The sequence below is a fragment of the Pararobbsia alpina genome, from assembly GCF_902859895.1.
Lineage (GTDB): Bacteria > Pseudomonadota > Gammaproteobacteria > Burkholderiales > Burkholderiaceae > Pararobbsia > Pararobbsia alpina.
The window spans coordinates 114,899-172,569 of the sequence record NZ_CADIKM010000003.1; the positions used below are offsets into that span (position 1 = coordinate 114,899).

The 57,671-nt window shown below is 61.1% G+C and carries 51 protein-coding genes (2 of these 51 running past the window's edge); 30 read left to right on the top strand and 21 right to left on the bottom strand.

The annotated features are described in order from the left end of the window. Both HV670_RS04570 and HV670_RS04575 read right to left on the bottom strand, forming a co-directional pair. Positions 1-149: the beginning of a hypothetical protein gene (locus tag HV670_RS04570; protein ID WP_175103460.1), read on the bottom strand. It extends 439 nt beyond the left edge of the window; the window shows 149 of its 588 coding nt (coding positions 1-149); it begins with the start codon at positions 147-149; its stop codon lies off the left edge, out of view. Positions 150-246: 97 nt separating this feature from the next. Further along, a complete protein-coding gene (locus tag HV670_RS04575; protein WP_175103461.1) occupies positions 247-516 on the bottom strand; it encodes a hypothetical protein in 270 nt (89 codons plus the stop codon). A 21-nt stretch (positions 517-537) separates the two neighbouring features. Here HV670_RS04575 and HV670_RS04580 point away from each other — a divergent pair, with 21 nt between their 5' ends. Beyond that, positions 538-1,551, top strand: coding sequence for a zinc-binding alcohol dehydrogenase family protein (locus HV670_RS04580; RefSeq protein ID WP_175103462.1), 1,014 nt, complete (start codon positions 538-540; stop codon positions 1,549-1,551). A gap of 149 nt (positions 1,552-1,700) precedes the next feature. Here the strand turns inward: HV670_RS04580 and HV670_RS30855 are convergent, their stop codons facing one another. The 4 genes from HV670_RS30855 to HV670_RS04600 all read right to left on the bottom strand — a co-directional run bounded on the left by HV670_RS30855 (position 1,701) and on the right by HV670_RS04600 (position 4,813). Continuing rightward, positions 1,701-1,871: a hypothetical protein gene (locus tag HV670_RS30855; RefSeq protein WP_246256988.1), complete on the bottom strand. Its 171-nt coding sequence runs from the start codon at positions 1,869-1,871 to the stop codon at positions 1,701-1,703. Positions 1,872-1,931: 60 nt separating this feature from the next. Continuing rightward, complete coding sequence (locus HV670_RS04590; protein ID WP_217478368.1) at positions 1,932-2,684, bottom strand: nucleotidyl transferase AbiEii/AbiGii toxin family protein; 753 nt, start codon at positions 2,682-2,684, stop codon at positions 1,932-1,934. 107 nt (positions 2,685-2,791) lie between these two features. Further along, positions 2,792-3,628, bottom strand: coding sequence for a type IV toxin-antitoxin system AbiEi family antitoxin domain-containing protein (locus HV670_RS04595; protein WP_217478357.1), 837 nt, complete (start codon positions 3,626-3,628; stop codon positions 2,792-2,794). Positions 3,629-3,910: 282 nt separating this feature from the next. Further along, the gene (locus tag HV670_RS04600) at positions 3,911-4,813 is read right to left on the bottom strand and encodes a LysR family transcriptional regulator (protein ID WP_246256992.1); all 903 of its coding nucleotides are present in this window, start codon (positions 4,811-4,813) and stop codon (positions 3,911-3,913) included. A gap of 184 nt (positions 4,814-4,997) precedes the next feature. Between HV670_RS04600 and HV670_RS04605 the strand changes: the two genes are divergently transcribed. The 8 genes from HV670_RS04605 (at position 4,998) to HV670_RS04640 (ending at position 15,059) form a co-directional block, all read left to right on the top strand. Then, a complete protein-coding gene (locus tag HV670_RS04605) occupies positions 4,998-6,470 on the top strand; it encodes an NAD-dependent succinate-semialdehyde dehydrogenase (protein WP_175103463.1) in 1,473 nt (490 codons plus the stop codon). 34 nt (positions 6,471-6,504) lie between these two features. After that, positions 6,505-8,127: a GMC family oxidoreductase gene (locus HV670_RS04610; protein ID WP_425511388.1), complete on the top strand. Its 1,623-nt coding sequence runs from the start codon at positions 6,505-6,507 to the stop codon at positions 8,125-8,127. A 47-nt stretch (positions 8,128-8,174) separates the two neighbouring features. Further along, the gene (locus tag HV670_RS04615; RefSeq protein ID WP_425511381.1) at positions 8,175-9,377 is read left to right on the top strand and encodes an ABC transporter substrate-binding protein; all 1,203 of its coding nucleotides are present in this window, start codon (positions 8,175-8,177) and stop codon (positions 9,375-9,377) included. 94 nt (positions 9,378-9,471) lie between these two features. Further along, positions 9,472-10,386: a branched-chain amino acid ABC transporter permease gene (locus HV670_RS04620; protein WP_175103464.1), complete on the top strand. Its 915-nt coding sequence runs from the start codon at positions 9,472-9,474 to the stop codon at positions 10,384-10,386. Next, a complete protein-coding gene (locus HV670_RS04625; protein ID WP_175103465.1) occupies positions 10,383-12,170 on the top strand; it encodes a branched-chain amino acid ABC transporter ATP-binding protein/permease in 1,788 nt (595 codons plus the stop codon). The genes HV670_RS04620 and HV670_RS04625 overlap by 4 nt, the downstream gene beginning before the upstream one ends. A 9-nt stretch (positions 12,171-12,179) precedes the next feature. Next, a complete protein-coding gene (locus HV670_RS04630; protein WP_175103466.1) occupies positions 12,180-12,902 on the top strand; it encodes an ABC transporter ATP-binding protein in 723 nt (240 codons plus the stop codon). A gap of 10 nt (positions 12,903-12,912) precedes the next feature. Further along, positions 12,913-14,103 carry a CaiB/BaiF CoA transferase family protein gene (locus HV670_RS04635; protein ID WP_175103467.1) on the top strand — a complete coding sequence of 397 codons (1,191 nt, stop codon included), beginning with the start codon at positions 12,913-12,915 and terminating at the stop codon, positions 14,101-14,103. 26 nt (positions 14,104-14,129) lie between these two features. Beyond that, on the top strand, positions 14,130-15,059 hold the full coding sequence (locus HV670_RS04640) for a hydroxymethylglutaryl-CoA lyase (RefSeq protein WP_175103468.1): 930 nt from the start codon (positions 14,130-14,132) through the stop codon (positions 15,057-15,059). 47 nt (positions 15,060-15,106) lie between these two features. Here HV670_RS04640 and HV670_RS04645 read toward each other — a convergent pair whose 3' ends face one another. Beyond that, a complete protein-coding gene (locus tag HV670_RS04645; protein ID WP_175103469.1) occupies positions 15,107-15,436 on the bottom strand; it encodes a type II toxin-antitoxin system RelE/ParE family toxin in 330 nt (109 codons plus the stop codon). Continuing rightward, positions 15,433-15,699 (bottom strand): type II toxin-antitoxin system Phd/YefM family antitoxin, encoded by a 267-nt coding sequence (locus tag HV670_RS04650; RefSeq protein ID WP_175103470.1) that lies wholly within the window; start codon positions 15,697-15,699, stop codon positions 15,433-15,435. Before HV670_RS04650 ends, HV670_RS04645 begins: the two co-directional genes overlap by 4 nt. A gap of 330 nt (positions 15,700-16,029) precedes the next feature. Here HV670_RS04650 and HV670_RS04655 point away from each other — a divergent pair, with 330 nt between their 5' ends. The 9 genes from HV670_RS04655 to HV670_RS04695 all read left to right on the top strand — a co-directional run bounded on the left by HV670_RS04655 (position 16,030) and on the right by HV670_RS04695 (position 27,755). Then, entirely contained in the window at positions 16,030-17,541 is a 1,512-nt protein-coding gene (locus HV670_RS04655) for a YeiH family protein (protein ID WP_175103471.1), read from the top strand. Between the two features lie 583 nt (positions 17,542-18,124). Continuing rightward, entirely contained in the window at positions 18,125-19,822 is a 1,698-nt protein-coding gene (locus tag HV670_RS04660; RefSeq protein ID WP_175103472.1) for a GMC family oxidoreductase, read from the top strand. 229 nt (positions 19,823-20,051) lie between these two features. Then, positions 20,052-20,645, top strand: a complete 594-nt coding sequence (locus HV670_RS04665; RefSeq protein ID WP_175103473.1) for a malonic semialdehyde reductase — start codon at positions 20,052-20,054, stop codon at positions 20,643-20,645. A gap of 120 nt (positions 20,646-20,765) precedes the next feature. Further along, positions 20,766-21,515, top strand: coding sequence for an SDR family NAD(P)-dependent oxidoreductase (locus HV670_RS04670; protein ID WP_175103474.1), 750 nt, complete (start codon positions 20,766-20,768; stop codon positions 21,513-21,515). A 29-nt stretch (positions 21,516-21,544) separates the two neighbouring features. Continuing rightward, positions 21,545-21,919, top strand: a complete 375-nt coding sequence (locus HV670_RS04675; RefSeq protein ID WP_175103475.1) for a cupin domain-containing protein — start codon at positions 21,545-21,547, stop codon at positions 21,917-21,919. A 101-nt stretch (positions 21,920-22,020) separates the two neighbouring features. After that, positions 22,021-23,418 carry an amidohydrolase family protein gene (locus HV670_RS04680; RefSeq protein WP_217478358.1) on the top strand — a complete coding sequence of 466 codons (1,398 nt, stop codon included), beginning with the start codon at positions 22,021-22,023 and terminating at the stop codon, positions 23,416-23,418. A 360-nt stretch (positions 23,419-23,778) separates the two neighbouring features. Continuing rightward, on the top strand, positions 23,779-24,384 hold the full coding sequence (locus HV670_RS04685) for a (2Fe-2S)-binding protein (RefSeq protein ID WP_246257031.1): 606 nt from the start codon (positions 23,779-23,781) through the stop codon (positions 24,382-24,384). Between the two features lie 14 nt (positions 24,385-24,398). Further along, entirely contained in the window at positions 24,399-25,406 is a 1,008-nt protein-coding gene (locus HV670_RS04690; protein ID WP_175103478.1) for an FAD binding domain-containing protein, read from the top strand. A gap of 114 nt (positions 25,407-25,520) precedes the next feature. Next, complete coding sequence (locus HV670_RS04695) at positions 25,521-27,755, top strand: xanthine dehydrogenase family protein molybdopterin-binding subunit (RefSeq protein WP_175103479.1); 2,235 nt, start codon at positions 25,521-25,523, stop codon at positions 27,753-27,755. A 246-nt stretch (positions 27,756-28,001) separates the two neighbouring features. On the opposite strand, the gene HV670_RS04700 is transcribed toward HV670_RS04695, so the two are convergent. From HV670_RS04700 to HV670_RS04735, 8 genes are all read right to left on the bottom strand, one after another. Next, positions 28,002-28,709 (bottom strand): ABC transporter ATP-binding protein, encoded by a 708-nt coding sequence (locus HV670_RS04700; protein ID WP_175103480.1) that lies wholly within the window; start codon positions 28,707-28,709, stop codon positions 28,002-28,004. Continuing rightward, positions 28,706-29,419 (bottom strand): ABC transporter ATP-binding protein, encoded by a 714-nt coding sequence (locus tag HV670_RS04705; RefSeq protein ID WP_175103481.1) that lies wholly within the window; start codon positions 29,417-29,419, stop codon positions 28,706-28,708. Before HV670_RS04705 ends, HV670_RS04700 begins: the two co-directional genes overlap by 4 nt. Next, positions 29,416-30,495, bottom strand: a complete 1,080-nt coding sequence (locus HV670_RS04710; RefSeq protein WP_175103482.1) for a branched-chain amino acid ABC transporter permease — start codon at positions 30,493-30,495, stop codon at positions 29,416-29,418. The genes HV670_RS04705 and HV670_RS04710 overlap by 4 nt, the downstream gene beginning before the upstream one ends. 9 nt (positions 30,496-30,504) lie before the next feature. Beyond that, positions 30,505-31,374 (bottom strand): ABC transporter permease subunit, encoded by an 870-nt coding sequence (locus HV670_RS04715; protein WP_175103483.1) that lies wholly within the window; start codon positions 31,372-31,374, stop codon positions 30,505-30,507. 69 nt (positions 31,375-31,443) lie between these two features. Continuing rightward, a complete protein-coding gene (locus HV670_RS04720) occupies positions 31,444-32,679 on the bottom strand; it encodes an urea ABC transporter substrate-binding protein (RefSeq protein WP_175103484.1) in 1,236 nt (411 codons plus the stop codon). A gap of 298 nt (positions 32,680-32,977) precedes the next feature. Next, the gene (locus HV670_RS04725; RefSeq protein WP_175103485.1) at positions 32,978-33,967 is read right to left on the bottom strand and encodes an acetamidase/formamidase family protein; all 990 of its coding nucleotides are present in this window, start codon (positions 33,965-33,967) and stop codon (positions 32,978-32,980) included. A gap of 34 nt (positions 33,968-34,001) precedes the next feature. Next, the gene (locus HV670_RS04730; protein ID WP_175103486.1) at positions 34,002-34,637 is read right to left on the bottom strand and encodes an ANTAR domain-containing response regulator; all 636 of its coding nucleotides are present in this window, start codon (positions 34,635-34,637) and stop codon (positions 34,002-34,004) included. Beyond that, positions 34,634-35,842 carry a transporter substrate-binding domain-containing protein gene (locus HV670_RS04735; RefSeq protein WP_175103487.1) on the bottom strand — a complete coding sequence of 403 codons (1,209 nt, stop codon included), beginning with the start codon at positions 35,840-35,842 and terminating at the stop codon, positions 34,634-34,636. Before HV670_RS04735 ends, HV670_RS04730 begins: the two co-directional genes overlap by 4 nt. A 463-nt stretch (positions 35,843-36,305) precedes the next feature. Here HV670_RS04735 and HV670_RS04740 point away from each other — a divergent pair, with 463 nt between their 5' ends. Further along, positions 36,306-38,642 (top strand): glycoside hydrolase family 3 C-terminal domain-containing protein, encoded by a 2,337-nt coding sequence (locus tag HV670_RS04740; RefSeq protein WP_217478359.1) that lies wholly within the window; start codon positions 36,306-36,308, stop codon positions 38,640-38,642. A 19-nt stretch (positions 38,643-38,661) separates the two neighbouring features. Here the strand turns inward: HV670_RS04740 and HV670_RS04745 are convergent, their stop codons facing one another. Further along, positions 38,662-39,945, bottom strand: a complete 1,284-nt coding sequence (locus HV670_RS04745) for a LysR family transcriptional regulator (RefSeq protein WP_175103488.1) — start codon at positions 39,943-39,945, stop codon at positions 38,662-38,664. Positions 39,946-40,387: 442 nt separating this feature from the next. Between HV670_RS04745 and HV670_RS04750 the strand changes: the two genes are divergently transcribed. The 6 genes from HV670_RS04750 to HV670_RS04770 all read left to right on the top strand — a co-directional run bounded on the left by HV670_RS04750 (position 40,388) and on the right by HV670_RS04770 (position 45,682). Next, a complete protein-coding gene (locus tag HV670_RS04750; RefSeq protein WP_175103489.1) occupies positions 40,388-41,728 on the top strand; it encodes an MFS transporter in 1,341 nt (446 codons plus the stop codon). A gap of 28 nt (positions 41,729-41,756) precedes the next feature. After that, positions 41,757-42,488 (top strand): PIG-L deacetylase family protein, encoded by a 732-nt coding sequence (locus HV670_RS30860; protein ID WP_246257002.1) that lies wholly within the window; start codon positions 41,757-41,759, stop codon positions 42,486-42,488. Next, positions 42,485-43,180 carry a 4-carboxy-4-hydroxy-2-oxoadipate aldolase/oxaloacetate decarboxylase gene (locus HV670_RS04755; RefSeq protein ID WP_246257004.1) on the top strand — a complete coding sequence of 232 codons (696 nt, stop codon included), beginning with the start codon at positions 42,485-42,487 and terminating at the stop codon, positions 43,178-43,180. Before HV670_RS30860 ends, HV670_RS04755 begins: the two co-directional genes overlap by 4 nt. A gap of 16 nt (positions 43,181-43,196) precedes the next feature. Then, complete coding sequence (locus HV670_RS04760; protein ID WP_175103491.1) at positions 43,197-44,339, top strand: 4-oxalomesaconate tautomerase; 1,143 nt, start codon at positions 43,197-43,199, stop codon at positions 44,337-44,339. A 102-nt stretch (positions 44,340-44,441) separates the two neighbouring features. Beyond that, entirely contained in the window at positions 44,442-45,326 is an 885-nt protein-coding gene (locus tag HV670_RS04765; protein ID WP_175103492.1) for a gallate dioxygenase, read from the top strand. After that, positions 45,323-45,682, top strand: coding sequence for a protocatechuate 3,4-dioxygenase (locus tag HV670_RS04770; protein WP_175103493.1), 360 nt, complete (start codon positions 45,323-45,325; stop codon positions 45,680-45,682). Before HV670_RS04765 ends, HV670_RS04770 begins: the two co-directional genes overlap by 4 nt. On the opposite strand, the gene HV670_RS04775 is transcribed toward HV670_RS04770, so the two are convergent. The 4 genes from HV670_RS04775 to HV670_RS04790 form a co-directional block, all read right to left on the bottom strand. Further along, a complete protein-coding gene (locus HV670_RS04775; RefSeq protein ID WP_175103494.1) occupies positions 45,683-48,712 on the bottom strand; it encodes a transglycosylase domain-containing protein in 3,030 nt (1,009 codons plus the stop codon). It lies immediately after the preceding gene. Positions 48,713-48,821: 109 nt separating this feature from the next. Continuing rightward, a complete protein-coding gene (locus HV670_RS04780; protein ID WP_175103495.1) occupies positions 48,822-49,091 on the bottom strand; it encodes a YbdD/YjiX family protein in 270 nt (89 codons plus the stop codon). 2 nt (positions 49,092-49,093) lie between these two features. Then, the gene (locus HV670_RS04785) at positions 49,094-51,154 is read right to left on the bottom strand and encodes a carbon starvation CstA family protein (protein WP_175103496.1); all 2,061 of its coding nucleotides are present in this window, start codon (positions 51,152-51,154) and stop codon (positions 49,094-49,096) included. Between the two features lie 281 nt (positions 51,155-51,435). Continuing rightward, entirely contained in the window at positions 51,436-52,365 is a 930-nt protein-coding gene (locus HV670_RS04790; protein ID WP_175103497.1) for a LysR family transcriptional regulator, read from the bottom strand. Between the two features lie 111 nt (positions 52,366-52,476). Here HV670_RS04790 and HV670_RS04795 point away from each other — a divergent pair, with 111 nt between their 5' ends. From HV670_RS04795 to HV670_RS04815, 5 genes are all read left to right on the top strand, one after another. After that, on the top strand, positions 52,477-53,364 hold the full coding sequence (locus HV670_RS04795; RefSeq protein ID WP_175103498.1) for an intradiol ring-cleavage dioxygenase: 888 nt from the start codon (positions 52,477-52,479) through the stop codon (positions 53,362-53,364). A 130-nt stretch (positions 53,365-53,494) separates the two neighbouring features. Then, on the top strand, positions 53,495-53,797 hold the full coding sequence (locus HV670_RS04800; protein WP_175103499.1) for a Dabb family protein: 303 nt from the start codon (positions 53,495-53,497) through the stop codon (positions 53,795-53,797). 101 nt (positions 53,798-53,898) lie between these two features. After that, positions 53,899-54,957, top strand: coding sequence for a maleylacetate reductase (locus HV670_RS04805; RefSeq protein WP_175103500.1), 1,059 nt, complete (start codon positions 53,899-53,901; stop codon positions 54,955-54,957). Positions 54,958-55,414: 457 nt separating this feature from the next. Beyond that, on the top strand, positions 55,415-56,743 hold the full coding sequence (locus HV670_RS04810) for a purine-cytosine permease family protein (RefSeq protein ID WP_175103501.1): 1,329 nt from the start codon (positions 55,415-55,417) through the stop codon (positions 56,741-56,743). Between the two features lie 73 nt (positions 56,744-56,816). Continuing rightward, positions 56,817-57,671 carry the 5' portion of an alpha/beta fold hydrolase gene (locus tag HV670_RS04815; RefSeq protein ID WP_175103502.1) on the top strand. It continues 162 nt past the right edge of the window, so only the first 855 of its 1,017 coding nucleotides appear in the window; its start codon is at positions 56,817-56,819; the stop codon falls past the right edge of the window.

Here is a 57,671-nt window from a genome sequence, read left to right on the forward strand (position 1 = left end):
CCCAGTTGAGTCGGAAATACGCGCGTGGAGTGTGGATGCTGAATGAAGCTCGCTAGCCCCGAGAGAAGCCGGGTAATGCTCAAGCCCACCACGATGCCGATGACGACGCGCAAGTGCAGAAAGATCAGTGGACTGCTTGCAGGTTCCAAAACGTGTGACGCTTCCATCGCTCCCTTACCGGATGACCGAGACCTTGATTCATGGCGTTCTGCGTCACGGCGTACCGTGACAACCCTCATCGATTGGTCAGATGATTGGATCATCGACTGGCGGAGCATCTGCCTGCAGTGTCTGGAATCCGCTAGGTGCCTGCGATTTTTCGGAAACTGGCCAGATCGAGCACAATTCGATGCCGAGGGGGCAGCGCAGCACACCATTTTCATCTTTTCGTTGAAAATGATGCCGCGCGGTGTCGCTGTTTCCCCAATCCGGCCCGCCGCATGATGGAGTCGAACGCCGGGCTGAAGCCGCTGGGTCCAATTGCTTCAGGCCGGCAGTCCCCATTTCATCACTCATTTTTTTGAAACGAGATTCAAAATGAAAGCCATTGCCTACCGCAAATCGCTGCCGATCAGCGATGCCCAGTCTCTGATCGACATCGATTTGCCGGATCCGACGCCGGGTGAACGCGACCTGCTCGTCGAAGTGCATGCGATTTCGGTCAACCCGGTCGATACGAAAGTTCGCAAGAATATGGCGCCTGCCGAAGGCGAAACCAAAGTGCTCGGCTGGGACGTCGCGGGCATCGTGCGCTCGATCGGTTCCGGCGTCTCGCTGTTCAAGCCCGGCGATCGTGTCTGGTATGCGGGCTCGCTGATTCGGCCTGGCGCGAACAGTGAGCTGCACGTCGTCGACGAACGCATCGCCGGCCATATGCCCAAGAAGGCGGACTTCGCCTCGGCGGCTGCCTTGCCGTTGACTGCGCTCACCGCCTGGGAACTGCTGTTCGACCGCATGGAGATTCCGGAAGGACCGGCAACGGCAGGCAAGTCACTGCTCGTGATCGGCGCGGCCGGCGGCGTCGGTTCGATCCTCGTGCAGCTCGCACGCCAATTGACCGGCCTGACCGTGATCGGTACCGCTTCGCGGCCCGAGACGACCGGCTGGCTCAAGGAGCTTGGCGCGCATCATGTGATCGACCACTCGAAGCCGCTGTCTGAAGAGCTCAAGCGCATCGGCATCCCGAATGTCGAATACATCGTTTCGCTGAACCAGACCGACAAGCACTTCTCGGAAATCGTCGAGTCGATCGCGCCGCAGGGCAAGTTCGGCCTGATCGACGACCCGGATGCGATCGATGTCCGTCTGCTCAAGCGCAAGAGCGTTTCGCTGCACTGGGAGCTCATGTACACGCGTTCGATGTTCGGCACCGACGACATGATCCGGCAGCACGAATTGCTCGAGCGCATCGCGGGCATGATCGACGCGGGCACTTTGCGCACGACGGTGGCTGAACACTTCGGCACGATCAACGCGACCAATCTCAAGAAAGCGCACGCGCTGCTCGAGAGCCAGAAGGCCAAGGGCAAGATCGTTCTCGAAGGGTTCTAGTCTGCGGGGTCCCGGCGTCTAGAAGGTCGGCGGCGTGTTGGTCCACAGCACGCGCGCCACCGTCTTGCCGGGATTGCGGTAGCTGTGGGGGCGCCGCGTGCGCCCTGAGAGGAAAGAAAAGAGAGAAGACGGCCCATCAAGGCGCCCCGTTACGCAAGCACTGTGAACTCGACTTCGAGCGGGTTCAGCGCGTTGATTGGAATAATATCCTGCGGGCACGCGGACACCGGGAACATCAGTTTCAAGGTGTTCAATGAGTAGGCCCAGATGCCCCTCTCGTCCCACCGATCCATCGCGAAGATCAATTCTCGAAGTGACATTGATTTACAGAAAGTAGACATTCTTGTCTATTCTGGTGATGGCTGTAAGCAGGGGAGTCTTCAGGTGCCCAGCATGGGGCAGCTTCTTGTCTCCGGAAAGTCAGCGGCGCGTACAACACGCAGCACTTTCCGAAAGACATCGTCAAATGGGGGCAGGTTGTTCATCTGATGCGCGAGTCGATTCGCCCAGAGTCGCCGCGGTCGTTCCTCCTTGCCGGCGATTGCCTGTTCCATGCCGACAACAATTCGACGGTGGAATGCCAATTTTGCGTCGAGTTCAGTGCGCATCTCCGCAATGTGAAGGTCTGCGGAGCCAAACAGATACCAGAGATCGTACAGATCGCGAGGCTCGTTGCGCGATCGATCACTTAGCGCCAGGAGCTTTTCGACTACGATCTCTTCGATGGCATACACTTTTACGGTCGGACTTTCGGGGAGATCGTCGAATTCTTCGTAGGTACGCGGAACTGAGCGTTCCTTCAGCGGATAGCACAGAATTTCGTCGATGGTGATATCGACCTTCACGTCGTTTGCGCCAGGCAGCGGCCCTTGGTAGCGCAGGTAAAGCGTATGGCTGTTCATATGTCCGTGGCGATCTTCGCGATCGAAAGCGATCTGCAACCCGCAGGCGGCTTCGATCGCTGTGAAGATTTCGTTCAAACCTGTCAGGATTTTTTCGAACGTGATCGTGCGCGTCAGCGTAAAGTCCAGATCCTCAGAAAATCGGTAGTTCTCGAACCAGCATCGCCGCAGTGCTGTGCCTCCCTTGAAGGCGAGGACCTCGCGTAGTGGGTGGCCGGCAAGTCCTATCAGGAATTACGACAACACGTAGTCGCGTTCGATGATTGCTTCGGGAATGCGCCGGCCACCAGTCCTCACCAGTTTGTTGGCGATCAGAGAAAGACTGCGTTGCGGAATCATCAGCCAAGCCTCACTGCATCCAGTTCTTCGGGTGTCACGTTCAATTGCAGTCGCCAACGCGCGACATGGGCACCTTCGGCAGGCAGCAGTGGGTCGAAGCGTTGGTATGTGGCCGTCAACGCTACGTGCAGTCGCTCCAGCGTTGATGCGGCGGCAAGGCCGTAGTGTTCGAGCAGAAACCCGAGGCGTCGTATGACGGCGCCGACACCCAGTCGTAGCGCATAGTCCGCCAGTCGCTCAACGTTGAGCACATCACGCTTCATCCACAAACCTTTGGCGATCTCCGTGATGCCACCGGCAAATGCTTGATGCCGAAGACCATCAATGATCGTCCTTTCCATGTCGCTGACTATCACGAATCGCTCTTTGTCGATCCAGTGTTTCGTTACCCCGAACTCCTGCTCGGGCGCGATATGGATGAAGCGGAAGTCGTAGCCGCCTACTGTCTGTGGTCGCACGCGCCGTGTACACGATACGCAGATCGTGAAGATCGGCTGCGTCACCATCCGGTGGAGTTCAAGCGCGGTGCCGTGCGACAGAAAGTAGGGTGCTGTCCCAACCAGTTCCTGCGCGATCAGGTAAGGGCTGTCGACGTGCTCGGTCGCCCAGCCAAGCTCAAAGGGCACGAGGTTGTACAGCCCGGGCTTCAGGCGCGTGATCAAGCCATTTCGCTGGATGCGGAGCACGAGATTCCGGGACGATGCTGCAGATAACCCCGTGATGGCTTCCACGTCGGCAACGGTGAATGTGGAGCGGTGACGTTCGTTCAGTTCCGTGAACAGCTGGGCTGCGCGCGGTCCTAGCGTCTTCGCCTTGGCGTGATGTTGACCGATCAAGATACACCTTTTGCAGAGATATTCTGCCCGTAAAATATAATATGGTTATATTTTACGGTGGAAACGTCTCATTTAGTGAGGCAAAACGCGCGCGATTTGGCCGAGGAACAGTCGGACGCTGAAGCGCTCGAGCAAGCGCTTCAACTGATTGCTGAGCGGAAAGTGGACAAAAAAGGGCATTTCGAGTGGTCCATAGGACGTGCGCAAATCGACTCTCTCCAGAGGCACGCGCGGCGCCGAGCAGTCGTGGTGCCAGACGAACTGAGCTATGGACCCCGATCATCAGCCCGGGCTGCTGTCCCGCAGATGATTAACGAACGATCGAGCAGCCATCGAAAGTCCATCTAGCGATCGCACGCAAATCTGCAATTGGCGGCAAGCCCAAGGCTCGTCGATGTCCAGGATCCTCACGTCGAACATCTGGGAATACCGCTTTGCGATGTCGACAGGCAGCACGCCGATGCCCAGCCCGGCGTTCACCATGAAGCACAGGGTGTCGAAGCCCGTGACCTGGACTTTTACGCGCACGTTGCGCTTCAGGTTGTCTGCAGCGGACGACACGATCCGGTTGATTGCACTCCCGGTATGGAGGCCAATGAAATCGTAATCGAGCGCATCGGCGAAGCGCGCATCTGGCATCTTCGTGAGCGGATGATCTGAAGGAACGATCAAGGCAAGCGTGTCCTGCCGATAAGGGAATGACTGCACGCCGCTATCGACGATGTTCCCTGAACAGATGCCGACATCCGCCGAATTCTCGTACACGGACTTCAGGATGACCGGCGTGGTCTTCTCCTCGAGATGCAACTGGACTTCGGGGTACTCGCCAAGAAAGCTCTTGATGTCCTGCGGCAAGAACTGGGTCAGCACGGAGATGTTCGCGAACACCCGGATCACCCCCCGCATGCCGCTCGAATAGTCCTGCATCTGGACCGCTACATCCTCCAGCTCGCGCAACGCGCGCCGGGCCATCGCAGACAAGGCAACGCCAGCCGTGGTCGGCTGGATGCCCTTGTTCGTGCGAACGATCAGTGTGGTGTTGAGCGTCGCCTCGAGTTCGCTGATCCTCTTGCTGACCGCCGCCGCGGCGATATGCTCGCGCTCCGAGGCGCCGGCGATGGTGCTTTCCTCGATGACACTGATGAAGAGTTTCAGCGAGACAGGATCGAGATGCATGGGCTTCATGAGTAAGATGCGGCGGCCTGAGACGCTGCGCCGGACCTATCCGGATCGCGCGGGATGCACTGTGTTGCCATCGCGATTCGCGATGGCAACATCATAAATGACGCATTTGGACGGCGAAACACGGTTGTTATAATTTTTTCAAAGCAACCGCCCCTCGCCGGCGAACAATAGAAGGATGAGACAGATGGAGATGCGCGACAGGCTGCTCTTCAGGCAGCAGGCCTATGTGGGAGGCGAGTGGTGCGACGCCGATTCGCGAGAAACGCTCGATGTCCTGAACCCTTTCGACGGCAACGTGATCGGTACCGTGCCGAAGATGGGGCAGGCAGAAACCGCCCGTGCAATCCGATGTGCCGACGTGGCGCTCGTCGCATGGAAGGCAAAGACCGGCAAGGAACGCGGCGCGATTCTCAGGAAATGGCACGACCTGATCGAAGCAAACAGTGATGACCTCGCGCTCCTCCTGACCCTCGAACAAGGCAAGCCCCTCGCAGAAGCGAAAGGCGAGCTGACCTATGCCTTGTCTTTCGTCGAATGGTTTGCCGAGGAAGCCAAGCGTGTCTATGGCGATGTCTTGCCCAACACGCGCAGCGATCAGCGTCTGCTCGCCATCAAACAGCCCGTGGGTGTCTGCGGCGCGATCATTGCTTGGAATTTCCCCTCAGCGCTGGTCACCCGCAAGGTAAGCCCCGCGCTTGCCGCTGGCTGCACGGTGGTGTTGAAGCCTGCCGAGCTGACGCCTTTCGCGGCGCTTGCACTCGCCCATCTGGCCGCACAGGCCGGCATTCCCCCGGGTGTCTTCAATGTCGTGACGGGCGACCCCGTGCAAATCGGCAAGGAGTTGAGCGCCAATCCGGTGGTGCGCAAGCTGACCTTCACCGGATCGACCGAAACAGGGCGTCTGCTGATGCAGCAATGCGCGTCCAATATCAAGAAGCTGTCGCTGGAACTCGGCGGTAACGCACCTTTCATTGTTTTCGAGGATGCCGATCTCGACGCGGCGATCGAAGGGCTGCTCGCGTCGAAGTTCAGGAACGCCGGGCAAACCTGCGTCTGTGCGAATCGGGTCTATGTGCACGCGGCCGTGGTGGATGAGTTCGCCGACAAGCTTGTTGCGCGGATCAGGCAGATGAAGCTCGGCAACGGTCTCGACAGCGCAGTCTCGCTCGGCCCGCTGATCGATCGGCGCGCCGTCGCCAAAGTCAGCCGTCTGGTCGAGGATGCCCGTGCCAAGGGCGCTCAGGTGCTCGCAGGTGGCAAGCTGCAGAAGGAAGGCACGCTGCTTTACGAAGCGACATTGCTGCTCGGCATCACCAGCGATATGCAGATCGCGCGGGAAGAGATCTTCGGTCCGGTCGTCGGCATCACGACGTTTTCGACCGAACAAGAAGCACTCGCGATGGCCAATGACAGTCCATCGGGGCTGGCAGCCTATTTCTTCAGTGCCGATCTCGAACGCTCGTGGCGCCTGATGGAAGGCCTCGAATACGGCATCGTGGGTATCAACACCGGCATGGTGTCCAACGAAGTCGGACCGTTCGGCGGCATCAAGGAATCCGGTGTCGGGCGCGAAGGCTCGAAATACGGCATCGAGGAGTTTCTCGAGATCAAGTATGTGTGTCTGTCCGGAAAGTCGCTGAACACATCGCCATATTAGTAAGTAGAGCCTTTCGAGAGCCGCTGTGAAACAAGTGAATGCATCGCTGCAGGACGCGGAAAGTTTCGACTATGTGATCGTGGGTTCCGGCGCCGCCGGTTCCATCCTGGCCAACCGCCTGAGTGTCGACGGCTCGACGGTCTGCCTGCTCGAGGCGGGACCACCTGATCGCAGTCTGTTCCTGCATATGCCGGCCGGCTATATCAAGTCGGTGTTCAATCCAAAGTACGCCTGGCAGTTTTCCAGCGAGCCCACGGAGCTTACCAACGGGCGCCGGATCCCGGTTCCGCAGGGGCGTACGCTGGGCGGCTCGACGTCGATCAACGGTCTTGTCTACAACCGCGGTCAGCGTGCTGACTTTGACCATTGGGCGGAACTCGGCAATCCTGGATGGTCGTACGAAGACGTCCTCCCGTACTTCAAGTCGATGGAGCGCCGCACCGGAGGCGACGACCGGTATCGCGGTCGTTCGGGCGAGTTGCCGGTCAGCGATATCGACTGGATTCATCCGATCTGCGAAGCGTTCATCAAGGGGGCGGTCGACAGCGGGCTTCCTCGCAATCCCGATTACAACGGTGCCGAGCAGGCTGGCGTCGGCTATTTCCAGCGGACCATCGACAACGGCTGGCGCATGAGTACCGCCAAGACCTTCCTCGGTCCGGCCCGTTCGCGACCCAATCTGCATGTGAAGACGTACGCGCAGGCCACTCGGATCCTGTTCGAAGGACGCAAGGCGATCGGCGTTGCCTATGTTCATCCCGGACGCCAATCCGAGCCGAAGGCTGTACTGGCCAGACGCGAGGTCATCATCGCCTGCGGAGCGATCAACACGCCGAAGCTGCTGCAACTGTCCGGCCTGGGATCGGCGCCGTTCCTGCAGTCGCGCGGCATCGAGGTCGTGCACGAGCTGCGTGGTGTCGGCGAAAACCTTTCCGATCACTATTCGGTCCGCGCGGTTGTCAAGGTCAAGAACAGCCAGACGATGAATGAGCTGGTGAAGGGCATGAACCTCGGCGGCCAGCTGTTACGCTGGGCGTTGAAGAAGCCCAGCATTCTTGCGCTCAGCCCGTCGCTCGTTCACTACTTCTGCAAGTCGTCGCCCGAACTGGCCTTGCCCGATATGCAGGGCGTCTTCACGCCGGCCAGCTACAAGGAAGGCTACGTCGGCATGCTCGACGATTTCCCGGGCATGACAGCCGGCATCTGGCAGCACCGGCCCGAGAGCCGCGGATATGTGCGGATCAAGTCTGCCGATCCGTTCGAAGACCCGATGATCCAGCCCAACTATCTCGAGCATCCGAACGACCAGAACACACTGGTTCGCGGCATCAGACTCGCACGCAAGCTGCTGCGCTCGCGGGCGCTCGACCAGTACTTCGACAAGGAAACGCTGCCGGGCGAGCTCTGCGAATCGGACGACGAATTGCTCAGCTTCGCCAAGCGATACGGCGTGTCGTCGTATCACGTCAACGGAACCGCCCGCATGGGTGCGGCGGACGACCGGTTCGCGGTCGTCGATCATGAACTCCGTGTGCACGGCGTGCAGAGCCTGCGCGTAGTCGATTCGTCCGTGATGCCGTCGATGCCCTCAGCGAATGTGTGCGCGGCGACGATGATGATCGCCAACAAGGCGTCCGATTTGATCCGGAAGCGTTGACGGCCTCCGTTCGAATCCGTCCAAAGAAAACAACGTAAGGAGATACTGTGTTTAAAGCCCAGCCGTTATTCGCTCTAAAGGCAGTTTGCGCACTCGCTGTCGCGTTAATCACGTACACGAGCGCAAGCGCGCAGGAAATCAAGATCGGCTTTAACAGTGATATGTCCGCGACCGGCTCTGCCGACTTCGGCGTGTCGGCCCTGCAGGGGGCGCGGCAGGCGGCCGCGGATCTCGATGCAAAGGGCGGTGTGCTCGGACGCAAGGTCGTCATCGTCGAACGCGATGACATGGGCTCGCCGCCGAAGGCGATTCAGAACACCAATGAGCTGGTCGACAATGTGAAGGTCGATGCGATGCTCGGCGGTGTCAACTCGGGCAATATGCTTGCCTGGCTGCGTATCGATGAACAGAAGAAGATCCCGACCATCTCGCCGGTCGCGACTTCCACGGCGATCACGACACGTTATGCAAGCGCACCACAGAACTACATCTTCCGCGTGTCGATGGCGGACCGCGACCAGCTGGCCTTGCTCGTCGCCTACGCAGCAAAGGGAAGCAAGAACCATAAGATCGCGCTCATAACCGACACCACGGGCTATGGCCAGCAGGGTGCGAAGGACGCGACCGAAATCCTGGCGATGCACGGCCTGAAGCCGGTCGATGCCGAAATGTTCGGTCCGACCGATACGGACATGACGTCCCAGTTGAACAAGATCAAAAACTCGGCTGCCGACACCCTGATCGTCTATGCACTGGCCGATTCGAACGCGCACGTCATGCGCAGCCTCGAGAAGATCAACTACTTTCCGACCGTGTTGGGTTCGTGGGCCAATCTGAGTCCGCCTTATCTCCGTATCGCCGGACCCGACCTTGCGAAGAAGATGATTTTTACGGCGTCGATCACAGAGGATTCCTCTCAGAAGTCGGGGGCCCTGTACCAGACGCTGGTCAAGCAGAACGGCAGCGTGCCGACCTACGTGATGGCAGCGCAAGCCTACGATTCGGTCAGGATCCTGGCCGCGGCGATGGAGCAGGCGAAGTCGGTCGACGGCGAGAAGGTCCAGCAGGCGCTCGAAAACCTGAACAGCGTCGACGGGGTGATCAAGACCTATCAGAAGCCCTTTTCTCATCAGAACCATGAAGCCTTGTCGGCGAAGGACTTTCGCCTCGTTCGATGGGACAACGGCAAAATCGTCACGGCTGTCGACGATGTGAGCAAATCGATTACGCCCGCGGACATCAAGGAATAATCGAAGGCCGCGACCGGTTCAATTCAGCAACGCACTGGACGTCTGGCCGCGGCACCGCGCCGTATCCAGCGTCCGCGCGGAAGGGTTCGCATCGATGGATATTTTTCAGGCGATCTTCAGCGGCCTGGCGATGGGCAGCGTCTATGCGCTCGTCGCGTTCGGCTTCAGCATTACCTATACGACCACGAAGACCTTCAACTTCGGGCAGGGTGCGTTTCTGGCACTCGCTGGTCTGATCGCGGTCAGCGCGGTGCTGTACTTCAGCCACGGCAAGCTGTCCGGGTTTCCCACGCCAGCGGACGTGACGTGGCCATCGTTCATCTTCGCGCTGGTGGTGAGCATCGTGATCATGGCCGTGCTCGGCTATGCGCTGTATTTCACGGCCATCAAGCACTTCGTGGGCGAAGCGGGCCTGTCCTGGGTGATGAGCACCATCGGCTTCGGCATCATTGTGCAGAACGTGGCGCTGCTCATTTGGGGACCCGCGCCGATTGCACTTGCGTCGCCATTGGGTGATCGCGTCATGGTCCTGTTCGGCGCCGGGATGCGGCCGCAGGAAGTGCTGGTGTTCTTCACCGCCCTGGTCCTCATGCTGGTGTTCGACTGGGCGTTGCACAAAACGAAGATGGGCAAGGCGGTCAGGGCCGTCGCGTTCAGCAAGTCCGCGGCGAGCCTCATGGGCATCAACGCGAATGCCATCGCGGTTGCCGTGTTCGTTATCAGTTCCGGCCTGGCGGCCATTGCCGGCGTGATGACCGCGCCGATCACCACCGCCTCGGTGTTCGTCGGCACGCTGCTGTCGCTCAAGGCGTTCTCTGCAGCCATTCTCGGCGGCCTGGACAATCCCCGCGGTTGCATCTTCGGGGGCTTTCTGATCGGCTTGCTCGAGGCGTTCATCGGCCTCTGGTACTCGAATCTGCGCGAAATCGCGGTGTTCGGTCTGATCATAGTTGTCCTGTATTTCCGCCCCGCCGGTTTGTTGGGCCGTACACACCCGGAGAAAGTATGAAGCCCATGAAGATCGTCCTGCCGATCGTCATCGCGGCGCTGGCATCGGTGACTGCGTATGCGCCCATCAACGACTTCTACCGTCTCATCGCGTTCAATATCGGTGTCTACTATATTGCTGCGACGGGATTCAATATCCTCGTCGGGCAGACCGGCCAGAAGTCGCTCGGGCATGCCGGCCTGTTCGGCGTGGGGGCCTATACAGTCGCCTTGCTCACGGTCAACTACCAGGTGGGTCCCTGGCTCGCGCTGCTCTGTGCCGCGGGGATGTCCGCGATATTCGGTGTGGTCATCGCGATCCCCGCCTTGAAGGTCAAGGGCCCAAGCCTTGCGATGGTCACCATCGCCTTTGGCCTGCTGATCGAAAAGATCGTCTCCGAATGGACCGATGTGTTCATGGGGCAAGCCGGTTTCTCCGGGATCACGTCGCTCGGTTTCAACGGCGTCGCGCTTGATAGCCGTCAATGGGTGGTCGCCGTCGCGTTACTCGCGCTGGTGCTGCATGCGCTGACGAGCTCGCTGCTGAGCGGTCGTTTCGGCCGCGGATTCGCCGCAGTTCGCACCTCCGAGATTGCGGCCGAGAGTGTCGGCGTGAGCGTCTATCGTTTCAAGATCCTCGCTTTCGCCATCAGCGCAACGACATGCGGTATCGCCGGCGCGCTCGTGGCGGAGCAGAACCAGTACATCAATTCCGACTTCGTCAATTTCAATCTCTCGGTGTTCTTCCTCGTCGTTGTCCTGTTCGGCGGAAAAAGCCCGGCCGGTTCCTTCCTGGGCGCCGTCGTGCTGACGCTCGTCGATGCCTTCCTGGCGCGCTGGCCGGAGATCCAGCATTTCGCCTATGGCGCTATTCTGCTGTTCGCTTTGTACGTGATGCCCGACGGGCTGTCCGGCTTGCTGACCAGGGTAGGCCGCGTCAGCAAGCCCCGTGAAGTGGCGGCAATCAGCAACGGTGAAACGCGGTTGCCAGGCAGGATGACCACGGCGACGGGCAAAACCACGACGGCTGCTGCCACATCCGGCCGTCCGCTGCTCGAGGTCCGCTCCTTGAGCAAGGCATACGGCGGGGTGATTCCGACCAACGACGTCTCGTTCTCGATCGACCCCGGCACAATCGTCTCGTTGATCGGCCCGAACGGGGCAGGCAAGACCACGACGCTGAACCTGCTCTCCGGGCTCGTCATACCGGACTCTGGGAGCATCACGTTTAAGGGCAAGAGTATAGTGGGCTTGTCACCGAACCAGATCGCTGCCTGCGGGATCGGCCGCACCTTCCAGAACCTGAAACTCTTCCAGGGGTTGACCGTTCTCGAGAACGTCATGGTGGGTTGCTACCGCCGACAGACATCGGGTTTTGTCTCCAACCTGCTGGGGTTACCCGGCAAGCGGAAAGAAGAAGACCGGGTCCGCGCCGAAGCTTTCGAAATATTGCGTTTTCTGGAACTCGACCGCTATGCGCACGACCAGGCCGAAGGCTTGCCGTACGGGTTGCAGCGGCGGCTGGAAATCGCCCGCGCGCTCGCAACCGGTCCCGACCTGCTACTGCTCGACGAACCGGCGGCGGGTCTCAATCCGCATGAGACCGATCAACTGACCGGACTGATCAGCAGACTCAAGACGCAGGGCTTGACGATCCTGCTGATCGAGCACCACATGGATCTCGTGATGGCGATCTCCGATCACATCGTCGTGCTCGACTATGGTGTCAAGATCGCTTCCGGCTTGCCGAGCCATATTCAGCAGAATGCCAGCGTCATCGAAGCCTATCTTGGCGCGGCGGCATAGGAGAGTGCCATGAGCCGACTACTGGATATCAGCGGTTTGTCCGTCAATTACGGGGCCGTGCAGGCATTGCGGCACGTGTCCCTTCACGTCGATTCCCACGAGATCGTGACGATCATCGGTGGCAACGGCGCCGGCAAGAGCTCATTGATGCGGGCGCTCTCCGGCATCGAACAGAGTTCCGGGGAGATCCTGTTCGATGGCGACAGACTGAACGGCATCAAGGCCCATCATCGCGTCAGACGCGGCATTGCACACGTTCCAGAAGGCCGGCAGGTGTTCCCCGATCAGACCGTGCTCGACAACCTGATGCTCGGTGCCTACCTGCGCAAGAACGAGCCGGCGGCGATCGGCGAGGACATTGAAGCCTGCTTCGCGATGTTTCCGCGCCTGCGCGAACGCAAGGAGCAATATGCGGGAACGTTGTCCGGTGGCGAACAGCAAATGCTGGCTATCGCGCGTGCGTTAATGAGTAAGCCTAAAATACTCATGCTCGACGAACCGTCGCTGGGACTGGCGCCCCTGATCGTGGCGGAGATTTTCAAGATCATCAGGTCGCTCAAGGAACGAGGTATGACGATCCTGCTTGTGGAGCAGATGGCGAATCAGGCCCTCGCCATTTCCGACCGCGCCTATGTGCTCGAAGTCGGCTCGATCGTCATGGAAAGTACCGGGCGGGAATTGCTCGCGAGCGACCGCGTCCGGGAAGCGTATCTCGGTAAGCAAGGCCACTAGAGAGGCTGATATGTCAGGACCTTTGGAGGGAATCCGCGTACTTGAGCTCGGACAGCTGATAGCGGGTCCGTTCGCCGCGAAGATGCTCGCGGAATTCGGCGCGGAAGTCATCAAGATAGAACCCCCGGTAAAAGGCGATCCGCTCCGTAAATGGCGGTTGATGCACGACGGCACTGCGGTGTGGTGGCAGGTCCAATCGCGCAACAAGAAATCGATCACACTGGACCTGCGGCAACCCGAGGCACAGGACGTCGTGCGCAAGCTGGTGAAGGATGTCGACGTCGTGATCGAGAACTTCAAGCCGGGCACGATGGAAGACTGGGGGCTCGGTTGGGAAGACCTGAAAGCCGTCAATCCGAAACTGGTGATGCTGCGTGTTTCCGGCTACGGACAGACAGGCCCCTATCGCGATCGACCCGGTTTCGGTGTCGTCGGCGAGGCCATGGGCGGCCTGCGCCATCTGAGCGGCGAACCGGGCCGCACGCCGGTGAGAGTCGGAGTCTCCATCGGCGACTCGCTATCGGCGCTGCATGGCATCATCGGCATCCTGCTTGCCTTGCGCGCGCGTGACGGCGCGCACGGGCAAGGGCAGGTGATCGACGTCGCGCTGTATGAGTCGGTATTCAACATGATGGAAAGTCTTCTGCCGGAATACGCCGTGTTCAACGAAATCCGGCAACCCGCTGGCAGCAGCTTGCCAGGCATTGCGCCGAGCAATGCCTATCGATGCAAGGACGATAAGTTCGTCCTGATTGCAGGCAATGGCGACAGCATCTTCAAGCGTCTGATGACCTTGATCGGCCGCGAGGACCTGGGGCGTGACCCCGCACTCGAAAGCAACGATGGCCGGGTGCGTCAGGTGGGCAAGATCGACGACGCGATTTCCGAGTGGACTCGCGAACGCGGCCTGGATGAGGTTCTGCTCGCCTTGAACGAGCAGCGTATCCCCGCGGGCAAGATCTACGATGTCGCTGACATTGCGACCGACCCGCACTATCTGGCGCGGGACATGATCCTGGAGTCGCACTTGCCCGACGGCACGCCGATCAAGCTGCCCGGCATCGTGCCCAAGCTGAGCGCCACGCCGGGGGAAGTTCGCAGTGCGGCACCCACCCTGGGACAGCACACGGATGAAGTCCTGTCTCGCCTCGGCATCGATGAACGCACGCGGGGCGAATGGCGTCAACGCGGGATTGTCTAGCCTCTCACCAGATCGGGAATATACCCATGAGCGCCCAGAAGCCAAGATTGTTCATTCACGAAGTCGCTGCGCGGGACGGTTTTCAGAACGAATCCGTATTCGTCGACACCGACGACAAGATCGCCTTCGTCGATCGTTTGTCGGCCAGTGGTTTTGCGAAGATCGAGGCGACTTCGTTCACCTCGCCGAAGGCCATCCCCGCACTCAAGGATGCCGAGGCCGTCATGCACCAGATCGCACGCAATCCGGACGTGATCTATACCGTGCTGGTGCCGAACGTGCGGGGCGCGGAGAGGGCGCTCGAGTGCAATGTGGACGAAGTCAATCTTGTGATGTCGGTCAGTGAGACTCATAACCAGGCGAACATGCGCATGACGCGCGAGCAGTCGTTTGCCCAGCTTGCCGAGATCGTTGCCGCCATGCGTGATACGAGGGTCGCGCTCAACCTGTCACTTTCGACCGTGTTCGGTTGTCCGATGGAAGGCGATATTGCCTTGCAGGACGTTCACGCGCTGGTGGATCGCTTCTCGCAACTTGGCGTTGCGGGCATCACCCTATGCGATACCACGGGTATGGCCTACCCGAGCCAGGTCAACCAGGTGGCGAAGCATATGAAGGCCCACTTCGGGCACCTCGAATTCACGATGCACTTTCACAATACGCGCGGCATGGCACTGGCCAACACGCTCGAGGCGATCGATGCGGGCATCGACCGCTTCGATGCCTCGCTCGGTGGCATTGGCGGCTGCCCGTACGCGCCGGGCGCTAGCGGTAATGTGTGCACGGAAGAACTCGTGCATATGCTGGAACTGATGGGTTATGACACAGGCGTCGATCTGGACGGCATCATCGATATCGCGGGGAGCCTGCCGCGCTTGATCGGCCACGACGTCCCGAGCCAGATCCTCAAGGCCGGACCGCGCACGAGATTGCACCGTCCGCCGCATCGACAGTGAAAGGAAGTGTCGTAGTTCCCGAGCCGGGTTGATGACAGCGATAGCGATCAACCAGATCGAAGCAGGCGGCTGTGCAAGAGCGATACCAAGTCCTTGCGCGTGTCGCAAATCACGTGGATGTAGATCGTTTCGTCGCGCACTTCATAGATCACCCTGTTCGCTCCGGAGATCGCCTGCCGGAACTGGGTCATGTTCAGGTCTCGAATCTCATCCACATTGAGGCCGGACAGCGGAAAGTCAGATAGATTCCGAATCGTCTGTTTCAGCTTCGAATAGGTTTCGGACCACGTGGTTTGATTGAAACGAGCGACGATGTAGCGGCGAATCTCCTTGAGATCTGCTTCGGCAGCCCCGAGGAAGACAACACGATGTGTCATTCGGATCGATCCAGGTCGGCAAACACCTCTTCAGCATTCCGGAATTTTCCTGCCTGAATTTCCTTGCTACCCATCGCCAAAATTTTTAGAAGCGCAAGGGTTTGCTCCTGTTCTTCATAGCTTTGTACATCCATGACCACCAGTTTCGCTTCGCCATTCTGTGTGATCAGAAGAGGCTGACGGCTTTCGGAAATCTCGTCGACGATTTGCGCCGCATGGCTTTTGAGATAGCTGATCGGCTTGACCTGGGTGGACAATTTCATGACGGACCTCGAAGCTGGAATGTGTGGACTAATTTTAGTCCGAATTCAGTCTTCTGTCGATCCAAATTGCTGAAAGGATAATTCCCCGTAAGCATACAGAGAGCCATGCGATTCAGAGTCGTAAGCAAGTACGTCACAAACGTACGCGACGTGCGCTGACAAAGGCGTCCTTCCAATTCGCCATATCCATATCACGATTGCTTCGTTCAGACTGTTTCGCGCCCCACCGATAATCGAGCGCAGCGAACGCCCATAAGCCACCAAGCGCGGCACGAGAACAGGAAGAGGGCGTTCATCCGGAGCCGAGCTCCATCGACGGGGGACGAAACAATGAGCAATACCCATTCCAACCTTGCCGGCCAGACGCGTGTCGATGACACGCGCCCGAGCTTCTGGCGAGGGCTGGTTTCCAAGGAAGACTGGTGGGCGATCTGGATCGCGCTGGCGATTGTCGTGGTCGCCTACGGCCTGTTCGCATCGGGCAGCAGCATCAAGTGGCTTGCGGTCGCGCCGGCCAAATGGAGCTCGCCCGCCGATGCTTTGACCGATCTCGCCCACAAGTTGCCCCAGTACATCGCGCTGTTCGCCGTCTGGGCCGTGCTGTTCGGCGTCAGCCTTGCGATCATCGGGCATCGGGTCAGTCATTTCCTTGCGTCTTTCCTCGTGCTCTTCGTTGTCTCCGTACTGATCTTCGAACTCGGTGCCTGGGCCAATGCGTCGAAGTACAACCTGGAGCCGCCGCTGGTCGCGCTCGTACTCGGCCTGCTGATCTCGAATGTGTTTCGCGTGCCGGACTGGCTGAGCGCGGGCTTCCGGGTCGAGTACTACATCAAAATCGGCATTATCCTGCTCGGTGCGACGCTGCCGTTCACCTTGCTGGCCTGGGCCGGTCCGGTCGCCGTCGTACAGGCGAGCATCGTCTCGCTCGTGACGTTCGGTGTGATTTTTTGGGTTGCGCGCGCGATTGGCCTTGACCGTCGATTCGCAGCGGTGCTCGGGGTTGGCGGCGCGGTTTGCGGCGTCTCGGCATCGATCGCAATCGCAGGCGCGGTCCGCGCGAAGCGTGAGCATGCATCTGTGTCGATCACACTCGTGATTTTCTGGGCGATCGTGATGATCTTCGTGCTGCCCTTTCTCTCACGCGCGCTCGGTTTGCCAACGGGAGTCGGCGGCGCGTGGATCGGTACCTCCGAGTTTGCCGACGCGGCCGGAATCGCGGCCGCTCAAGCCTATGGCGATCTCGCGAAGCATGGCGACGCGGCGATCGCGGGTTCACCCGAAGCCGCGTTGCAGGCCTTCACGTTGATGAAGGTCGTCGGCCGCGATATCTGGATCGGCATCTGGGCATTCGTGCTCGCGATCGTCGCAACGAGCCGTTGGGATCGTGAACCGTCGGCCCCGGTCGACGAGGCAGGCAAGACTACGGGCGGCAGTAACGCAACGGCTACCGAAGCGGCCACCGGCTCGCTCGCCACACCGCCATCCGCACCGGCGTTTCAGGCGCGTGTCGGCGTAGGGGAAATCTGGGACCGCTTTCCGAAATTCGTGCTCGGCTTTGTGATCGCCTCGGCGCTCGTCACCTGGGTCGCCAGTCACTACTCGCTTGCCGACTACCGCACGGTCGTCACCCCGGGTTTCGTTGCACCGATCACGGCCTTGCGGACCTGGGCATTCATATTCTGCTTCTTCAGCATTGGTCTCACCACGCGCTTTTCAGGGCTCGCCTCGACGGGCATCAAGCCCTTCCTCGCGTTCTCGGCCGGCGTCGCGGTGAACATCGTGCTCGGATATGTGCTCTCGGTGCATGTGTTCGGCGGATATTGGGCGGGCCTTGGCCAATAAAGTGAGGTGAAGATGTTTGCGAGCGTTCGCGACAAGAAACCGGTACCCGCGCCTGTGCGCGGGTCTGCTGAACTGTATCCGACTCTGATTCTGACTCCGAGACCGGATGCCGTTCGACGTACATGCGCGAGCTGCACGCATCGCGATCCCTCGCGGGCCGCACTCGAATCATCGATTCCGGGACTGAGCAGCCTGGGTTCCGGCTTCGGTGCGAGCGTCGGCGAGAGCCGCCTGTGCCGCTTGCACGACAGGCTCGTTTCGCCTGGAGACGCTTGTGCGCACTATCACGCCGCAAGCTGAACGGCGCAGCGGCAGGCCGAGACCTGTCGTCTGAATCAACACCTGCTCTTCGATCCACCTGTTCGAGTCGTCTCCACTTTCCCGCTGACCGCAAATCTGTTTCTCTGACACAGACTTTGTTGTCGCGGGTCGGTGACCTATATTCTCACCCAAAGAGAACAAGGTTTGGAGACGCAATGCAGAACGTGAATGAGGACAACATTACGCAGGCCGCACTCGTGCGGCGGGCGAGTGCCAGCGATCCCTGTTTCTCGCAGATCTCGCACAAAGGGCGGCCACACGTATGACCGCTCATGACCAAGCGGTCGGGTCTGCGCCAGGCGATTCCGATTGCATCATCGTTGGGGGCGGGAGCGCGGGTGCCGTTCTCGCTGCAAGACTGTCCGAAGACGGACGCCGCCGCGTGCTGCTCGTCGAAGCGGGGCAAGACACACCGCCGGGCCGAGTGCCCTCCGATATCGACGATACGTTCCCGAGTTCGACGCTGAATCCTGACTACTTCTGGCCGGGCCTCGAGGCCACCGTGGTGAGAGGGCAGGCCCCTCGTCCCTATCCACAGGCACGGATCATGGGAGGAGGCTCGAGCATCATGGGCATGTTCGCGCTGCGCGGCCTGCCTTCCGACTACGAACGCTGGGTTGCTGCAGGTGCGCAGGGACTTGGCTGGAACGATGTCGTCCCGTATTTTCGAAAGGTCGAGGACGACCATGAGCGCAGCCTGCAAGGCGCCGCCGCCGGCGTCTACCCGATCCGGCGCATGCCTGACGCAGAATGGCCAGGGTTCGTCCGCGCGATGCGAAGAGCCGCGGCCACGCAAGGTTTCCCCTCTATTGACGACATCAATGAGGCGCCCGGTACGGGCTTCTTTCCAATACCCGTCAGCCGCGACGCGGAAGTGCGCTCCTCGAGCGCGCGCTGTTACCTGACTGAGGCAGTGCGGCGAAGGTCCAACCTGACGATCATGCCGGACACGCGTGTGACGAAGCTGATGTTCGACGGAACTCGCGCCGTCGGCGTGCACGCACAGCGCGAGGGTAAAGAAATCACGCTGCGCGGCCAGCATATTGTCGTGTCGGCGGGGGCGATCCATTCGCCGGCACTCCTCTTGCGCTCCGGCATCGGACCTTCGCGTGAGTTGTCCGCGCTCGGCATCGCACCCGTCGCTCACCGCCCCGGCGTAGGACGCAATCTCCAGAACCACGCCTATATGTTCTTCGCCTTGACGTTGCCGCGTCACGGCCGGCTCGCGCCGGAACTGCGGCGCTTCGCCGTGGCAGGCATGCGGGCCTCGTCGGGTTTCGCACAGTGTCCGGACAACGATCTGTTCCTCTTCATGCTGGGGCGTGTCAGCGGACGCTCGTTCGGCACCGATGTGGCGATGGTGGCATCCGCGTTGTACTCGCCGTTTTCGACCGGCTCGGTGACCCTCGCCGACGCGCGAGCCGACGTCAACCCCCGGGTGGACTTTCGCATGCTCGACGACCCGCGCGATGCGCCGCGCGTCGTGATGGGGGCAAGACTGGCGCAGCGAATGCTGATTGATCCGGAGGTCGCAGCCTGCTACAACGAGGCGCTCCTGCTGCCTTCGGGAATGGCGGTCAACCAGTTCAACCGGCCCGGCATCGCCGGTTCGCTGATGGCTGCAGGCGCCAAGCTCGCGCTCAACGCACCGGGGCCTGTGCGCCGGTTCGCTGTCGGTCGTGCGTTTGCGGGCGCGAAAGTCGTGGGGCGCTCCCCGCATGCAGCGGCGATAACGGATGCGGACCTGCTCTCGTCGATCGCCCCAATGGGCCATCCTGTCGGGACCTGCGCGATGGGACGCGCAAGCGATCCGATGGCCGTCGTCGATTCGCGCTACCAGGTCTATGGCGTCTCCAATCTCAGTGTGGTCGATGCCTCGATCATGCCGGTCATCCCGAGCGCGAATACCAATCTTCCAACGCTGATGATCGCCGAACACGCGGCCGACCGAATCTTCTAGCGGTCTGTCGACGTCCGGCGGAGACGATCGGGAAACTGATCGATGACGGGAGTGAAACAACTTCGATTGAGAGACGAACGAGCGCCTCGAATCGCGCCGCTGCCGACCCTTGCGCTCAACGAAGCGGAACCGGGATGCGGCCGACGGCGCGAGCGCTTATCGCCGGCTCCATGCACCGGCAACCCGTCGACCACGGGCCAATTTTTTCCACGTAGAAAGGAGATTCACCATGACTTCCGCGCTTGCGCCTGAATCGCTGGACCTGCTCTTCAAGCAGGCGCGCACGCAGAACGGCTGGCTCGACCGCCCCGTATCCGATGCGCAGTTGCACGAGCTCTACGACATCATGAAGTATGGCCCGACCAGCATGAATGTCTGCCCGGCCCGCCTCACCTTCCTGACTACGCCCGAGGCAAAGGAGCGTCTCGTGCCTGCGCTCGCTCCGGGCAATGTCGAGAAGACGCGCATGGCGCCCGTCTGCGCGATTATCGGTTACGACCGCCGCTTCCATGAACGCCTGCCGACGCTGTTCCCGCACCGGCCCGACGCGAAATCGATCTTCGAAGGCAAAGCTGATCTGATCGAAAGCACGGCATTTCGCAATGGCAGCCTTCAAGGCGCCTACCTGATGATCGCCGCGCGTGCGATCGGTCTCGATTGCGGGCCGATGTCGGGCTTCGACGCGAAGAAGGTCAAGGATGAGTTCTTCCCGGAAGGCGATGTGGCCGTCAATTTCCTTTGCAATCTCGGATATGGCGACCGGTCGAAAGTGCTCGGCAGACTGCCCCGGCTGGAATTCGCCGACGCTTGCTCGATCCTGTAGGGCACGAATCCCGCGTCGCGTTTTCGCGCATTTTACCGCAATGCTGTTTCCCCGGCATGGACTTTTTCGTCACGGGGCCACGGGCTATATTGAATTTATACGTGAACTTCCGTTGAGAAAATGATCGATCTGAAAAGCAAGAGTGTCGTGGTGACCGGGGCCGAGTCGGGCATCGGACGTGCGATCGCGTTGCGTTGTGCCAGTCTGGGTGCGAAGGTCTGTGCGGCGGGATACGACGCTGCGGGCCTGCGCGAGACGGTCGCGCTTGCCGAGCTCTCCAACGGCGGCCGAATCATCGACTTCCAGCTCGATATTCGCGACACGGCAGCGATCGCAGCCATGTACGAGACCACGCGCGTTGAGTTCGGACAGCTCGATGCGGTTGTCGCGAACGCCGGCGTGGTCGCGCTCTCGCCGTTCGAAGAAGTGCAGCTTGCCGATTGGGAGCGGATCATCTCCGTGAACCTGACCGGCACCTTCCAGACGCTCTGGCATGGCGCGAAGATGCTCATCGAGCAGGGCCGCGGCGGCTCGCTGATTGCAACGGGTTCGTCATCAGCCGTGCGCGTGATCCCGAACGCGGTCGCCTACGTGGCGTCCAAGGGCGGCGTGCACGCAATGATGGAAGCCCTCGCACTCGATCTCGGCAAATACAAGATCCGAGTCAATACGCTCGTGCCGGGGCAAACGGCTACGCCGCCGCTACGCGCGATCCCAGGCTATCTCGAGAATGCGGCGAGCGTACTGCCGCTGCGCGAAGTCACGGAACCCGAAGAGCTCGGATGGCTGGTTGCGTTTGCAATCAGCGATCTGACGCCGCACATGACCGGCTCGCATCTGAAGATCGATTCCGGTCGAACCATTGCTTAATCACGCACTTTACGACAGAGGGGATGAACATGTCTGAATTGGCAATCGACAAGCCGGGCTTCTTCAAGAAAGACGAGCTGCCCACGCAGGTGAATCAGGCGCAAATGGTCCAGCAGTTGCTGACCGGGCGCAACGGCATGGTCGTCTGGTCGAAGATCAAGGCCGGCACATTCACGGCCGCGCACACGCATCACAATGAACAGATCACGTGGGTGATCTCGGGCCGCATGGACTTCCGGCTCGGCGACGAGAAGCGGACCTGTGTCGCGGGCGACCTGCTCCTGATACCCGGCAACGTCGAGCACGAGGTGTTGTACGTGGACGAATGCGAGATCATCGAGTTCTTCACGCCACCGCGGCTGGACCTGTTTCCCGCGGCTGCGCACAGCGTGTTCGGCATCTAGCTCGAAGGGCCTCCCCGATGGCCCTGATCTAAAAAAACGGACAGCGGCACGTTCTGGTGCAGAGGCCAGGTCTTGTCACTGTCCGGATGAAGGAGACAGTGGTGGAAAGCAAAAAAATTCTGATCAAGAACGGGACCCTCATCACGATGGACCCGAAACTCGGTGAATTGATGTCTGGCGATCTGCTGATCGTCGACGGCAGGATCGTCGATGTCGCGCATTCGATCCCGCCGGTCGACGGCGCCGAGACGATCGACGCATCGAACTTCCTCGTGCTCCCAGGTCTCGTCGACACGCATCGCCACACTTGGCAGTCCTTGTTTCGGAACATTGCTTCCGACTGGAGTCTTTCTCACTATTTCACGGGTTTGCACGGCACGATCAGTGAACTCTATACCGCGCAGGATACCTATGCGGGCAATCTACTGGGCACGCTCGAGGCGTTGAACTCCGGTATCACGACGATGCTCGACTGGTGTCACAACCTCAACTCGCCCGAACATACGGACGCCGCGGTCGACGCCCATTTCAAGGCGGGCGCGCGCGTGGTGTTCGGTCACGGCGGCGGCCACCAGCACTACCAGGTCGTCAGCCACGAGGACCACCCAGTCGAGGACGTCCGGCGGCTGCGCAAGGGGCGCCTGTCGAGCGACGATGGGCTCGTGACCCTGTGCCTCGCGGCGCGCGGCAATCAATTCGCGACGATGGACGTGACGGTTCGTGACTGGCAGCTTGCCGAGGAACTCGACCTGCGGATTTCCTGCCACTTCGGCGACGGCGAATGGGGACGCAATCGCCCGATCGCGGCGCTCGCGGAGAAGGGGATGCTTCACAACCGGCTGACCTGTGTGCATTGCAACTCGCTGGCCGACGATGAATTGCAAATGATGGCCGACGCGGGTTGCACGGCGTCAGTCGCGCCGGATATCGAACTGCAGATGGGGCATGGATGGCCCGCGACTGGCAGGCTCATCAAGGCGGGCATCAAGCCAAGCCTGTCGATCGACGTCTGCAGCTCAAACGGTGGGCATCTGTTCGGCACCATGCGCGCGGCGCTTGGCACGCAGCGCGGTTTTGACAACGAAGCCGCCAGAAATGAAGGTAAAGCGTGCGTCGACGAAATGGAAACGACGTGCCGCGACGTCCTTGAGTTCGCGACGATTCGCGGAGCCGAAGCGTGTGGACTCGGTTCGAAGGTCGGCAGCCTCACACCCGGCAAACTCGCCGATGTGATCCTGGTTCGAACCGACACGTTCGAGATGATCCCCATGAACAATCCGATCGCGCAGTTCGTCTATAACGGGCATCCCGGCCTGGTCGACTCGGTGATCGTGAACGGCAAGTTCGTCAAGCGCGACGGCAAGCTGGTCGGCGTCAGCTTCGATGAAATCCGCGAACTCGCGTACCGGTCGCGCGACGGTATCGTTAGCCGTGCGAAAGGGAAGAACGGGTTGAAGCTAGGCGGAAGCTGGCTACCCAAACCCTATCACGCGGCTTGATCCATCGGCTTCCTCCTGCGCGGCATGGCCTTACGGTGTGGTTGCCCCTCTGTTTTCACGGCGCTTTCAGTAAACGCATAATATTTGCACTGAGCGATAAGTCAGGGGATATTAGCGTTTGTGCCGATCCTGGCCCAAGGTTTACGCCGGGTTCGGACCCGCTTAAAACGCCACGCATCTGGCATGAGTGGCGAATGGGCAAATCCTGTCGGTTGTGACAGCTTGCCCGACGACTGAATAACGCGCGTCGCGCCCGGTTGGGCGCGGACCTGCCGCGTTGCATTGGAGAATCCGATTTTGAGCAAACCACCTGAGACACCGCAAGCCGGGGAAGTCGAGGAAGCCACCCCCACTGGACGAATCACGCGCCGGTCGTTTCTAGTGCGCGTTGGTGCCGCTGGCGCGGCTGCCGGCACGACCCCGTTCAGCCCACTCGCCATGGCCGCGCCGGCCGTCGCGCGCGAGAACGATGCGTCACCGGACGCGAGCGCGGCGAATACCGGACTCATGCGCGTGCGGCTCGATGTCAATGGCCAGACCCGCGAACTCGATATCGACCCGCGCACGTCGCTGCTCGACTGCCTGCGTGAACATCTGCATCTGACCGGCACCAAGAAGGGCTGCGACCACGGGCAATGCGGTGCGTGCACGGTCCATGTCGACGGGCGGCGCGTCAATTCCTGCCTGAGCCTCGCTGCGACCCATGAAGGCGAAGCAATCACGACCATCGAGGGTATCGGCCGGCCGGGCGCCTTGCATCCGATGCAGGCAGCCTTCGTCGAGCACGACGGCTTTCAGTGCGGTTACTGCACCTCGGGCCAGATCATGTCGGCGGTGGCCCTGCTCAAGGAACCGTCCGGGCATTCCGACGACGATGTCAAAGAGGCCATGAGCGGCAACATCTGTCGATGCGGCGCCTACTCCAACATCGTTGCGGCGATTCAACAAGTCCGCCGCAACGGCTGAAGGAGACGATACGAATGCAAGCTTTCGAACTCCTGCGCGCCGACGATCTGCAGCACGCGCTCAGCGCCGCTGCCAACACGCCAGCCGAAGGGCAGGGCAGCACACCGGTTCGATTCCTCGCCGGCGGTACGACCCTGCTCGACTTGATGAAGCTCGATGTCGAACGTCCGGCCCGCGTAATCGACATTCATCGTCTCGGGCTCGACCGCGTCGAGACCATCGAAGGTGGTGGCGTGAGGATCGGCGCAACGTTGCGCAATTCCGATCTCGCCAACCATCCGCTGATCCATTCACACTACCCGGTGTTGTCGCAGGCGCTGTTGTCCGGCGCTTCGGCTCAGCTGCGCAATATGGCGACCACCGGCGGCAATCTGATGCAGCGCACCCGCTGCGTCTACTTCCGGGACACCGCGACCGCCTGCAACAAGCGCCAGCCGGGCTCCGGATGTTCGGCAATCGCCGGGTTCAATCGCAACCTCGCCGTGCTCGGCACGAGTGACCAATGCATCGCGACGAATCCGTCCGACATGAACGTCGCGCTTACCGCACTCGAGGCAACCGTCCATCTCGAGGGCCCGCGAGGACAGCGCAGCGTGCCGATCGACGAGTTCTTCCTGCTGCCGGGTACGACACCCCAGCACGAGAACGTCGTCGAGCCCGGTGAATTGATCACGCATGTGAGCCTGCCTGCCCCTCAGCCCGGCAACCGCTCGGTCTATCTGAAACTGCGCGATCGCGCGTCGTACGAGTTCGCACTCGCATCGGCCGCGGTGGTCGTCACCGTCTCGTCGGGCAAGATCTCCTTCGTGCGGATTGCGATGGGCGGCGTCGGCGTCAAGCCGTGGCGTTCGCGCGAAGCCGAAGCGGCCTTGCAAGGACAGGCGCCTGCGCCCGAAGTATTTCGTGCCGCAGCGGAAGCCGCCCTCCAGGGCGCGCGCGCGCAGAGCGAGAACGGTTTCAAGATCGAGCTCGCGAAGCGCTGCCTGCAGCACACCCTGACGCTCGCCACGCAAGCGGCCTGAAACCCGGTGTGTAACCCGGGCTGATACCGGCCCAAAGTCACGCGCCGTCCGGTGGCTCGGAAGGGCGGCGCGCGGCGCAACGAATGCATTGCAGCGAAACATGTGGAGAAGGATATGCAGGCAACCACAAAAGAAGCACAGCCATGGATCGGCGGCGATTTTTCGCGAACCGACGGCCCGTTCAAGGTCAGCGGCACCGCGACCTATACCTCGGATGTGAACCTCCCGGGCATGCTGTACGCAGTCCCGGTCTGCGCGACGATCGGCACCGGACGCATCAAGCGTCTCGACACGGCCGTGGCGCTCAAAATGCCCGGCGTGCGTTCGGTGTTGACGCGCGAGAACGGCGGCAAGTTCTATAGCGTGGGCTTCGCAACCGACGCGAAAATCGACGAGAAGCGGCCGCCGTTCGAGGACGATCTCATTCGGTACTACGGCCAATATGTGGCCGTGGTCGTTGCGGACACATTCGAGCAGGCCACCGCCGCCGCGCGCGTCGTCGATGTCGCCTATGAGGCCCGGCAGCCCGACATTCGCGTACGGATGACCGCCGAGAGCACCCCCTCCATCGACACCCAGCGCGGCGATGCCGAGGCGGCTTTCGCGGCCACCGCCGAGTCGCTCCGGTTCGACCAGACGTATACGACACCGGTCGAAACGCACAACCCGATCGAATTGCATGCGACCGTCGCACTGTTCGACGGGACGAACTACACGTTCTACGAGACCTCGCAGTCGATCGTCAACCAGCGCAAGGTCATGGCAATGATGCTCGGCGTCTCGGAAGACAACGTCCGCGTGATCATGAAGTTCCTGGGTTCGGGTTTCGGCGGCAAGCTGTTCCCATGGTCGCATTCACTGCTGGCTGCGGCTGCCGCTCGCCAGCTTAAGCGGCCGGTCAAGCTCGTCGTGAGTCGCGAGATGATGTTCCACAACGTCGGCCATCGTACCAACACGCAGCAGCGCATACGCCTGTCGGCCAGCGCGGATGGCCACCTGTCGTCGCTCCAGCAGGACTACATCTACAAGAACGCACGGGTCGAGAACCGCAAGGAGAACTGTGGCGAGGCGACTGGCTATCTCTACAGCACCCCCAATCTGCGCGTCAGTGCCGCCTATGCGCGCCGCGACATCGCGCCGAGCACCTCGATGCGCGGCCCGGGCGCTGTACCCGGTCTGTTCGCGGTTGAGTCCGCGGTCGACGAGTTCGCCATCAAGCTCAATATCGATCCGCTCGAGTTCCGTCTTCGCAACGAACCGAAGATCGACGAAAGCCGGAATGTCCCGTTTTCCTCGCGCCATATGCAGGAATGCATGGTCCGTGGCGCCGAGCAATTCGACTGGAAAAAGCGCATGCCCGGTGTCGGCTCGATGCGGCGCGACGGTCATATCGTCGGCTGGGGTATGGCCGTGGGTTCGTGGGCGGCCAGAAGGTTGTCCACTGAGGTCTCGGTCGAACTGCGCGGCGACGGCACGGCGCGCGTCGCCTGCGCCACGCAGGACATCGGGACCGGCACCTATACGGTGGTCGGCCAGATGGTCGCCGAGCTGACAGGCATTCCGCTCGATCGCATCAATGTGGTCCTCGGCGACACCGTATTGCCGCCGGGCCCGATGTCGGGCGGTTCGATGCTGACCGCGTCGCTGGTGCCCGCCGTGAACGATGCGACGCGCGCTGCCATCCAGCAGCTATTGCTGACGGCCGCACAGGCCGAACACTCCCCGTTCGCAGGACAGGCCGCGGATGCGCTCGCGCTCGAGCGGGGCATGGTCTACCGCAAAGGCACGTCACCCGGAGCGGGCATCCCGTTCGGGCGGATCCTCCAGGGAGCGCAGGTCAACGCGGTCATGGGAAAAGGGCGCTCGGGCGCGAGCCAGGACGATGCCGACGCGTCGCAGGTTTCGATTCATTCCTACTGCGCGCACTTCGTCGAGGTGACGTGGCAGCCCGAGATTGCAAGGCTGCGGGTTGCACGCGTGCTCAGCGTGATTGACGGCGGCAAGGTCATCAATGCACGTACGGGGCTGAACCAGATCCAGGGCGCGATCGTGATGGGCGTGGGCATGGCCCTGTTCGAGCAGACGCACTACGACGCGCGTTCCGGCGCACCGGTCAATCGGAACCTCGCGGACTATGTGATGACCACGCATGCCGATGCGCCGAAGATCGATGTGACCTTCCTGGACTACCCGGACTTCGCGCTGAATTCGCTCGGTGCGCGCGGTATCGGCGAGATCGGACTCGCGGGCGTTGCACCGGCGATCACGAACGCCGTCTACCACGCGACCGGAGTGCGAGTGCGCGATTTGCCCATTGGGATCGAAGACCTGATGGCTTCGCGGGTTTGAGCCTGGGTAGTGATTGATCGCGCCTTCTCCTGCGAGCTCCAGCTTCAGGCAGGCGCGATGATGGGACATTGCGGCGCCTGCAAGGGGCGCTGAAATGAATAAGGGGTTACAAGCGAACGCTTGTAACCCCTTAATAACACACGTGGCGGACACACCGGCTTGCGGACGGCGCCGGAACCACAACATTCGATTCGTTGGGCGACCGACCACTGCAAGGCGAGCTTGCTCGCGACCCCGTGCCTCGAGCTACAGCGCAAGAACCGAGCGAATCAGATCTTCATCGGCGAGCTGCGTCCGGTTCAAGGTATCGACGATCCGGCCTTTGTCCATGACGCAGCAGCGGCTCGCGACGCTTTCCACCATCCCCATGTTCTGTTCGACCAGCAGCACGCCGATACCCGTCTCGGCTGCAATCTTGAGCAGGGTCTCGCCGATCAGATCCACGATCGATGGCTGGATCCCCTCGGATGGCTCATCAAGCAAAAGGATCTTGGGCGCGCCGATCAGCGCGCGTGCAATGGCCAGTTGCTGCTGTTCTCCGCCGCTCATCGTGCCAGCCTTTTGCTGGAACTTCGTGCGCAGCACCGGGAAATAGCCGACCACCTTGTCGAGCATGTCGCTGGTCCGCGATCGGTTCGCCTGTGCTCCAACCTGCAGGTTTTCACGCACCGTCAACGCGGGGAATACCTCGCGGCCCTGCGGGACATATCCGACACCTTGCTTCGCTCGCGCATAGGGGCGCTCGCGGCCCAGTTCAACCCCATCGACCAGGATACTGCCCGCACTCAGCGGCACCAGACCGATCAACGCGCGCATCAGCGTAGTTTTGCCCACGCCATTGCGACCGATCAACGCGACGATCTCTCCCCGCTCCACCGTCATGGAGACGCCATCAAGCACCTTTCCGCCGTTATAGCCGCCTTCGACGCCGGACACCTCTAACAAGGCCGTCATTTCCTTTTCCCAAGATAGATTTCGGCCACGTCGTCACGCGCGAGGATCTCCTCGAGCGGGCCGTCGGCGAACAAACGCCCGCCGTGCAGCACGGTGACGCGTGAAGCGACCTGCTTGACAAAGGTCATGTCATGTTCAACCGCCATGATCGTGAGGCCGTCTTCACGCAAGCGCATGATCAGCTCGCCGGTCGCGTGAGTCTCTTCGACGGACATACCCGCAACCGGCTCATCGAGGAAAAGCAAGACTGGCTTGAGCGACACCGCCATCGCGATCTCGAGCCACTGCTTCTTGCCGTGCGACAGCTTGCCGGCCGGCATATGCTCTTCCTTCTGCAGCATGAACTGTTCGAGCAGGCGATCGAGCGTTGCCACACTGTCGTCCTTCGCGCGATGCAAGCCGAGTTGCAGATGCTGGCGCACGGTCAGTTCCGGGAACACGCCGGGGATCTGGAACTTGATGCTCATGCCCATGCGGATTCGTTCATGTGGCTGCACATGCGTCAGGTCACGGCCAAGGAACGCGATGCTGCCATGCGTCGGTCGATGTTCCCCGGTGATCAGCTTGAAGAAGGTGCTTTTTCCGGCGCCGTTCGGTCCGATGACACAACGCAATTCGCCCTCGCTCACCTCGAAGTCGATGCCGTTGATGACCTGCGCTCCGCCGAAGCGCTTGGTCAGTCCACGAGTCTCGAGCAGTGTCGTACTCACGATTCGCTCCTCTTCTGTGTCTCGAAAGAACGGGATTTGGGCGGCCGTCGTGTGAACACCCAGCGCGCCCAATTCGATGCGCTTGGCAGCAGCCCCTCAGGGGCGGCCAGCACCACGAACAGCAGCACGGCACCCATCAGGATCAGAGCGTACTGGCTGCCGTAGACCGCCAGCCACTGTGACAACCACACCAGCACGGCCGTGCCGATGATCGCCGCGCCGATACTCTTCCGTCCCGCCGTCGCCACCCAGATCACGGGCATGGCCGCGGACGTCAGACCCATTGCCGACGGCGTGATGTATGAGCCCCAGATCGTGTAGAGCGCGCCTGACAGGCCGCCGAGTGTGCAACCCAGCACGAAGATCAGAAGCTGATGGCGGCGGATGTCGATCCCCAGCATTTCGGCGCGCTGCGGATTTTCGCGGATCGCGACCAGGGCGAGGCCGAACGGTGAATCGAGCAGCCGGCGCATCAATGCGTAGACGAGCGCCAGCAGCACAAGCACGAGGTAATAGAAGCGGATGTTTTCGAGCGTGACCGGGCCACCGAACCACGGCAAGGTCAAGGGCGGCATACCCGTCATGCCGTTGTAGCCGTTGAGCCGTGCCTCGCCGACAACCCATTGCGGCCCCGCCGTCTGCGCCATGAAGGTTTCCAGGACGAGCGTCACCGAGAGCGTCACGATACCGATGAACACGCCTTTGATCTTGCCGTAGAAGATCATGTACCCGAGCAGGACCGCGACGCCCGCGCTCACGAGGAGTCCGATGATCAGGCCGCTCCACGACGAAATCCAGCCATCGCCCAGATTGAGCGTGACGATGCCGTAAGTGTAGCCAGACAGTCCGAAGAACGCCGTTTGTCCGAAAGACAGGATACCGCCCTGGCCCCACATCGCAGCCAGGCCGACCGCGGAGAAGGCCCAAACCAGGCAATAGGCGAAATTGCCGCTGGCGTTGGCGTCGACGACGAGCGGCAGGCAGAATGCCAGCACCCAGGGCGCGAGTCGAAGGAGTCTTGGAAGCGCGAGTTGGCGCGGCGTAGAAGAAACCGCACCGGAAGCCGGTTGAATCATCGAACGCTCCTAGCGGGTGCGATTGAAGAGATTGCCGAGACCTTGCGGCATCAGGCGAATCACCACGATGACCGTCAAGAGCAGGCCGATTTGCCCGAACAACTGCCCATACGATGCGGTCAGCGCGGTCTGGATCACAGCGAGAATGGCTGCAGCGGGCGTCGTTCCCACGATGACGTTCGCCCCACCGACGACCACCGAGACGAAGGCCTGGACGATGAAGTTCGTGCCCATCGTCGGCACGGCGGTCATGGTTGGCGCGTACAGTGCGCCCGTCAGGCCGGCAAGTCCCGCGCCCAACGCAAAGGTCAGCGTGTACAGGTGATCGGTGCGCAACCCGAGGCATTGCGCCATGTTCGCATTCTGGATCGTGGCCCTTGCGCACACGCCGTAGTTGCTCTTGAAGAATAGCCAATACAGCGCGCCGAGAACGCCAAGGGCGACGACCGGCAGCACGGCGCGGTAAGTCGAAAACGAATACTCGCCGAACGCGAAGGAACCGAACGGCGTACTGATGCCTTCCATCGACGGGCCTGCGACGAGCAGCATGGTCTGCTGCACGATCAGACTGATGGCCCAGGTGGCCACGACGGAATCGAACAGGCGGTTGTACAGGTGGCGGATCACCAGCCGCTCGATGACGACGCCGGCGCAAGCGGCAGCGAGAGCGCCGAGCAGCATGGCGATCGGCAGCGGTATGCCGCGTTTCGCGCAGATGATCGTCACGTACGCGCCGCACATGATGAATTCGCCATGAGCCAGGTTGATCACACCCATCATGCCGAAGATCACGGCCAGACCGAGCGCCGCGAGGACAAGGTAGGCGAAGTTGTCGCCGAACTGGTAAATGACCGAATAGAGCACGGACAAGGCTGTCATCGAAAGTTCTCGTCGAATCAGAAGCGTGATCGCGTGCGGGTCCGCGGCGCGATCACGTCGAAACCACCATCAAGACTTGCTGGGCAGGCTCGAGGGCGTGTACTGGCGATGGTCGGGCTTGACCGGGAGATTGCAACCCACCTGGTCGAGCCAGTAAGGCTGCACGTTGTCCCACACCTTCGGAATCTCGACCGAGTGGTCTTCCTTCACATGCACCAGGTAGATGGTGTGGGTCATGTGGTGACTCTTCGGGTCCATGCAGACCTTGCCCGAGGGACCATCGGTACAGATCCCGCCGCCTTCGAGTGCCTTGCGTACCGCAACCTGGTCAGTGGACTTGGCTTTCTCCACTGCCGCCTTGTAGAGATAGACCGCATCGTAGGCATTGGCCGCTTCCTGGTTGATATACGGCTCGTTCGGGAACTTTGCATGGAAGCGCTTCTTGAAGTCATTGCTCGCCGGTGAATCCACCTCTTCCACGTAGTTGGCCGTGACGAACATGTCTTTGAGCGCTGGCGCCTTGAAGCGCTTGTGCTCGTACGCCTGACCCACGTTGACCGAACTTCCCATCGGCAGATTCAGATGCGCCGATGCCTGCTGCTCGTAGTACGACGCCTGGTTTGCGCCGACCAGCAACGTCATGACGAAGTCCGGCTTGGCCTTCTGTATGTTCTGGATGGTCTGGCCGAACTGCGACACGCTCAGGGGAATGAACTCTTCACCGACCATCGTCCCGCCGTTTTCCTTGACGATGTTGCGAACCCACTCGGCCGAAATCTGCCCAAAGTTGTAGTCGGCCGCGATCGTGTAGACCTTCTTGCCGTACTTTTGCATCATCCACGGGATCAACGTGGAAAACTGCTGCTCCGGTACCGCACCGGTGACGAACACATTGGAATCGCAGACGCCGCCTTCGTACTGGTTGTTGTACCAGTAGAGCTGATGCGCGCGGTCCATGATCGGCCGAATCGCTTCACGCGACGCGCTCGAGAATCCACCAAAGATGACGTCGGCCTTGTCGGTCTGGATCAGACGGCGGGAAAGCTCCTGGAACTTGGTGTTGTCGGACTGGGTGTCGTAGGCGATCAGCTTGATCGGTCGACCCATGATGCCGCCCTTTGCATTGATTTCGTCGACGGCCAGTTCGGTAGCATGGATCTTCGGAATTGTCGCGAGCGCGAAGTTACCGGATGCATCTTCCAGCAAGCCGAGCTTGATCGGATCGGCTGCGAGCGCGGCAACGGACGAAAACGTGAGTCCGGCAGTGACGGCTAAACGCAGCCAGCGTGACGTATCGGGCAGCATTTAATTCTCCTATGAAGTTTTATCGGACTGAACTTGAACAGCTTCGGGACCGGCCCACAAGCCGGGAAATTCAATGGCAAGGCATTTAAATCCGCAAAACGCAAAAGCCCCTCAAGCCAGAAAGGCTCGAAGGGCTTATTTGCCGTACCGGATACATGCGGCTATCCGGCCATGTATGGTTCAATCAGAGCCGATGAGGAGGCACCCCGGCTTGATTCAAAAACGCTGTGATCAAAAGCAGTCTAGGGTCGCACGCCAAAGCATGTCAACGAATTTCAAAATTCGCGCAATTGACTAGTCAAGGCTTCAAGTAGTGCTTCTCGATTGCCGCGCCAACCGAGTACTTCGGATCGACGAAATTGCCGAGTCGCACCCTTCCGCACTGACTCAGCATCATGTATGCATCCCACTTGTCAAAGCCATATTCGGCCTCCATCCATAGCACCAGTTCGCGATACGCAATACGGGTTGCATCCTCGAGCGGGCGGGCGCTGCCGATCGACATCAATAGCATCTCGGTCTCGAGCCTCGGCCAGTCGATCTTCCAGTTCTTGATCAGGTCGACGTGAATCGTCGTCCGACTCGCGTACTCGACAGCAACGCCGCAGACTTCGCCGTCACCCTGGCAAGCGTGGGCGTCCCCAATGAACAGCCGCGCGCCCGGCGATCGCACAGGCAGGTACGTGATACTGCCCGGCCCCATGTCCGGAACGTCCATGTTGCCGCCGTGATTGTCAGGCGTGAGCGAATTGATCGAATCAATTTCGGGCGAGACACTGAGGGTTCCGATATGAGGCCTGTACGGGAGCCTCACGCGCTTGCTCCAGTACACGCCGTCCTCGTCGAGATCGATCTTTCGGGTGATCTCGGGCAAGGGATCGTTAAGGAGTGCGGTATAGTCGGTGCCCGTCAATCCACCGAATCCGGGGATCATGCAGCAGGTCCCGCGCGGGTTGTCGCCTCGCGGAAGCATCGATTCGATATACACCGCAACCACATCGCCTTTCTCGGCGCCTTCGATGATGATCGGGCCATTTTGCGGATTCAGGAACGGAACGCGCAGGTGCTGGGTCGGGAGGTCCTTTTCCGTGCGCAACTTGCCCTCGAACGCATCCCGCGTATCCACGATGATCCGGTCGCCGGGAACCACGTTGAGGACAGGGGACGAATAAGGGCCGACCGTATAGTGAAATTGACCTTGTCGATCCTCCGACAATTCGTGAGTGGTGCCGATCGCTCCACGCGCGACCCCGCGCGTGTGCATGATGGATTCGTTTAGCCAGTTCATCGCGTTGGTATCGATCCTAGGGTTGAGAGGATTTTCAGGAGTTGTTGCTGTTTCGGGCGGCGCGATTCCGCAATTCGGCGACCGGATCGGGACCGATCGGAACTTCGCCGCATAGAATGGAGACGCACAGTTCCTCTACGGAAACGCTTCGCTGCATGCTGACACTACGGAGCCGGTCGAACGCCTGGTCTTCGTCGATTGCCCACAGTTTCATGAGTTTGAGCAAGGCCTTGAAAACGATTCGGCGTGACTTCACCCGCTCGCGCAATTCGTTGATCTCGGCAAGCACACGGCTGTTGCGCATGAAATTGTGCTCGGCCTGCATCAACACCAAGTAGGTGCCATTCGAACGCACAGGCTTGACCAGGAATGCCGACACGCCCTGCGCAAGACTCCATTGGATGCGTTCCGGTGTCTCGGATCCAATCACTGCGATCAACGGAATGTCCGGCTCCCCAGAGGCCCAGGGGAATATATGACGCTTGTTCGCGTCCGCCTCAAAGAGGCACAGGTCGATGAGCGGCCAATGGGATGGATCGGCGGCCGTTCGGCACTCGACCAGCATTCCAAGCCTCGTCAATTGCGACTCGAGGACCTGCCGGTCACGGTCGGGCTTGTGCAGCAGCAGCGCACGTCGACCTCTGAAGACGGGAATACTGGAGGCTCTCATTGCACGACCCTCAGTGGCTGGCGTCGTGGAGACGCCCAGCGGCCCTCTGTCGCCGACCATCCGCGCACATCGCGCCTTGCGTCGAACCAGACCAGGTAGGGATCCGGCTTGACCGGCTCCGGGCTCGCAAATAATACATCGAAGTGTCCGTTGGCAGTAGAGCGCCCAAGGCGCGGCGTCAGGAAGCCATGTTGATTTTCAACATCGACACGCACGGTCCCTTGCGGTGCGTCGATTGAGCATTTCACAACGCATTGGCGCACGCGCTCCACATCGGCCGATCCACACTCGAGGATGGCCTCGGCTAGCAAGTGCACCGCTACATAGGAAGCTTCGGCGTCGGCGCAGGTTACGCTTTGCCCTCCGAAGCGTGCCCGATACGCGCCGACAAAGGCATGGTTTGCGGGGCTATCGGTGCTTTGAAAATAAACAGCCGAACAGATGTGTCCCACGCGTGCTTCGGGCTCGACCATTTGCAGATCGACTTCGGACAGGTTGCAACTCGTCAGCGGCGCATAGTCGGCATCGACCCGGTCGCCCATGCCGGAGGACGCTGCGTACTCGGTCAGCAACGCCAGCGTGGATGCGCCGATCAGCGAGGAAAAGATGAAGTCGGGCTTGAGTGTCTGAATCTCGTCGACGATCCAGTGCACGTCTCGCACACCCAGCGGCAGATACCGTTCCGCCAGCACGGATCCGCCGTTGCTTTCGACGATATCGCGCATCACGCGGTTGCTTTCCCAGGCCCAAACATAGTTGGAGCCCACCATGTAGATCCGCTTTCCGCGCGTCGACAGCATGTAGCCCGCAAGCGGAACGATGTGCTGGTTCGGCGATGCGCCCACGTAGATAATGTTTTCGCTGCATTCGAAGCCTTCGTAATGCGACGGATACCACAGCAACGCGTCGGCCCGTTCGAACAGCGGCGCGACCTCCTTGCGGCTCGACGACGTATAGCAGCCGATCACATGCGAAACGCCGTTCGTCAGCAACTGCTGGCTCAGGGAAAAGTAGCGTGCCAGCTCGCCGCCGGGGTCGGCCGCAACGGGAGTGAAGGCAAAGTCATAGCGCGCGTCCGCCGCCACTTGCTCGATGGCCAGCATTGCGGCGTTGAGCATGGATTGCCCCACCGATCCATAGGTACCGGTTGTCGAGCACAGCAGACCGAGCGGAATCTCCAGACGAGCTTTTCGGGGTGCTGACATGTTTGCTGTCCATACGTGGTGAGGCAAAAACAAAAAGCCCACTCGACCAGAGTTGGTCAAATGGGCTTAGTCGCCTGTCCGTCGGACTAGATGTGACGGACAATGTTTGCTAGTGCGGAATCCTGCCGAAGTGCCTCGCGGACATTTTCAGCAATCCAACTTGCGAGGTTCAAAATGTACGGGGCGTGATGGTATCCGTCAACACGAAAAAAAAAGTCAATTCTACGGCCCGGTCGCAACAAGGCGGTGCGCGACGACATGACCGGAAACTCACCATCGTCGGCTTCTGAATACGATGGAAGGCCGGCCCACTAGGGTTAATGTGCAAATATACGTCTTGTTTCATCGAGCAGGGGTGACTGCCCCCTCGACGAAATGGCATAGACCAACTCGCCTACGATCGTGAGGCCTGGAACGCTTCTCGACGATAGTGCGCACTATTTCCAACAATCAGGAGACAGACATGGATATCGCGCGAGCGAACGACAAACGCCGGGCGGCGGAACTGGTCGCCCAGATGACCATCGAGGAGCAGGCGACATTGCTTTCCGGCGACGGCTGGTGGGCCACGCACGGGATCGAGCGCCTCGGCCTGCCAGCGATTACCCTGTCTGACGGGCCACACGGTTTGCGCAGGATTCGCCGCAACGATAGCTGGGGGGCCGGAGGCAGCGTGCCGGCAACTTGTTTCCCAACGGCGTCGGCGCTCTCTGCGACGTGGAATACGAAGCTTCTACGTGAAATCGGCGCGGCGCTGGGCCGCGAAGCGCAGGCGGTCGATGTCCAGGTCTTGTTGGGGCCGGGCATCAACATCAAGCGCTCGCCGCTCGGCGGGCGCAACTTTGAATATTTTTCCGAAGATCCCTTGCTGTCCGGCCGCTTGGCGGCGGCCTATATCGACGGCGTCCAGAGCGAGGGTGTGGGCACGTCGCTCAAGCACTTCGCGGTCAATAGTCAGGAAAGCGAACGCATGGCAACGAGTTCGGACCTCGATGCCCGCACGCTCCATGAAATCTACTTGAGCGCGTTCGAGATCGCCGTGTCCGAGTCGCAACCGTGGACGGTGATGAGTTCGTACAACCTTGTCAACGGCACATACGCATCCGAGAACCACGCGTTGCTGACCGACATTCTCCGACGCGACTGGGGCTTCGAAGGCCTTGTCGTTTCTGACTGGGGCGGCATCAACGATCGTCTGGCGGCGGTTGAAGCCGGCAATGATCTCGAGATGCCGGGCACGGGCGACTTCAACCGTAAGAAGATCGTTTCGGCCGTGCAGGAAGGCCGTCTATCGAAGGCCTCGCTTGCCCAGGCTGCGACCGAAGTCGTCGCTCTGGTCCTGCGTGCGGTGGCGGCCCACAAGACGGATGCAAGTTTCGATGAGGATGCGCACCATGCACTCGCGCGCCGAGCGGGCGCCGAAGCCATCGTGCTGCTCAAGAACGACGACAAGATCCTGCCGCTTGGCTCCGGCAAGAAAATCGCCATGATCGGCGCATTTGCGAGTTCACCGCGATACCAGGGCGCCGGGAGCTCGATGGTCAATCCGACGCGCACGAGCAATGCGGCAGACGAACTTGCCGCGCTGCTCGGTGCAGGGAACCTGGTTCTCGCGCGCGGCTACGACACCGAGGGCGACACGACCGATGCACTGGTCAACGATGCCGTGAACGCCGCGGCGTCGGCCGATATCGCGGTCGTCTTTGCGGGGCTGCCTGACAGCTACGAGTCGGAGGGTTTCGACCGTCGCTCGATTGCGATGCCGCCGGGTCATGTGCGGCTCATCGAAGCGGTGGCACAGAAGCAGCCGAATGTCGTTGTCGTGCTGCTCAATGGCTCGGCGATCGAGATGCCCTGGGCACCCAGGGTGAAGGGTATTGTCGAGGCATGGCTCGGCGGACAGGCGGGCGGCGGCGCGATCGCGGATATCTTGACGGGGCGCGCGAATCCGTCGGGTAAGCTTGCCGAGACGTTTCCCGCCACGCTCGAACAAACACCGACGTTCCCCAACTTTCCGGGGCACTCGGGTCACGCGCACTATGGCGAGGGCGTGTTCGTCGGCTACCGTTACTACGATGCGAAGCGCCTCGAGCCGCTTTTCCCGTTCGGGTTCGGACTGAGCTATACGGAGTTCGCCTATACCGGCATTCGTAGCAGCGCAGCTGTATTCGACGTCGATCACGACGGGTCGGTGACGATCGAAGTCACGGTGAAGAACACGGGGTCCGTCCCAGGTCAGGAAGTTGTCCAGCTCTATGTCCACGAACGCGCGCCGGCTTTGCCGCGGCCGCTTGTCGAACTGCGTGCGTTCGACAAGGCGGCCCTCGAAGCGGGCGAAGAAAAGACGGTTCGTTTCTCACTGAACCGACGCGATTTCGCTCACTACGATGCGGACACGAGAGGCTGGGCCGTCACCCCAGGCACCTTCGACATTCGAGCAGGAGGTTCGTCGCGTGAGCTACCGCTGAAGACATCCATTGACGTCGCCGCAAAGTCCCTCGTCAGCAAGCATTTGACACGCCGCTCATTGGTTCGCGACTTCAAGGGCGTGGCGGATGGCACTGCCTTCTATGAAGAACTGGTGCATGCGCTGGGTTTCGGTGCCTTGCTCGACTCGACCAACCAAGCCGAGAGCGGCGGCCTGACCCAGGAAGAGGTCATGGCGATTCGCAAAGCACGCATGTCGGCGTTCGCATTCATTGACGAAATACCGGTCAACAAGGTGCCCGCGTTCTCGCACGGCCAGTTTTCCGAGGCCCGGCTCGAGGAGATGTTGCGTGCTGCGGGTGACGAGCACTGACGCGACGCCGCGCTTTTGCTTACCCGTCGCCTCGCCCGGTTTGATCACGCACGACTTCGCGGATCGCGTCGAGCAGCTTGCGAGCCGCGGGTGACGGAACGCTGCCGGCGCGCATCGTCAGGCCGATGTCGCGCTGGGTCCCCGGCATGGCGATATCGAGCATCGCAAGTTGCCCCGTTTCACGTTCGTAGTGCAGTTGCTGTTGGGATAGGGCTGCCACCATATCGGTCCGTAAAAGGAGGCCGCGGATCATTGCAAGATCGGCGGTCTCGACAGTAGGTGTCGGCGGCTTCAATTTGCTGCGCACGAACAGCGCATCGAGCAGGGCGCGTGCCGGCGCATGGCTGCGCGGCAAGATCCACTGCTGTTCGCTGAGCTGCTTGAGCGATAAACCCCGCAGACCGGCGATCGGATGGTCGCGCCGCGTCAGCACCACCATGCCCTCCGCCATCAGGGGCTCGCCGACCAGCCCTCCGGCCGGATCGGTGGGCCGCAATGCACCGAGAATGAAGTCGATGTCGCCCGCCCGCAGGCTCGCTACAAGCGTCTCGTAGGCGCTCTCGTCGGTCGCCACGCGTACGCCCGCGTAGGTGCGGCATACACGTGCCGTAGCTTCGGGAAGGATCAGCGTACGCCCGAGCGGCAACGCGCCAACCGTGACCAGGCCCCGGACCGTGCCACGCAGTGCGGCGATGTCCTCGGGCACATGGCGTAGCTCGTTGAGCGCACGCCTGACATGCAGCGCAAACATATCGCCTTCCCGGCTCAATTGAAGCCCGCGCGCGCTGCGATGGAAAAGCTGCATGCTCGCGCCGCTTTCGAGAATACGGATCGCGCTGCTGACGGCGGGCTGACTGATCCCAAGGGTCTTCGCGGCGCTCGGCATATGACGGTGGCGTGCCAGGGCGACCAGAATCTGCAGTCGCCTTGTATTGAGCAGATAGGCGGGAAGCATGGACGGTGCACTGGATCGGGTCCGCGATTGACGCGCAGCGCACCAGTGCGCCAGTTCCTCGAGTTCGGCGAGCGCGCGTTTGCCTCGTTCGACGACGACGCGTCCCACCGGCGTCACGAGCATGCCGGAGGGGCGGCGTTCGAACAGGGGCTCGCCGAGCGCCGCCTCGAGTTCCTGGATGGAGCGGGTCACTGCGGATTGCGCACGGTACAGGGTCGCGGCCGCTAGCGTCACGCTGCCGCTTTCGGCAACCACCACGAATACGCGCAAGTGTCCCAGGTTGATGGGCTCGCGGGCCGCCGACGAGGCGCCTGCGATCGAGGGTTCCGTCAAGGTCGTATCGGGCATGGCCTTCTATTCGCAAGGAGACGGTGCAGGCTTTGCCGGAGCAGTCGATGCGCGCTCTGGCCAACCGCGCTTGCGACGTCGTTCAAAAGCCATCGGTTTTGTTTATCGGGTTTCCATGAGCGGCGCCCGATGAGTGGCGATTCTACCGCGTGTCGCTGCGCGCGTTGTGGCCCGCCCGGCGGGCCGATCTCCCCCAGCATCAGTAGCTCCGCGTCATTTTCAGGGTGAGATTCTTGCCGTTCGCCCGGTGCCGGACGGGTTAACCCTGTCTGTGCCGCCCGCCATCTAATTCGTATCTTCCGCTTGCCATTTTGCGGGTCGTCCGGCCGTCACTGCCGTTCATATGAGATCGCACGGGCCGGCGCAAAAGCGTGCTTCTCATCGATACATGAACTCGCGTTCGACAGATCGCGAGACTACAGAGCCTTTAGGAGGAGACCCCATGAACCCCGTCGAAGCCGTCGACATCAAGGCATTTATCGATAGCCGGAAGATGGCGCCGTACCAGTGGCTAGTACTTGTTCTGTGTTTTGTGATCGTCGCGATGGATGGGCTGGACACAGCCGTGATGGGCTTTATCGCGCCCGTGCTGATGCACGACTGGCAAATAGCGCGCGCGGCGTTCGGCCCGGTGATGAGCGCGGCCATGATCGGGCTCGCGGTGGGCGCACTCGTGGCGGGGCCGACCGCGGACCGGATCGGCCGCAAGACGGTGCTGATCGGATCCGTGCTGTGTTTCGGGGTCTTCAGCGTGGGCTGCGCGATGGCCCATACGCCGACGGAGCTGCTGTTGCTGCGCTTCCTGACCGGCCTGGGTCTCGGCGCGGCCATGCCGAACTCAACGACTCTGCTCTCTGAATACGTGCCCTCGCGTAACCGATCGCTACTCGTGACGATCATGTTCACGGGCTTCAACTTCGGTTCGGGTGCGGGCGGCTTCGTCGCGGCCTGGCTCATTCCGCATTTTGGCTGGCGCGGCGTGCTGATGTTCGGCGGCATTGTGCCGTTGGCGAGCGTGCCGTTCCTGCTCTGGCTGCTGCCGGAGTCCGCTCGTTTCATGCTGGTGCGCAATGCCCTCAGTGCGCGCATTGCCTCGACGCTGGGGCGCGTGAGCGGCCACCGCTTCGACGCCGGAACACGCTTCACGGCGCCTGAACCGGATGTCGGCGGCAAGGCGCCGGTGCGCGTGCTGTTCGCCGACGGGTACGCATTCGGCACATTGATGCTGTGGGTGACGTATTTCATGGGCTTGCTGATCATCTACTTGTTGACCGGCTGGCTGCCTACCCTGATCAAGGATGCAGGGTTTCCGATTGAGCGGGCGGCCGCGATTACCGGTTTGTTCCAGCTAGGTGGCACGGTCGGCGCGATTGCCGTGGGCTTTGCGATGGACCGGCTGGATCGCAACCGGGTGATTGCCGTCGCTTACCTCCTGGGTGGCGTGTTCATCTTCGCGCTCGGTGCAGGGACCTTGAAATCAGCCTTGCTGTCGGTGCTCGTCACCTGCGCAGGGTTCTTCATGAGCGGTGCGCAAACCGGGCTGAACGCGCTCGCACCGACCTACTACCCGACGCGTGCACGAGCAACGGGCGTGAGCTGGATGCTGGGGATCGGTCGATTCGGCGGCATTCTTGGATCGCTGGTCGGGGGCACCTTGCTCTCACTCGGACTCAGCTTCGAAACGGTGTTTTCAATCCTGGCTGTGCCCGCGGTGCTGGCCGCCATCGCGATCGTCATGAATCGCGTTGCGCTCCGATTCATACAGAACCCGGTCAAGGCCTAAGCTTTTTGCTTCAATCAACAGGTGTTCAATGGAAAACGGCTTATCGATGCTGGTGGTCAGCGCTCACAGCGCGGACTTTGTCTGGCGTGCGGGCGGCGCCATCGCGCTCCACAAGAAGAATGGCTATCGCGTCAAAGTGGTGTGCCTGTCATATGGCGAGCGTGGCGAATCCGCGAAGCTGTGGCGCAAGGGCGAAATGACCGTCGAGAAAGTCAAGGCCGCGCGCCAGGAGGAAGCCTTGCGCGCGGCCGACGTGCTGGGCGCGGAAGTGGACTTCTTTGATCTGGGCGACTACCCCCTGCGTGTCTCCGACGAGTTGTTGATGCGTCTTGTCGATGTCTATCGCGAAGTGCAGCCTGCGTTTGTCCTGAGCCATTCGCTCAAGGATCCGTACAATTTCGATCACCCCCTCGCGATGCATGTCGCGCAGGAGGCGCGCATCATCGCACAGGCAGAGGGGTATCTTCCCGGCCAGAAAGTCGTGGGCGCGCCGCCCGTCTACGCGTTCGAGCCTCATCAGACCGAGCAGTGCGAGTGGTTGCCCAACACGTTCCTCGATATCACCGAGGTATGGGATCTCAAGCGCCGCGCGATCGAATGCATGGCGGGCCAGGAACATCTCTGGGAGTACTACACGCGCGTGGCGCAACAACGAGGCGTGCAGGCCAAGCGCAATATCGGCATCACGGCGCGCCGCTCGATCGACTATGCGGAAGCGTATCAGCGCGTCACGCCGCAGGTCGTCGGAGATCTGTCGTGAAGCGCGGCGTGGTGGTCAGAAATATTCGGCGTGCGCCAGCGGCCGAGATCGAGGTTCTGCGGACTGCCGGTGTCGCGACGGTTCATGAGGCGCAGAGCCGGCTCGGTCTGCTTGCGGCGTATATGCGGCCGATCTACGCGGGTGCAACGATTGCCGGTTCAGCCGTGACGGTGCTGGTGCCACCTTCCGACAACTGGATGTTGCACGTTGCCGCTGAACAATGCCAGGCGGGAGATGTGCTGGTCGTCGCGCCGACCTCGCCCTGCGAGGACGGCTATTTTGGCGAGCTGCTCGCCACCTCGCTCGCGGCGCGCGGCGTGCTCGGGTTGATCATCGATGCAGGTTGCCGCGACATCCGTGCGCTCACCGAGATGGGCTTTCCGGTCTGGTCGAAGGCCATATCCGCGCAGGGCACGGTGAAGGAAACGCTCGGCTCGGTCAATATTCCATTGGTGTGCGCGCAGCAACTGGTGCGCGCCGGCGACGTCATCGTCGCGGACGACGATGGTGTGGTGGTCGTACCGGTCGAGACCGTGGCCGCAGTGGCCGAGGCGTCGCAAGCTCGCATGAAGAAGGAGTTGAAAACGCGTGCGGTCCTCGCCGGTGGTGAACTTGGGCTCGACTATTACGCGATGCGCGACAGGCTCGTGGCCAAGGGCTTGCGCTATGTCGACTCGGAAGCCCAGCTCTGACCGAGGATCCTGGATCATGTCGATTTCTTCTTCATCTCGCAGACAGACACGTATCGCTTGCATGATGATGCGCGGCGGTACATCGAAGGGCGCATTCTTTCTGGCCTCCGATCTGCCCGACGATCCGGCGACGCGCGACAAGGTGTTGCTGGCCGTGATGGGTTCGCCTGATACACGGCAGATCGACGGCATTGGAGGTGCCGATCCGCTCACCAGCAAGGTTGCCATCGTGTCTCCCTCGGGCCGTGCCGATGCTGAAGTCGACTATTTGTTTGCGCAGGTCATCGTCAATGAAGCGCGGGTCGATTACGGGCAGAACTGCGGCAATATGCTGGCCGGCGTGGGGCCGTTCGCAATCGAACGGGGCCTGGTCAAGGCACGCGACGGACATACGTCTGTCTCCGTCCACATGGTGAACACAGGGCAGGTCGCGATCGCGACCGTAGCCACGCCTGGCGGTTTTGTGACTTACGAGGGCGACGCCCGCATCGACGGGGTGCCCGGCACCGCTGCCGCGATTCCGCTTGCGTTCCAGGATGTCGCCGGTTCATCGTGTGGGGCCTTGTTGCCCACGGGCCGTGTTCGTGACCTGATCGACGGGGTCGAGCTCACCTGCATCGACAATGGCATGCCGCTGGTGCTGATGCGCGCTGCCGATCTCGACCGCTCGGGCTATGAGAGCCGGGAGCAACTCGATGCGGATACAACGCTGAAGGCGCGTATCGAGGGCATTCGACTGAAGGTGGGCCCCATGATGAATCTGGGCGACGTCACCGAGCGGTCCGTACCGAAGATGTGTCTGATCGCAGAACCTCGTCGCGACGGGCACAATGGCGCGATCTCGACCCGGACTTTCATTCCGCATCGCTGCCATGCGTCGATCGGCGTGTTCGGTGCGCTCAGCGTGGCGACGGCTACCGTGATTCCGGGGACGGTGTGTGACGGTATCGCGCGTGTCTCCGACGGCCAGTCAAGGCGCGTTGACGTCGAGCATCCTACGGGCGAGTTCACGGTTGATTTCGAACTGGCAGGCAGGCGCGAAGTGCCGGAGATCCGGAGTGCCGCCCTGGTGCGCACGGCTCGCTGGTTGTTCGACGGCGTGGTCGGTGTGCCGGCCAGTGTGTGGACCGGCCGACGCGAGGCGCAACGGATGGTTTGATCGGGTTTCGGGCCGACCTCGGCGACGAGTTCGACAAGCGGTTGGCCGAGCAGCAAAGGCTGGGAGGCGGCCGCCTGAATTGCACAAAGGGACGCAACAACTATGGCAACAATCATTGGTGGAATCGGCACGTCGCACGTTCCCTCGATCGGCGCGGCATACGACGCCAAGCGGCAGAAAGATCCGGCGTGGTCGCCGCTGTTCGACGGCTATGTGGCGGTCGCAGACTGGCTCAAGGCGAAGGCGCCGGATGTGCTCGTGATGTTCTACAACGATCACGCGAACAGCTTTTTCTTCGACTGCTATCCGACCTTCGCCTTGGGTGTGTCGGCCCAGTTCGAGATGGCCGATGAGGGAGCGGGGCGTCGTCCGCTCCCAGACGTGTCCGGTCACCCGGGCCTCGCAGCGCATTTGGCTGATTGCCTGGTTAACGATGAATTCGACATCGCCACGTTCCAGGAGCGGGCACTCGATCATGGCTGCAATTCACCGTTATCGTTGATGTGGCCGCACGAACCGAGCTGGCCCGGCGCGATCGTGCCGATCGAGGTCAACGTGCTGCAGTATCCCTTGCCCACGCCGCGCCGGTGTTTCAAGCTGGGTCAGGCCGTGCGCCGTGCGGTCGAGTCCTATCCCGAAGATCTCAAGGTAGCGATTGTCGGCACCGGCGGCTTGTCTCACCAGATTCATGGCGAGCGCACCGGCTTCAACAATACTGAATGGGATCACGAATTCCTGCGCCTGATCGTCGAAGCGCCCGAGCAGCTCGCCGAGATGCGTCATGCCGATTTTATCCGGCTCGGCGGTGCGGAGAGCGTCGAGGTCATCATGTGGCTCGCGATGCGTGGGGCGCTCGGTGAGCGCATCCAATGCATCCACCAGAACTACTATTTGCCAACCACGACGGCGATGGCTGTGACGGTCTACGAACCGGTGACCGACATGGCGGCACACACGGCGGCATCGAACGAGGAGACGACCCAATGAATCCGCAACTGGCCGGCGTCGAAGCTATCGAAGGGACGTACTTGTTTGACCTCAGGCACAGCGTGAAGGCATATCGCCTCAATCGCTATCTATGGATGCATCGCGATCCGCGTTTTCGAGAACAGGTGCTGAATGATCCGGAGGCCGCATTCGCTGAAATGCGGCTGACCGCGGAGGAGCGAGACTTGATCGCTCGACGGGACTGGCTCGGTTTGATCCAGTACGGCGTCAGCTTTTTTGTTCTCGAGAAATATGCGCGCGTGGTGCGAATCTCCAACCTTCAAGTTTACGCCTCGATGCGCGGTGAGACGCTCGAAGCATTTCTGAAGACACGGCGGGTACCGGCCTCTGCGTAGTCAACGGCCAGCCAGCAACGGCTGCAGCGCTGGAGCGAGCGACTTCAACATCTGCACCGATAACGCGCTCGTGAAGTCGTAACGCGCCGCGTAGGGCTCCGGCACGTAGGCAGTCAGCGTGCCGTAGAAGCGGTCGCCGATCACGAACACGAAGGTCGCGGTTCTGCTGACTTTGCGCGACTCGATCAGGCGCGCGCCGCGCGCGAACACGTTGAAGCGCTGGTCGCCGGTCCCCGTCTTGCCGTAGACGTCGAGCGTACGGCCATCGGGGAACGTCATGCCGCCTGCAAAGCGTCTCGCGGTTCCGCCTTGCACGACGTCGCGCAGCAGCTGATGAACCACATCGGCGATTTCCGGCGCGAGCACCGGGCGCGTCGGCGCTGGCGCATGGGCAAAATGGGTTTCGTAGGGCGTGTTCTTCGCGAACACCAGGCTGTCGAAGCTCACTGTCGGCAGCGCGCGACCCTCGTTCGCAACAGTGCCGATCAGTTGCGCGAGCGCGGCCGGCCGGTCACCTGAAGCGCCGATTGCCGCCGCATACGAAGGCGTCAGCGACGCGAACGGATAGCCGAGCTCGCGCCAGGATTTGCCGATTTCCGCGAACGCCTGCAACTCCACCATGCGCTTGATGCGCCGGTCCTGCGTCGCATGGTAACGCGTCTTGAAAAGCCACGAGTAGGCGGTGGCGCGCGCTTCGCGGCTCGCCTGCTGCAAGTCGTTCACCGTGGCGAGCGGATGATCCCGGAGATAGTTCACGGTCCACAGCTCGAGCGGATGAACGCTCGCGATATAGCCGCGATCGTTCAGGTTGAACTTGTCAATGCCGTACTTGCCATAGAGCTTCGCGAGATCTTCATCCGTGAGCGACTCGTCCTTTGTGCCCTTGAGCGCGGCGCGCATGTGCATATCGAACCATGCCTGCGGTGCATCGGGCGCGACGCTGCGCAACACGGTCGCAACCTTGGGTGGCGACTTGCGCACGTGGCGCAGCAGCAGCGCGAGCGCGTCGTCTGCTGTCTTGCCCTGATACCTCTTGTAAAAGCGGTTCATGTACACGCGGCTTTCCTGGTCCGCGAAGCGCGTGAGATAGGCGTGACGCGTCGCGGGATCGTCGAGCCATTGCGACGTCGGCCCCACAACGCGGATCATCTCGTAGCGCACGATGTCGCGCATCATGCGCACGAACACCAGATTCACCGAATGCTGGAACGCTCGATGCACGGTCAGGATGCGTGCGTTATCACTCGATTCGAAGTTGTTGAATGCCTGCGCGCCGCCGCCCGTATAGAACGTCTCGCCAGGATTCGCGGAGTACTTGCGCTCGATCGCGGCATCGAGCATCGTGCGCAGCGACCGGTCGGGGGCCTTCTCCAGGTAATCGAGCGCCCAGCGCGTGAGCCCATCCTGTCGGTCGGGATTCACGCTGCGCAGTTCCGCCACGCTCATCGATCCATAACGCTCATGCAGCGCGGCCACGATCTGCAGGTACGTGATGATCGTGCGCAGCTTCGCGGTCGAGCCGAGGTTCAGGCGCGCGCCGTGATTGATGTCGAACGGCTGGTCGACGCTGTCGGTCTGCACGCGCATGAGGTTGGCATCCGCGCGGCGCTCGAATAGGGTGAGGCTGTACGCGATCTTCGACGGATCGTCCTGCGGGCGCAGCATATGAAACCCGTATAGACCCGCTTTGCGCGCGCCATCGCGCGTGGCGACGCTCGCGAGATGATCGCTGACCGCTTGCTGAACCGTGTTGTCGAGCGTCGCCTTGACGGTAAGGTCGAGTCGGTCGAGGTCGTAGACATTCGCCACACCGAGCGTCGCGAGCAGATTCGCACGCAGCGCGGTGACGCCCTTTCTCGTCACGAACGACACGCTTGGATGCGCGGCAACCGTGCGATTCAGAACGAGGGGTACCGCGAGCGCGGCGTCGCGCAGCGAGGTCGAAATGACGCCGTTGGCGGCGAGCAGGCGCAGATAACTGTCGGTCAGGTGATCGAGTTCCGTGTTGCCAGGGTGCAGGAAGCGCGTCGGCGCGCGCTGCGCGATCATCAGCGAGAGCGCCTGCTTGAACGTGAGCGCTTGCGCATCCAGCGTCTCGGCCGAAGTCGGCGCGCGCAGGATGCGATTGAATTCCTCGAAGTCACGTCCGTACCACGCGGCCATGCCGTCGCCGATGCCGCTGATCTCGCCGATGCCGGGCTTCGCGGCGAGCGGCACCGCGTTGAGATAGCGCAGGATGATCTGCTTGCGCGCGGGCAGGGTCTGCGGCCCCTTCAGATAGGCACGCACCGATGCCGACGCGACCTGGCGCACCTTTTCCGACGGCGTCGCGGTGCGTCCGTTCGGCGAGTGGCGGAACTTTTCGATCTGCGTGGCGAGCGTGCTGCCGCCCGGCTGCGGCTGATGCTTGTCGAACACGCGCATGCCCTGGTCGACCATTGCGCGGCTGAGCCGTCCCCAGTCGATCGCGGGGTTGCGGCTCGGATTGTTCATGTCGAGCAGATCGCGATCCTCGATGAAGAGCAGCGCGTCGATGATGACCGGCGGTATCGCCTCGTAGTTGTCGTAGATCAGGTCCGGATACGTCGCGCTCAAGAGCGGTGTGCCATGCACGTCGAGCAGGAGCAGTCCGGCCCGGTCTTTTTCCTCGTACGGTAGAAAGAGGCCTTTGTCCGCCAGTGACACCATCGCCGCGGAGTTGCGAGCCTGAGCCGTGACGACGAAACCGCGCGCGGTCAGCCGCTTCTGAAACGACGGCAATGACGCGTAGCCGAAACGCAGGTCGTAAGGTCCGGCCGCGGGATAACGGATGCTGTCGCTCCGGCCGTTGCCGACAGTAAAGGCGATATCGCGCCCGAGTTCGGACAGGTAACGCGCCTGCCGCTCCGAGGTCTGGATTTCGGTCTGAACCATGCGCACGGCAATGGCGCACACCAGGAGAAAAAAGACAGCAAACAGCCACCAGCGCCATTGCCGGAGTGACCGGAGGGTGGCAGCCCGAGGGTAAAATCTAGCCAACGGCTGATTCATGACCGGGTCTCCACTTGAACAGCAAGGCTTTCAAGTCGGAGCTGAAAGTGGAGGTCGCAGCCTGCCGTGGCAGGGCCAGAAATCGGTCGACAAGAGGGCGCGAGCCGAGCTAACAGCACCTCGGACCGTTGCGACAGTATTTGCGATCGATGGACCAAGCGAAGAACTCGCGCCGCGACAGCAGCGGATCGTCCGGGTGACGCGAGGCCATGTGCCCGAGATAGCGTTCATAGTCCGGGATGCCGAACATCTGCATGCAGGCCTCGCGCATGGTGCGCGCCAGTTCCGATAGCTGAGTCCCGAGTGCATTGCTGCCGGACTCGTCGTTCGTGGACCGAACCGGCGCCGCCAGGAGTTTGCCGTTGAAGATGGATTTCATGTTCAGATCCCCTGAGCGCGCACGACAGCAGGCGTCTCGTTGGCGGTAGGCTTGGCCTGCCGTAACGCCTGCAAGCAAATCTTGACAGCGAAGACGCACATCGCCAGCACCAGCACGACAAAGAAACCGCAGACAACCGCATCCAGATAGTTGTTGAAGGCGACTCGCCGCATTTCCGCAAGCGACTTGGCGGGAGCGAGTACCGTCCCCTGCGCGGCAGCGTCGCTGAACTTGCCCGCGAGCGAGAGGAAGCCGATACGCGGGTCGCTATGGAAGATCTTCTGGACGCCGGCAGTGAGCGTGGTAATAAGGAGCCACGCTGTGGGCACCAGCGTCACCCAGACGTAGCGTTCCCGCTTCATCTTTACCAGTACGCTGGTGCAGAGCAGGAGGGCGATGCCCGCGAGCATCTGATTGCCCACGCCGAACAGCTGCCAAAGTGTGTTGATGCCACCGAGCGGGTCGACCACGCCCTGATAGAGGAAATACCCCCAGGCTGCCACACAAAGGCCGGTGCCCAGCAGGTTCGCGGGCAGGAACTGAGTGTCGCCGAGCGGCCGATAGACGTGGCCCAGCATGTCCTGGATCATGAAGCGGCCGACTCGCGTGCCGGCGTCTACGGCGGTCAGGATAAACAGCGCCTCGAACAGGATGGCGAAGTGATACCAGAAGGCCACCATGGCGGGGCCGCCGAGGGCTTGGCCGAGGATCTGCGCCATGCCTACGGCGAGCGTCGGGGCACCGCCGGCGCGCGACAGGATGCTGGTTTCGCCGATTTCCGTGGCTGTCTGGGTGATCATATCCGGCGTAATGGTGAATCCCCAGCCGGACACGACTTGAGCCGCCTGTGCGGCCGTGGTGCCGATGATCCCCGCCGGCGCGTTCATGGCGAAGTAGATGCCCGGATGCAGCACGCAGGCTGCCGTCAGCGCCATGATCGCGACGAACGATTCGGCGAGCATGCCGCCGAAGCCGATCAGACGCATATGCGACTCGCGTTCGATCATCTTCGGTGTGGTGCCGGAAGAAATCAGCGCATGAAAACCTGAGACCGCACCACATGCGATGGTGATGAACAGAAACGGGAAGAGGGTGCCGGAGAAGACCGGTCCGGAGCCGTCGAGGAAGCGTGTGGTCTGCGGCATCGAAAGGGTCGGGGCCACGACGTAAATGCCGACCGCGAGGGCCACGATCGTGCCGATCTTCAGGAACGTGCTCAGGTAGTCGCGTGGTGCGAGCATCAGCCAGACCGGCAGGCTGGAGGCGATGGCGCCGTACAGAATGAGGGCCCACGCCAGTTGCGGGCCAGTCAAGGTAAACACCGCTCCCCAGGTGGGGTCGTTCGCGATGGTCCTCCCCATGACGATCGAGAGGAGCAACAGCACGACACCAAACAGGGAGGCTTCTCCCACGCGCCCCGGGCGGATGAATCGCATGTAGACGCCCATCAGCAGCGCGATCGGTATCGTTGCGGCGATGGTGAACAGGCCCCACGGGCTGGCCGTGAGCGCCTTCACCACCACCAGGCTCAGCACCGCAAGAATGATGATCATGATCGCGAGTACGCCGACCAGGGCGAGCGTGCCCGGAACGGGGCCCAGTTCCATCTTGATCATCTCGCCGAGGGATCTGCCGTCCCGGCGCACCGATGCGAAAAGCACGATGAAGTCCTGCACCGCACCGGCCATCACGACGCCCACGAGAATCCACAGCGTGCCGGGAAGGTAGCCCATCTGCGCCGCCAGCACCGGACCGACGAGCGGACCGGCGCCGGCGATTGCGGCAAAATGATGGCCGAACAGCACCCACCTGTTGGTCGGCACGTAGTCCATACCGTCGTTGTGGCGCTCGGCCGGGGTCTGCCGAGTATCGTCGAGCCGCAGTACGCGCTCCGCGATGAACTTGCTATAGAAGCGGTATGCGATGAAATAAACGATAAGGGCCGCGGTCACGAGCCACACGGCATTGACACTTTCACCGCGACCGAGCGCGAGTGTGGCGAAGGCGAAAGCGCCGACAGCAGCTAGTACACCCCACACGAGAATGGACGCAAGCTTGTTCATGACGTCTCCCTCTGTCGAACAACGCGTGGCAGAACCATTGCCGTGCAACTGATATCCCCGCGTTCTTCAGTGTTCTGCTAATTAGCAGCGGGCCCGCTTTTCCGGCACTACGGAGTGACACCCGAAAACAGGCTACACCCAGCCCCGAAGCGCCGCAAGGCGCGATTCCCCTTCGTGTTCCGAAGAGAGACAGCCGGGGTGCCGCTCCTCGGTATGGCGAGATCTGTTGCCGCAATGTTCCCTCAGAGTGTGTCGCGCGAGCCTGAACTTCGTCATGTCGGTTACGAAGGCGACCAGGTCTGCGTCCATCGGCGTTCGTACTCTGCATTTCTGAAGTGATCGACCAGAAAGTCGATAAATACGCGCACCTTCGAAGACATGTACTGCCGGTTTTGGTAAGCGATATTGATCTTGAGCCTTGGCAGATCCCAGTCCTCCAGAATGGGGACGAGACGGCCCGCAACGACGTGATCGTGGATGATGTACGTCGGCTGAATGACGATGCCTAAGCCGCCGAGCCCTGCCTGAACGATGACCTGACCTTCGTTCGACTCCAGAAGACCTTCAATCTTGATCGAACGACACTCGGAGCCTTTGGTGAATGCCAGTTCGTGCGGATTGTTGGCCAAGGTATAGATCAGGAAGCGGTGCCAAGCCAGGTCCTCGAGCGTTCTTGGTGTCCCGTGGCGGTCGAGATATTCCGGCGAGGCGGCGAGGATGCGCCGGGTGTCTGCGAGTCGTCGCGTAATGATGCCTGAATCAGCCTCGTGCTCCCGGGTTCGGATGGCGACATCAATTCCGTTCTCGATAATATCGAAATAGCGGTTGGCCGCCGTGACTGACACGGACAGCTTAGGTTGGCGTTTCGTGAACTCCGGCAACAGCGGCGCAATGATCTGAGCGCAAAATGAGACCGATGCCGTCACGCGCAGTGTGCCGACGGGGCTCAGTAACGCCGAACTCACGAGCGCTTCCGCTTCCTCCATCTCTGAAGAAATGTTGCGGCACCTGCGATAGAACTCACTCCCTACTTCGGTAAGAAAGAGGCGTCGGGTATTTCGCTCCACGAGACGCGCACCCAGCCGTTGTTCAAGATTGACCAGATGCCGGCTTCCGGCCGATGAGGACATTCCCAGCGCCTCCGCCGCTTTCGAAACGCTTCCCAGCTCAGCGGTTTGCACGAAAAGCTGCACTTCAATCCACTTGTCCACCCTTGCCTCCGGTTTCCCGCCGATCGGGATTATGTTTCCTAAAATCCGACTTTTTTAACAATCGCCGGCAGACTATATTCTGTCCCAAGGGACCCGCCCATTGGAGAGAGCATGCAAAACGTCGATGAAGACACCATTACGCAGATCGTACTGGGCCGCCACGCGGAGGCCTCCAATCCGCGCCTCAAGCAGATCATGACGAGCGTTGTTCAGCATCTGCACGCCTTTGCGCGTGATGTGCAACTGACCGAGGAGGAGTGGTTCAAGGGCATCCAGTTCCTGACCGACGTCGGCCACATCACCGACGACAAGCGCCAGGAGTTCATCCTTCTATCGGACACGCTGGGTCTGTCGATGCTTGTCACCGCCTTGAACAATCGCAAACCGATCGGCTGTACGGAGTCCACCGTATTCGGCCCGTTCTTCGTCGAGAACGCTCCGGAATACCAGAATGGAGACGACGTCGGCAACGGCGCCAAAGGTGAGCCGTGTTTTGTTAGTGGCCGCATCACCGGGTTCGACGGCGAGCCGGTCCCCAATGCCAGGATCGAAGTGTGGCAAGCCGATTCCGACGGTTTCTATGACGTGCAGTACGAAGGTGCAGCCAGCAACCACGGACGTGGGATGCTGCGTAGTCTGGCCGACGGTTCCTTTCACTTCAAATCGATTACTGCCGAGTCCTACCCAATTCCACACGATGGCCCCGTTGGACGCATGTTGACGGCCCTGGGTCGGCATCCGTGGCGACCGGCGCATCTGCACTTCATGATTGAAGCACCGGGATACGAGAGACTGATTACTCACGTGTTCCGCTCCGGTGACAAATACCTCAATTCCGACGCGGTGTTTGGCGTCCGGTCGTCGCTGATTGCCGATTGGCAGCGTCACGGACCGGGTCGCGCGCCGGATGGTAGCGATGTCGACACGTCGTTCAGTACGCTCGACTTCACGTTCGTCCTCAATCGGTCTGGCACTGCAGTCGAAAGTTGCGCCGCCTAAGTCCAGAGGTCTTGTCCTGAAGGGTGGCAGCGTCGACGCTACTGGGGCATCATGCCCACCGGATACGGTGGGCCTCGGCTGATGGCCATGTATCGCATCGTTAGTCGCAGAAGAATTTACGGGGAACCCGGTGATCAAGCACATTGTGATGTGGAATTTGAAAGGTGAAACGCCTGAGGAAAAGGCTCAGGCAGTTCATCTCGTGAAAAGTGCTTTTGAAGGTCTTGTCGGGAAGATACCTGGCCTCCTGCATGTGGAGATCGGTGTCGATATGAGCGAGGTGGACTACGCTTGCGATGTCGTGCTCTATTCGGAGTTCGATTCTCACGAAGCGCTCGCTGGCTATGCTGTACACGCGGAGCACATCCGCGTGAAGCAGCTCCTGGGAGACGTGCGCGTCGCAAGGCATCAGGTGGACTACCAGCCGACATGATGATGGAGCGATCACTGTCACAGATGCGGGATGTCTGTTCGTTTCCATAGTCGCGCTCTGGCTAGACGACGGACCTATTTGAACGAAACGAGGTAAGGGGCATGTCTCAGTCATTTGTTTATCAGGCGCAGCCTGCGCGCGTCATATTCGGCCGGGGAACAAGTGCAAGGCTTCCCGATGAAGCGGATCGCCTGGGTTTGCGGCGGCTTCTCGTTTTATCCACCCCGCAGCAGACGGCGTTGGCCACGCAAGTCCAGCAGTTGCTCGGGGAGCGGGCGGCTGGAGCCTTCGCCGGCGCCACGATGCATACGCCCATCGAGGTGACCGAGCGTGCTCTCGCCGTCGTCAAGGAGCTCGGCATCGACGGTGTGGTGTCCGTCGGCGGGGGCTCGACCACCGGACTGGGCAAAGCGATTGCGTTGCGTACCGATCTGCCGCAGATCGTTTTGCCGACGACCTATGCCGGCTCTGAAATGACGCCACTGCTCGGAGAAACCCGCGACGGCGTCAAGACCACCCAGCGCAGTCCCAAGGTATTGCCCGAGGTTGTCGTGTACGACGTCGACCTGACACTGTCCCTGCCCCTTCAGATGTCGGCGCTATCGGCGTTCAATGCCATCGCACATGCGGTCGAGGCGCTTTATGCGCCCGACGGAAATCCAATTGTCTCGTTGATGGCCGAAGAGGGCGTGCGCGCAATCGTCGACGCACTGCCGCGCATGATGCGCGAACCGGGTGACGCAACTGCCCGTGCGGATGTGTTGTACGGGGCCTGGCTCTGTGCATGCTGCCTTGGCTCGGTGACGATGGGGTTGCACCACAAGCTTTGCCATACGCTGGGCGGCCTGTTCGATCTGCCGCACGCACAGACGCATGCAATCGTGTTGCCTCACGCGCTCGCGTACAACGCTCCGGAGATCCCTGTCGCGCTGACGCATCTGCGGCGCGCGTTCAAGACGGAGGATCCTGTACAGGCGCTCCTCCAACTCGAACGTGAATGCGGCATTCCGCTGGCGCTGCGCGATATCGGTATGCCGCGCGACGGTGTTGCAAGGGCGATCGAACAGGCCATGGCCAACCCATATGGCAATCCGCGGCGCATCGAAGCCGGCGCGCTTGGCCAGTTACTCGAACGAGCGTGGGCAGGCGAGGGCGTCTGAGCCGCGACAACGGCGCGACCCGATACCCTTGAAAGGTTCCATATATCTTTGTTGCGTTACGCAGACGTGAGAGTCCGCCCGGACTCTCTTGCCTTTGCACCTTGCGGGCATTCTTGGCAGCAAGGCGAAATCTTGATGGATGAGCACGCTCCGAAACGGAGCCACCGTCGGCGAGCGATCAGAACTCCAAAGTCTGAACCACGCTCTTGAAAGTCGCGCGTCGCGACCTCAGTGCATCGCGAAATTACTTGACAGCGTATTTTCGGCACTCGATTCTGTCACAAATCAATCACGTATCAATCACGTAGGACTCGTCAACAGCGACGAATAAGCAAGGGCAACAGAGCCCACCCCGACGCCAGAAAAGCGTCCGGGTGGGCTTTTTTTTGTTTTTTTGGGGTCCACGTAAGCCTGGTCTTGCGTCCTGTGGGCCCTGGCCTTACCGGGAATAAAAGTCATGTCATCTCAGGAATTTGTAAGCACGAGCGGGGAAACGACTCTCGAGCATGTGCTCGGAGAGGAATACGAACGCACGCCCGTCCCTCCTGCGGCGCGACGCAGCGTGCTATCGGTGGCAACAGTGTGGATCAGCTTTCCGATGATCATCACAAGTGCCATGACCGGATCCATCCTCGTTGCGGGCATGGGCTTCGGACGGGGCTTGGCTGCAATGCTTCTCGGAAATCTCCTGATGTTCGCTTACGTCGGTACGCTCGGCGGGCTCGGCGCGAAGCACGGGCTCAGCTTTGCCCTGCTCGCAAGCCGCGTCTTCGGGCGCCGGGGCTACGCCTTAGCTTCGGGCCTGCTCTCGAGCCTGCTGCTCGGATGGTATGCAGTGCAAACCGGCATCACGGGCAATCTGATCCATTCCTCGTCAGGCGCCAGTTACCTCCTGATGTCGTTCATCGCAGGCGTGCTGTATCTCGCGGTGACCTTTGTCGGCATACGGGGCTTGCATTGGCTCGGCATGGTCTCTGTACCGCTCTTTCTTCTGCTCGGCACCTGGGTCGCGATCGATTCCGTGGGGCACGCGGGATGGAGCGCTGTCCTCGCGTACAACGGAACGAACCCTGCGTCATCGATGGCGTTCGGCGTTGGGTTGACGATCGTCATCAGCCTCTTCGTCGATGCGGGGACTGTGTCGGCTGACTTCAATCGTTGGGCCAGGAACGGCCGCGACTCCTGGATCGCGACGTTTACGGCGTTTCCGTTCGCGAACTGCTACGCGATGCTCATGGGCGGCATCATGACCGCGGCGATGGCGTTGCCGAATCCGCAGCCGTTCGCCATGGACAATATGTTCGGTTACATGCTGAATCAACATCAAGCGTGGCTGAGCGTGGTTGCCGTGGTCTTTCTGTTCTGCAGTCTCGGCTCGGTGTGCGCGCATTGCCTCTATAACTCCGCGGTCGGTTGGTCGCAGATCGCCGGGGTCAAGATGCGCACGGCCGCGGTCATCCTGGCTGTCATCGGGATTGCCGTTGCGGCCACTAACGTCTGGGCCTTTTTCATTCCCTGGCTTTCGCTGCTTGGCATTGTCGTTCCCCCGATCGGCGCGGTCGTGATCGTCGACCTCTGCCTCGTGCGACGCAATGCGGAAATCGACCGCCAGTGGCGCGGCCAGGCCTTCTTGGCTTGGGCGATCGGGTCAGTCGCGGCCTATGCCGTTGAGAAGCAATTTCCTGAATTCTCAACCGCCGTATCGGCGTTCATCATCAGTGCGATTGCATATGGACTCATCGCGCTGGTGTCGAAGAAACCCAGCATGGCAGCGGATCGTGCTTGACAAGCATGTTGTGCTACGAGGGCGGGCGCTTGCCCGCGAATGTTAGTAAATTTGATTTGAGCGGGTTTTCAACATGTCTGACTTCAAGATCTTTTCTCTCGGCGACATCGTGCTTCAATGCGGCTTGCGCATTCCCGATGCCAAGCTTGCCTACAAGACGTATGGCAGCCTCAATGCCGCAAAAGACAACGTCATCATTTATCCGACTTGGTATTCGGGCCAGCACTACGAGAACGAGTGGCTGATTGGCGAGGACAAGGCGCTCGATCCGCGCAAGTACTTCATCATCGTGCCCAATATGTTCTGCAACGGACTTTCGTCCTCTCCGAGCAATACACCCGCTCCGTACGGCAAGGCGCGCTTCCCGAACGTGACGGCCTACGACAACGTGCGCATGCAATGGCGCCTGGTTACCGAAGAGTTCGGTATCGAAAAGATCGCGCTCGTCACTGGCTGGTCGATGGGCGCATTGCAGACGTTTCACTGGGGCGCGCTCTATCCGGAGATGGTCGAGCGAATCCTGCCGTTCCAGGGATCGGCAAAATGCTCACGACACAACTTCGTGTTCCTCGAAGGCGTCAAGGCGGCGCTGATGGCGGATTCGGCGTTCTGTGACGGCTGGTACGAAGGGCAGCCGGAAAAGGGCTTGCGTGCCGCGGCGCGCGTCTACGCTGGCTGGGGACTGTCGCAGGCTTTCTACCGCGAGAAGCTCGATGTCGAAAAGCTCGGCTATTCGTCCCTCGAAGATTTTCTCGTCGGATTCTGGGAGGGCTGGCTAATGTCGAAGGACGCGAACAATTTGCTCGGCATGCTGTGGACCTGGCAAAACGGCGACATCAGCGACAACGAAATCTATAAGGGTGACTTCGTCAAGGCGCTCTCGTCGATTCGCGCGAAATCGATCGTCATGCCTTGCAAGACCGATCTC

What these genes read in the sequence shown, in the direction of transcription:
- HV670_RS04575 (WP_175103461.1), bottom strand. Translation starts at nt 516, where the DNA reads ATGAGTGATGAAATGGGGACTGCCGGCCTGAAGCAATTGGACCCAGCG.
- HV670_RS04580 (WP_175103462.1), top strand. Translation starts at nt 538, where the DNA reads ATGAAAGCCATTGCCTACCGCAAATCGCTGCCGATCAGCGATGCCCAG.
- HV670_RS30855 (WP_246256988.1), bottom strand. Translation starts at nt 1,871, where the DNA reads ATGTCACTTCGAGAATTGATCTTCGCGATGGATCGGTGGGACGAGAGG.
- HV670_RS04600 (WP_246256992.1), bottom strand. Translation starts at nt 4,813, where the DNA reads ATGAAGCCCATGCATCTCGATCCTGTCTCGCTGAAACTCTTCATCAGT.
- HV670_RS04605 (WP_175103463.1), top strand. Translation starts at nt 4,998, where the DNA reads ATGGAGATGCGCGACAGGCTGCTCTTCAGGCAGCAGGCCTATGTGGGA.
- HV670_RS04620 (WP_175103464.1), top strand. Translation starts at nt 9,472, where the DNA reads ATGGATATTTTTCAGGCGATCTTCAGCGGCCTGGCGATGGGCAGCGTC.
- HV670_RS04625 (WP_175103465.1), top strand. Translation starts at nt 10,383, where the DNA reads ATGAAGCCCATGAAGATCGTCCTGCCGATCGTCATCGCGGCGCTGGCA.
- HV670_RS04630 (WP_175103466.1), top strand. Translation starts at nt 12,180, where the DNA reads ATGAGCCGACTACTGGATATCAGCGGTTTGTCCGTCAATTACGGGGCC.
- HV670_RS04635 (WP_175103467.1), top strand. Translation starts at nt 12,913, where the DNA reads ATGTCAGGACCTTTGGAGGGAATCCGCGTACTTGAGCTCGGACAGCTG.
- HV670_RS04640 (WP_175103468.1), top strand. Translation starts at nt 14,130, where the DNA reads ATGAGCGCCCAGAAGCCAAGATTGTTCATTCACGAAGTCGCTGCGCGG.
- HV670_RS04645 (WP_175103469.1), bottom strand. Translation starts at nt 15,436, where the DNA reads ATGACACATCGTGTTGTCTTCCTCGGGGCTGCCGAAGCAGATCTCAAG.
- HV670_RS04650 (WP_175103470.1), bottom strand. Translation starts at nt 15,699, where the DNA reads ATGAAATTGTCCACCCAGGTCAAGCCGATCAGCTATCTCAAAAGCCAT.
- HV670_RS04655 (WP_175103471.1), top strand. Translation starts at nt 16,030, where the DNA reads ATGAGCAATACCCATTCCAACCTTGCCGGCCAGACGCGTGTCGATGAC.
- HV670_RS04660 (WP_175103472.1), top strand. Translation starts at nt 18,125, where the DNA reads ATGACCGCTCATGACCAAGCGGTCGGGTCTGCGCCAGGCGATTCCGAT.
- HV670_RS04665 (WP_175103473.1), top strand. Translation starts at nt 20,052, where the DNA reads ATGACTTCCGCGCTTGCGCCTGAATCGCTGGACCTGCTCTTCAAGCAG.
- HV670_RS04670 (WP_175103474.1), top strand. Translation starts at nt 20,766, where the DNA reads ATGATCGATCTGAAAAGCAAGAGTGTCGTGGTGACCGGGGCCGAGTCG.
- HV670_RS04675 (WP_175103475.1), top strand. Translation starts at nt 21,545, where the DNA reads ATGTCTGAATTGGCAATCGACAAGCCGGGCTTCTTCAAGAAAGACGAG.
- HV670_RS04690 (WP_175103478.1), top strand. Translation starts at nt 24,399, where the DNA reads ATGCAAGCTTTCGAACTCCTGCGCGCCGACGATCTGCAGCACGCGCTC.
- HV670_RS04695 (WP_175103479.1), top strand. Translation starts at nt 25,521, where the DNA reads ATGCAGGCAACCACAAAAGAAGCACAGCCATGGATCGGCGGCGATTTT.
- HV670_RS04700 (WP_175103480.1), bottom strand. Translation starts at nt 28,709, where the DNA reads ATGACGGCCTTGTTAGAGGTGTCCGGCGTCGAAGGCGGCTATAACGGC.
- HV670_RS04710 (WP_175103482.1), bottom strand. Translation starts at nt 30,495, where the DNA reads ATGATTCAACCGGCTTCCGGTGCGGTTTCTTCTACGCCGCGCCAACTC.
- HV670_RS04715 (WP_175103483.1), bottom strand. Translation starts at nt 31,374, where the DNA reads ATGACAGCCTTGTCCGTGCTCTATTCGGTCATTTACCAGTTCGGCGAC.
- HV670_RS04720 (WP_175103484.1), bottom strand. Translation starts at nt 32,679, where the DNA reads ATGCTGCCCGATACGTCACGCTGGCTGCGTTTAGCCGTCACTGCCGGA.
- HV670_RS04725 (WP_175103485.1), bottom strand. Translation starts at nt 33,967, where the DNA reads ATGAACTGGCTAAACGAATCCATCATGCACACGCGCGGGGTCGCGCGT.
- HV670_RS04730 (WP_175103486.1), bottom strand. Translation starts at nt 34,637, where the DNA reads ATGAGAGCCTCCAGTATTCCCGTCTTCAGAGGTCGACGTGCGCTGCTG.
- HV670_RS04735 (WP_175103487.1), bottom strand. Translation starts at nt 35,842, where the DNA reads ATGTCAGCACCCCGAAAAGCTCGTCTGGAGATTCCGCTCGGTCTGCTG.
- HV670_RS04740 (WP_217478359.1), top strand. Translation starts at nt 36,306, where the DNA reads ATGGATATCGCGCGAGCGAACGACAAACGCCGGGCGGCGGAACTGGTC.
- HV670_RS04745 (WP_175103488.1), bottom strand. Translation starts at nt 39,945, where the DNA reads ATGCCCGATACGACCTTGACGGAACCCTCGATCGCAGGCGCCTCGTCG.
- HV670_RS04750 (WP_175103489.1), top strand. Translation starts at nt 40,388, where the DNA reads ATGAACCCCGTCGAAGCCGTCGACATCAAGGCATTTATCGATAGCCGG.
- HV670_RS30860 (WP_246257002.1), top strand. Translation starts at nt 41,757, where the DNA reads ATGGAAAACGGCTTATCGATGCTGGTGGTCAGCGCTCACAGCGCGGAC.
- HV670_RS04760 (WP_175103491.1), top strand. Translation starts at nt 43,197, where the DNA reads ATGTCGATTTCTTCTTCATCTCGCAGACAGACACGTATCGCTTGCATG.
- HV670_RS04765 (WP_175103492.1), top strand. Translation starts at nt 44,442, where the DNA reads ATGGCAACAATCATTGGTGGAATCGGCACGTCGCACGTTCCCTCGATC.
- HV670_RS04770 (WP_175103493.1), top strand. Translation starts at nt 45,323, where the DNA reads ATGAATCCGCAACTGGCCGGCGTCGAAGCTATCGAAGGGACGTACTTG.
- HV670_RS04775 (WP_175103494.1), bottom strand. Translation starts at nt 48,712, where the DNA reads ATGAATCAGCCGTTGGCTAGATTTTACCCTCGGGCTGCCACCCTCCGG.
- HV670_RS04780 (WP_175103495.1), bottom strand. Translation starts at nt 49,091, where the DNA reads ATGAAATCCATCTTCAACGGCAAACTCCTGGCGGCGCCGGTTCGGTCC.
- HV670_RS04785 (WP_175103496.1), bottom strand. Translation starts at nt 51,154, where the DNA reads ATGAACAAGCTTGCGTCCATTCTCGTGTGGGGTGTACTAGCTGCTGTC.
- HV670_RS04795 (WP_175103498.1), top strand. Translation starts at nt 52,477, where the DNA reads ATGCAAAACGTCGATGAAGACACCATTACGCAGATCGTACTGGGCCGC.
- HV670_RS04805 (WP_175103500.1), top strand. Translation starts at nt 53,899, where the DNA reads ATGTCTCAGTCATTTGTTTATCAGGCGCAGCCTGCGCGCGTCATATTC.
- HV670_RS04810 (WP_175103501.1), top strand. Translation starts at nt 55,415, where the DNA reads ATGTCATCTCAGGAATTTGTAAGCACGAGCGGGGAAACGACTCTCGAG.